The sequence below is a fragment of the Alteromonas sp. G4i13 genome (genome assembly GCF_054960505.1).
On the sequence record NZ_JBHNYX010000041.1, the window covers coordinates 1 to 42,157 of the forward strand.

General features: G+C 43.8%; 41 protein-coding genes, 1 pseudogene and 1 other annotated feature. Of the genes and pseudogenes, 19 read left to right on the plus strand and 23 right to left on the minus strand.

Annotation, left to right across the window (positions count from 1 at the left end; genetic code table 11):
- From ACFI6J_RS16995 to ACFI6J_RS17005, 3 genes are all read right to left on the minus strand, one after another.
- Positions 1-201, minus strand: a 201-nt coding sequence (locus ACFI6J_RS16995; RefSeq protein ID WP_462558022.1) for a hypothetical protein, incomplete at its 3' end; no start/stop codon positions are given.
- Between the two features lie 85 nt (positions 202-286).
- Positions 287-1,591, minus strand: a complete 1,305-nt coding sequence (locus ACFI6J_RS17000; protein ID WP_282765322.1) for an alpha-amylase family glycosyl hydrolase — start codon at positions 1,589-1,591, stop codon at positions 287-289.
- A gap of 113 nt (positions 1,592-1,704) precedes the next feature.
- A complete protein-coding gene (locus ACFI6J_RS17005; protein WP_014976941.1) occupies positions 1,705-2,613 on the minus strand; it encodes a sulfite exporter TauE/SafE family protein in 909 nt (302 codons plus the stop codon).
- Between the two features lie 153 nt (positions 2,614-2,766).
- On the opposite strand from ACFI6J_RS17005, the gene ACFI6J_RS17010 reads away from it, so the two are divergent.
- From ACFI6J_RS17010 to ACFI6J_RS17025, 4 genes are all read left to right on the plus strand, one after another.
- Positions 2,767-3,249 (plus strand): DUF2244 domain-containing protein, encoded by a 483-nt coding sequence (locus ACFI6J_RS17010; protein WP_039225212.1) that lies wholly within the window; start codon positions 2,767-2,769, stop codon positions 3,247-3,249.
- A gap of 62 nt (positions 3,250-3,311) precedes the next feature.
- Entirely contained in the window at positions 3,312-3,635 is a 324-nt protein-coding gene (locus tag ACFI6J_RS17015) for a DUF6482 family protein (protein WP_342351285.1), read from the plus strand.
- Positions 3,636-3,815: 180 nt separating this feature from the next.
- Entirely contained in the window at positions 3,816-4,388 is a 573-nt protein-coding gene (locus ACFI6J_RS17020; RefSeq protein ID WP_014950022.1) for a lipid-binding SYLF domain-containing protein, read from the plus strand.
- A 304-nt stretch (positions 4,389-4,692) separates the two neighbouring features.
- Positions 4,693-5,682, plus strand: a complete 990-nt coding sequence (locus tag ACFI6J_RS17025) for a hypothetical protein (protein WP_278347216.1) — start codon at positions 4,693-4,695, stop codon at positions 5,680-5,682.
- Positions 5,683-5,760: 78 nt separating this feature from the next.
- On the opposite strand, the gene ACFI6J_RS17030 is transcribed toward ACFI6J_RS17025, so the two are convergent.
- Positions 5,761-6,801 carry an MBL fold metallo-hydrolase gene (locus tag ACFI6J_RS17030; RefSeq protein ID WP_278347215.1) on the minus strand — a complete coding sequence of 347 codons (1,041 nt, stop codon included), beginning with the start codon at positions 6,799-6,801 and terminating at the stop codon, positions 5,761-5,763.
- 162 nt (positions 6,802-6,963) lie between these two features.
- On the opposite strand from ACFI6J_RS17030, the gene ACFI6J_RS17035 reads away from it, so the two are divergent.
- Positions 6,964-7,737 (plus strand): ParA family protein, encoded by a 774-nt coding sequence (locus tag ACFI6J_RS17035; RefSeq protein ID WP_278347214.1) that lies wholly within the window; start codon positions 6,964-6,966, stop codon positions 7,735-7,737.
- A gap of 15 nt (positions 7,738-7,752) precedes the next feature.
- On the opposite strand, the gene ACFI6J_RS17040 is transcribed toward ACFI6J_RS17035, so the two are convergent.
- Entirely contained in the window at positions 7,753-7,992 is a 240-nt protein-coding gene (locus tag ACFI6J_RS17040; protein ID WP_014950026.1) for a hypothetical protein, read from the minus strand.
- A gap of 229 nt (positions 7,993-8,221) precedes the next feature.
- Positions 8,222-8,340, plus strand: a sequence feature (His leader region).
- A gap of 50 nt (positions 8,341-8,390) precedes the next feature.
- On the opposite strand from ACFI6J_RS17040, the gene hisG reads away from it, so the two are divergent.
- From hisG to ACFI6J_RS17085, 9 genes are all read left to right on the plus strand, one after another.
- Positions 8,391-9,293, plus strand: coding sequence for an ATP phosphoribosyltransferase (gene hisG / locus ACFI6J_RS17045; RefSeq protein WP_014950027.1), 903 nt, complete (start codon positions 8,391-8,393; stop codon positions 9,291-9,293).
- A 13-nt stretch (positions 9,294-9,306) separates the two neighbouring features.
- The gene (gene hisD / locus ACFI6J_RS17050) at positions 9,307-10,611 is read left to right on the plus strand and encodes a histidinol dehydrogenase (RefSeq protein WP_014950028.1); all 1,305 of its coding nucleotides are present in this window, start codon (positions 9,307-9,309) and stop codon (positions 10,609-10,611) included.
- On the plus strand, positions 10,611-11,690 hold the full coding sequence (gene hisC, locus ACFI6J_RS17055) for a histidinol-phosphate transaminase (RefSeq protein WP_278347213.1): 1,080 nt from the start codon (positions 10,611-10,613) through the stop codon (positions 11,688-11,690). The genes hisD and hisC overlap by 1 nt, the downstream gene beginning before the upstream one ends.
- Positions 11,687-12,757 carry a bifunctional histidinol-phosphatase/imidazoleglycerol-phosphate dehydratase HisB gene (hisB, locus tag ACFI6J_RS17060; RefSeq protein WP_156086618.1) on the plus strand — a complete coding sequence of 357 codons (1,071 nt, stop codon included), beginning with the start codon at positions 11,687-11,689 and terminating at the stop codon, positions 12,755-12,757. Before hisC ends, hisB begins: the two co-directional genes overlap by 4 nt.
- Positions 12,757-13,398 (plus strand): imidazole glycerol phosphate synthase subunit HisH, encoded by a 642-nt coding sequence (gene hisH / locus ACFI6J_RS17065; RefSeq protein WP_156086619.1) that lies wholly within the window; start codon positions 12,757-12,759, stop codon positions 13,396-13,398. Before hisB ends, hisH begins: the two co-directional genes overlap by 1 nt.
- The gene (gene hisA / locus ACFI6J_RS17070) at positions 13,398-14,135 is read left to right on the plus strand and encodes a 1-(5-phosphoribosyl)-5-[(5-phosphoribosylamino)methylideneamino]imidazole-4-carboxamide isomerase (protein WP_039222817.1); all 738 of its coding nucleotides are present in this window, start codon (positions 13,398-13,400) and stop codon (positions 14,133-14,135) included. The genes hisH and hisA overlap by 1 nt, the downstream gene beginning before the upstream one ends.
- Positions 14,117-14,929, plus strand: a complete 813-nt coding sequence (gene hisF, locus ACFI6J_RS17075; RefSeq protein WP_014950033.1) for an imidazole glycerol phosphate synthase subunit HisF — start codon at positions 14,117-14,119, stop codon at positions 14,927-14,929. Before hisA ends, hisF begins: the two co-directional genes overlap by 19 nt.
- The gene (hisIE, locus tag ACFI6J_RS17080) at positions 14,926-15,543 is read left to right on the plus strand and encodes a bifunctional phosphoribosyl-AMP cyclohydrolase/phosphoribosyl-ATP diphosphatase HisIE (RefSeq protein ID WP_039225197.1); all 618 of its coding nucleotides are present in this window, start codon (positions 14,926-14,928) and stop codon (positions 15,541-15,543) included. Before hisF ends, hisIE begins: the two co-directional genes overlap by 4 nt.
- A 261-nt stretch (positions 15,544-15,804) precedes the next feature.
- On the plus strand, positions 15,805-16,632 hold the full coding sequence (locus ACFI6J_RS17085; protein WP_014950035.1) for a lectin-like domain-containing protein: 828 nt from the start codon (positions 15,805-15,807) through the stop codon (positions 16,630-16,632).
- A gap of 218 nt (positions 16,633-16,850) precedes the next feature.
- On the opposite strand, the gene ACFI6J_RS17090 is transcribed toward ACFI6J_RS17085, so the two are convergent.
- From ACFI6J_RS17090 to ACFI6J_RS17100, 3 genes are all read right to left on the minus strand, one after another.
- Positions 16,851-17,711, minus strand: a complete 861-nt coding sequence (locus tag ACFI6J_RS17090; RefSeq protein ID WP_156086620.1) for an alpha/beta hydrolase — start codon at positions 17,709-17,711, stop codon at positions 16,851-16,853.
- A 91-nt stretch (positions 17,712-17,802) separates the two neighbouring features.
- Positions 17,803-18,648: a formate/nitrite transporter family protein gene (locus ACFI6J_RS17095; protein ID WP_014950037.1), complete on the minus strand. Its 846-nt coding sequence runs from the start codon at positions 18,646-18,648 to the stop codon at positions 17,803-17,805.
- A gap of 258 nt (positions 18,649-18,906) precedes the next feature.
- Positions 18,907-21,822 carry a M16 family metallopeptidase gene (locus ACFI6J_RS17100; protein WP_342351284.1) on the minus strand — a complete coding sequence of 972 codons (2,916 nt, stop codon included), beginning with the start codon at positions 21,820-21,822 and terminating at the stop codon, positions 18,907-18,909.
- A gap of 330 nt (positions 21,823-22,152) precedes the next feature.
- Between ACFI6J_RS17100 and lepB the strand changes: the two genes are divergently transcribed.
- The 3 genes from lepB (at position 22,153) to ACFI6J_RS17115 (ending at position 26,110) form a co-directional block, all read left to right on the plus strand.
- A complete protein-coding gene (gene lepB, locus ACFI6J_RS17105) occupies positions 22,153-22,806 on the plus strand; it encodes a signal peptidase I (protein ID WP_278347211.1) in 654 nt (217 codons plus the stop codon).
- Between the two features lie 448 nt (positions 22,807-23,254).
- Positions 23,255-23,485, plus strand: a complete 231-nt coding sequence (locus tag ACFI6J_RS17110; RefSeq protein ID WP_156086623.1) for a hypothetical protein — start codon at positions 23,255-23,257, stop codon at positions 23,483-23,485.
- Positions 23,486-23,755: 270 nt separating this feature from the next.
- Positions 23,756-26,110, plus strand: a complete 2,355-nt coding sequence (locus ACFI6J_RS17115) for a TonB-dependent receptor (RefSeq protein WP_348671066.1) — start codon at positions 23,756-23,758, stop codon at positions 26,108-26,110.
- Positions 26,111-26,626: 516 nt separating this feature from the next.
- On the opposite strand, the gene ACFI6J_RS17120 is transcribed toward ACFI6J_RS17115, so the two are convergent.
- The 6 genes from ACFI6J_RS17120 to ACFI6J_RS17145 form a co-directional block, all read right to left on the minus strand.
- Positions 26,627-27,022 carry an MAPEG family protein gene (locus ACFI6J_RS17120; RefSeq protein ID WP_014976958.1) on the minus strand — a complete coding sequence of 132 codons (396 nt, stop codon included), beginning with the start codon at positions 27,020-27,022 and terminating at the stop codon, positions 26,627-26,629.
- A 147-nt stretch (positions 27,023-27,169) separates the two neighbouring features.
- Positions 27,170-27,814, minus strand: a complete 645-nt coding sequence (gene adk, locus ACFI6J_RS17125) for an adenylate kinase (protein WP_014950043.1) — start codon at positions 27,812-27,814, stop codon at positions 27,170-27,172.
- A gap of 338 nt (positions 27,815-28,152) precedes the next feature.
- Positions 28,153-30,075, minus strand: a complete 1,923-nt coding sequence (gene htpG, locus ACFI6J_RS17130) for a molecular chaperone HtpG (RefSeq protein WP_462586284.1) — start codon at positions 30,073-30,075, stop codon at positions 28,153-28,155.
- 240 nt (positions 30,076-30,315) lie between these two features.
- The gene (recR, locus tag ACFI6J_RS17135; RefSeq protein ID WP_014950045.1) at positions 30,316-30,915 is read right to left on the minus strand and encodes a recombination mediator RecR; all 600 of its coding nucleotides are present in this window, start codon (positions 30,913-30,915) and stop codon (positions 30,316-30,318) included.
- Between the two features lie 5 nt (positions 30,916-30,920).
- Complete coding sequence (locus tag ACFI6J_RS17140) at positions 30,921-31,868, minus strand: hypothetical protein (protein ID WP_014950046.1); 948 nt, start codon at positions 31,866-31,868, stop codon at positions 30,921-30,923.
- A gap of 241 nt (positions 31,869-32,109) precedes the next feature.
- Positions 32,110-32,802 (minus strand): hypothetical protein, encoded by a 693-nt coding sequence (locus ACFI6J_RS17145; RefSeq protein ID WP_231514306.1) that lies wholly within the window; start codon positions 32,800-32,802, stop codon positions 32,110-32,112.
- A gap of 267 nt (positions 32,803-33,069) precedes the next feature.
- Between ACFI6J_RS17145 and ACFI6J_RS17150 the strand changes: the two genes are divergently transcribed.
- Entirely contained in the window at positions 33,070-33,858 is a 789-nt protein-coding gene (locus ACFI6J_RS17150; RefSeq protein ID WP_049588633.1) for a ferredoxin--NADP reductase, read from the plus strand.
- A gap of 136 nt (positions 33,859-33,994) precedes the next feature.
- Here ACFI6J_RS17150 and ACFI6J_RS17155 read toward each other — a convergent pair whose 3' ends face one another.
- From ACFI6J_RS17155 to ACFI6J_RS17185, 7 genes are all read right to left on the minus strand, one after another.
- On the minus strand, positions 33,995-34,321 hold the full coding sequence (locus ACFI6J_RS17155; RefSeq protein WP_014950049.1) for a YbaB/EbfC family nucleoid-associated protein: 327 nt from the start codon (positions 34,319-34,321) through the stop codon (positions 33,995-33,997).
- A 38-nt stretch (positions 34,322-34,359) separates the two neighbouring features.
- Positions 34,360-37,452, minus strand: coding sequence for a DNA polymerase III subunit gamma/tau (gene dnaX / locus ACFI6J_RS17160; protein ID WP_462586285.1), 3,093 nt, complete (start codon positions 37,450-37,452; stop codon positions 34,360-34,362).
- Positions 37,453-37,493: 41 nt separating this feature from the next.
- Positions 37,494-38,030 carry an adenine phosphoribosyltransferase gene (gene apt, locus ACFI6J_RS17165; protein WP_278346214.1) on the minus strand — a complete coding sequence of 179 codons (537 nt, stop codon included), beginning with the start codon at positions 38,028-38,030 and terminating at the stop codon, positions 37,494-37,496.
- A gap of 22 nt (positions 38,031-38,052) precedes the next feature.
- Positions 38,053-38,175 carry a hypothetical protein gene (locus ACFI6J_RS17170; RefSeq protein ID WP_256253717.1) on the minus strand — a complete coding sequence of 41 codons (123 nt, stop codon included), beginning with the start codon at positions 38,173-38,175 and terminating at the stop codon, positions 38,053-38,055.
- A 153-nt stretch (positions 38,176-38,328) separates the two neighbouring features.
- Entirely contained in the window at positions 38,329-39,093 is a 765-nt protein-coding gene (locus ACFI6J_RS17175; RefSeq protein ID WP_278346213.1) for an HvfC family RiPP maturation protein, read from the minus strand.
- The gene (locus tag ACFI6J_RS17180) at positions 39,090-39,941 is read right to left on the minus strand and encodes an HvfB family MNIO-type RiPP peptide maturase (protein ID WP_039225174.1); all 852 of its coding nucleotides are present in this window, start codon (positions 39,939-39,941) and stop codon (positions 39,090-39,092) included. The genes ACFI6J_RS17175 and ACFI6J_RS17180 overlap by 4 nt, the downstream gene beginning before the upstream one ends.
- A gap of 150 nt (positions 39,942-40,091) precedes the next feature.
- Positions 40,092-40,523: an HvfA family oxazolone/thioamide-modified RiPP metallophore gene (locus ACFI6J_RS17185; RefSeq protein ID WP_014976963.1), complete on the minus strand. Its 432-nt coding sequence runs from the start codon at positions 40,521-40,523 to the stop codon at positions 40,092-40,094.
- A 47-nt stretch (positions 40,524-40,570) separates the two neighbouring features.
- Between ACFI6J_RS17185 and ACFI6J_RS17190 the strand changes: the two are divergent.
- Positions 40,571-40,927 (plus strand): annotated as a pseudogene (locus ACFI6J_RS17190) (winged helix-turn-helix domain-containing protein); the annotation flags it as partial.
- On the opposite strand, the gene ACFI6J_RS17195 reads toward ACFI6J_RS17190, so the two are convergent.
- Together ACFI6J_RS17195 and ACFI6J_RS17200 are read right to left on the minus strand one after the other, a co-directional pair.
- A complete protein-coding gene (locus tag ACFI6J_RS17195; protein ID WP_232375942.1) occupies positions 40,915-41,124 on the minus strand; it encodes a diguanylate cyclase domain-containing protein in 210 nt (69 codons plus the stop codon). The pseudogene ACFI6J_RS17190 and the gene ACFI6J_RS17195 overlap by 13 nt on opposite strands.
- Positions 41,125-41,150: 26 nt before the next feature.
- Positions 41,151-41,888: a substrate-binding periplasmic protein gene (locus ACFI6J_RS17200; protein ID WP_156086633.1), complete on the minus strand. Its 738-nt coding sequence runs from the start codon at positions 41,886-41,888 to the stop codon at positions 41,151-41,153.
- Between the last annotated feature and the right edge of the window lie 269 nt (positions 41,889-42,157).

A 42,157-nucleotide genomic window follows, 5' to 3' on the forward strand; every position in this document is an offset into this window, starting at 1 on the left:
CTTAATCACTTCCTCGATTTCACTGTTACCACTCAAGCGTGCGAGATCGATAAGATAACCTTTTTCTAGCTTATCCAAAGTGTGTCCTTCAAGTCGCGCTTTTACCTCTTCAACATCACCATTGGCAATAGAAGTTTTAAGCGCTGCATGATTATTTAACGATCGGTCTTCTGTTTTTTCAGCTGATTCATTCGCAGTCATCGTTCATCCTTAATTTTCACTTAGTAAAAAAACATTAGTGCTTTTTACCTTTTGTAGTTAAAGATGACACTAAACGATCACACCGTTATGCCACCCATATCTCGAACTGCCAAGGCGTGAGTTTATACACTGAATCAGCTCCGAAGATTTTCTTTTCGTCGCGCTCCCAGTGCGCATACTCACCTTCAAACAATGGTTCTTCAAACGTTACATCAAGCTGCTCATTTGAAAAATTAATCACAACGAACACTTTTTCATTTTCATTACAACGTACAAAACTAAAAACCTTATCCATCTTAGAGTTTGGCACCTGTATCATTCTTGCCCCGTACTCTCCGTTCCCTAGCACGGCTTTGGACTTTTTAAGAGCAATTAGCTTGCGGTACAAGTTGCCTATCTCATGTTCTTGCCAGTGTATAGGGTCGTGCTCAAAGAACGCTAAACGCTTGGTTTCCCCAGCTTCTTGTCCGTTGTGAATGAGCGGCATACCTTCACCTACCACAGACAACGCAATGCAGGCTTCAAGCGCATCACCAAATTGTTCGCGCTGAGTGCCATCCCAGGCATTTTTGTCATGATTACTAACGAAGGTCATTCTGTAAGCGGAGTGAGGCCAGCTGCGTTCGTTCCACGAATAATACTTGCGCAACCTATCCAGCGAACATTGTCCGTGTGCGAGTTCGTGTAGCGTCTCGTTCCAACTCCATGCGTATGTCATATTGAACGCATTTTCGTGAAGATCTCGATTCTCCCATTCAGCCAACATGAAGACTGGTCTGATTGCGCTTAGCGTTTGCACTGCTTGCTGCCAAAAATCGTTGGGGACATACCCCGCTACATCACAGCGAAACCCATCAATGTCGAACTTTTCAACCCAATAACACAACGCGTTAATCATGTATTTGCGAAGGCCAACGTGTTCATAATCAAACTCTATGATATCGCTCCAATCCCACCACGGAGATGGACGAAAATCTCCTTTGTAGTCTTTGGCGTACCACTCGGGGTGCTGTTCAACCAAAGGATTATCCCACGCACTGTGATTTGGCACCCAGTCTATGATGACTTTTAACGAAAGCTTGTGCGCTTCATCCACCAGCGCTTTGAAATCCTCTTCGCTACCAAATTCAGGGTTAATGGCCAGATAGTCTTTTACTGCATAGGGACTTCCAAGCTCCCCTTTCCTGTTTTTTTTACCAATAGGGTGTACAGGCATAAGCCAAACAATATCAGCGCCAAGTGATTTAATGTGGGATAACCCCTTTCTCACTCCTTCAAAATTACCTTGCTCTGAAAACTGTCGTGTGTTGACCTGATAAATAACAGAGTGAGATGACCATTCTGGCTGAAGCACGTTATATCGTTTCTTAGGAACAGGATTGATATCCATATTATCTTTCCTTATCGAGATTAGCGTTTAGAAGAAGAATCTGGTTCTGCGTCGCGTTACTTTAGGCTTCAAATTGCAGCGAGCTGGGCTTTTAACTGCCGCAAGCTCGTGGCTTAAAGAATAGGTAAACTTGTAACACCTAAAATTAGTACCCAAATACCGAAAAAAAGTTTTAGACGCTGAACCGAAAATGCTAAAACAACAAACTTTGCAATCGTTCCACCGACTATTGCACCTGCCCCAGCAAACAAAACAACCTGCCATACCACAGACTCGCTTATAAAAGCGTGATACGGCAATGCAGACCACACAGTAAAAGCCGACAAGATAACCGCGCTGGCAATAGACAAAGTTACATTAAACCCTCGAATTATGAGGTAAACAGCGACTAACTCTCCTACTCCTACCGAAAGCCACGCGGTGATAATGCCGCCTAAAAAACCAATGAAAGGTAAAAGCAAAAGATCTTTCGTATGTAAGTCTTTTTTGAAATGGGTACGCTTCATTAGCGGAATAGAAGCAAATATTGCGATTGCTAATAGAATAGAAAAACTACCAAAAGCGATGTGAAGGTTATTGGCCCCACCCCACAAATGCTCTAGAAGCCTTGTACTTTGAGATGAATACTGAGCGAATCCTATGCCGCATATTGACGAGGGAACCGTTAACATCAGTACACTGGGTAATGCTTTCCAATACTGATCATACTTGTGTTGGTGTTTATAATACGCGGCCCAAGTTAGTGCCCCCGCGGTCATACCACAGCATTGGATGGCGAAACTCGTTGCCACAACGCTTTGCGCAGAAAATGACAGGTAGTTAAAAAACGGAACGAAAACCACGCCACCGCCAGCTCCAGTGGCATTCGCAAATATAGCACCAATAACGCCAAGAACGCTGAAAAGCCCGAACTCTTTAACAAGCTCAATAGGGGCTGGTTGCGCTAGCAAACTGCCGATCCATAAAAATAAAAGTACTATCAACGCTGTTTTACCAGCGTTTTGCTTGATGAGAGAAATCACATACGTCCTTAAGGCAGAAAATACGGCAAGTTACACGGCATGACTTTTCTAAGTACGCAGCCAACTAGCACCTGTACAATTTTCAAACTATTGTTATCCCACTACGTATAAGGTTTTACTTACACAGATATCATATACAGCATTTTAAAAAACATGGTTGAAGTATCTACATTTGAGCACCAGGTGCAACTGCATCTTTCGCCAAACCGCTCAGCAACATGGCAACAGACAAAGCACCTTATTGCAGCTTTTGCCCTTTTTATCAGCTCGATAGCTATTGCTTGGTCACTGGCCGGTGCGTGGGTCATATTACCTTTTGCAGGATTGGAGGTCGGGTTACTAACGCTGATTATGTATTTAGTTTCTAAAGCAACATACCGCTGGGAGACGCTCTTAATTTCATCAAACAGCATTCAAGTCACTAGCTCAAACGGTATCAGCATAGAATTCTTCCGCCCTGATACGTCCTTGTACTATAAAAAAGACTTGAGCTTAAAATGTGCGCCACAGCTTGTGCTACAAGCCCCTCTGCAGCAATTTGAAGTGGGATCATTTTTAAATTTAGAAGACAAAGAGCGTGTTCATGAATGTATGCAAAAGGCGGGGATCGCAGTATGTTCGAATAAGTGGTGGTAATTCGTGTTGCTTTGAAATGCAACCAATGCGTAAGGCTCTTTATCGTGCATGACACAAAATTAATGATCATTGTGGCTATTTTCGACTATTTAGATATAAGACGCAGCGATAACGAGTTGCGACCTAATGAGGGTTACACTATGAACTTATACATCGAGTCACTAGAAGGCGGCAATTACCTCGCATCAACCGGTATGGGCGCCTCACGCACCTTGGTTCGCGACAACAAGTCACAACCTAAAACGTTTCACTGTTTGAACGAGATTAGGGAGCATTTTGACTCTCAAGCCTTTGAGAAAGTTTGGCTCCGTCAAAGCACACCGTATGAAGAAATGGTTGGTCAAACCGATCATCCCGGTGCGTTAGAGCTTGAAATTGAGTGGTAGCGACTTGCAGGTGTACTAGCAAGTAAGACCAATAGTTTTCAATGTTCCATGCACCACTTAGCACGTTTTTTGCGTACAACTAATGTGACGTAAATTAAAACGGTATTTTATTGAATTAGAAACAGTAAGAATGGTCTTCTTCTGTAGTTAATAAAATACCTACATGCTAAGGAGAATTGCATGAAAATAAGTAAGTTAGCTATTAAATCTGTGTTTGTGGCTGCCGTGTTAGCCTTGACGGCGTGCGCTTCGATGGGCGACGGAACTGTTGCTGAAAAGCGACAAGCTATTTTAGATATGCAAGATAACGCGCTTGCCCGCCTTTATTCTGAAAAGCCCGATACGCGCTCTCAGGTAAAAGACGCTGCCGGCTACGCCGTATTTACCAATGCTAACATTAACGTATTCTTTGTGGCGGCGGGCACAGGCTACGGTGTAGTAAACAATAATGTAACCGGCGCAAAAACATATATGAATATGGCCGAAGGTGGCGTAGGCCTTGGCTTAGGCGCAAAAGATTACCGAATTGTTATGGTTTTCCACACACAAAAAGCGATGAATCACTTTATTGAAAATGGATGGACCGTAGGTGGTAACGCGGATGTAGCAGCGAAAGCCGGTAACAAAGGTGCATCTGCAGAAGGCGAAGGCTACTTGGGTAACGTCACAGTGTATACTATGACTGAAAGTGGCCTTACATTACAGGCTACTGTTAAAGGCACGAAATTTTGGGTAGATAAAGAACTAAACTAATTCTGCCCTAACTATTCCTAACCATATTAGCGATTAGCGCTCCAACACACCGAAGGCCTCTTGAATGCAAGAGGCCTTTTTATTTTTTCTGCACAACTGCCAGCTACCGCTCTAAATCTTTAGGCTGTCTGAATCACAGTAATAGGCAGTGTCGTGTTCCCCATAGCTTCTCTTACCACCGCCGTGTATACGAAAGTCTAAATTTAGGGGGAAACCCTCATAACTGAATTGAACACTCGTGACTACGCTTTACTTGTAAAAGGCTCGCTTAGCAGCACGCTAAGCCATAAACGAGGGTTTCATCATGCAACCACAAAACAACAAAGTGATAAGAGCAGTAGTAAGAACGATATTAACGAGCGCATTGTTCGCTTCGGCGACGGTAGGCTTTTCAACTAACGCGGCAATAATAGGCAGCAGTTATGGGAATGCAGTCCATGTCGATCTTTCCATTACAAGTAATGTAGGAGGTATGGTCTCTGTAATCGCTAACTCAACTATCAACTTAGCTCATACCAGCGGTAGTGCTCCTGAAAATTATTCTCAGATTGACACTATCATTGGCGCAAGCGCAGATGCTTCGGGTACGTTGGGCAGCCCCATCGACGTTACAGAGTTTGATGGCGCGCTATCCACCGCCATTATTGAAGGCGAATCTCAATCGTCTTTAGCGAGTTTTGTTCCGGCAAGCTTTTTTACGTCAGGCCGCGGAACCATAAACGACCTTAATCTTGACTTATTTTCAGACTTACTTGGAATAAGTGGCTTTTTAACGCTAAGTGCTGATGTACTTTCCACAGTCTCGCAAATTGACGGAAACGCCACGACCGGCTCAAACGTGAATCTATCTACAGCAGGTTCATCAGACATCGTGGATGTGGAAGTGAATCTTTGGGGAAATACCGTAACGGCTACTGCACTTGAAAATCAGTCTCTCTTTGCGGGTTTGAATATCGCTGACTTTGGCTTGGGAATATTTGTTAATGAAGTCGAAAAGTCGTGTTCCAACACCTCTTGCACAGAATCACGCAACGCGGTTAGAGTATCTTTCGATGATTTCTCACTAAATGCATTTTACGATGCGCTATTCCCTGCTGGCGGGCCGTTAACCGGGCCTGTGTTTAACTTGACCAACAACCCTATTGTCAACGGCGAGATCATTTTAGCTAGCTCGTTTGCTACAACCTCTTCTTCAACTGAGGTAAGTGCACCCTCTACGTTTGCAATTTTTATTTTCGCAGTAGGCTTATTGAGTGCAAGAAGATTTAATAAACACAAAATGCTACAGAAATAACGTTTGAAAATCTCAAGGCAGAAGGAGCAAGTCTACGGTTTCTCTCTTTCTTGCCTTGAGAATCATATCGCTCACATTTTACTGAGCACGGTTTTCCTCAATCTGCATCCACTGTGCTCTTGTACAATTCTCGAGAAGCTCAAATGCTTCAACAACCACATCTTCTCCTTGTATAAATGGATGTGCCTGATTATCTTTCCTATCCGTTAACGCCTTAAGCTTATCTCTTGTTCCGTCTCTTCCAGGGTGATTTGACAAAAATACATCAATATTTTGTTCTTTCACCAACGCTTTCATTGCATTGGCCGAGTTTGTATAAGACTTTATTCTTGCGACATCCGGACCATAATTGAGCCCTGTGCCGCCCCATAATACAGCGCGATGCCGTTCATCTCCATCGATCACAGGGAGAACGATAGTAAGCGTACCCGGTGTATGTCCAGGCGTTACATAAAACGCTAACTCAGTGCCATTCACGTTGAGTACATCCCCATCTTCAATCAGTAAATCTTTTTCAGGTTTTGCTCCCCAGCGATAGCTTGCAAACGCGTCGTTTTCTAACACGTGCCACTCAAGTTCACTCATCACAATACGTGGACTATAAACTGATTTAATCAGCCCAAAACCACCGTAATGATCGCCGTGTCCATGAGATATGATTAGATGGGAAATCGGCTTATCTCCCAACCCGAGTGCCGAAAGTCCGTTAAGGATATAATGTTGAGCTTGTTGGTTATTATTTAGCGCGTCTACTAAAACTATACTTTCGCCCGTATCAATTGCCCAACTTGCTACGTTGCCAGCGCCGACATAATAAAGGTTATCGAAGACCTGTTGAGGTGGAATGTGACGACGGACTTTAGCATTTCCTTTTACTTCGCTAACACCATTACTGCGCTTGGATCTCTCGCGCCGATTTTCGCTAATAACGAACATATTCCGCGGCTCTTGACTAATATCGCAAAGACTCGCCAATCCAGGAAAATGCTTAGCACTTTTCAATCCTTTATCCGCGTAATATTGCGCAGTGTATACATCGGCTGAGTAAGTATTATTGGACATCCAAACCGCCAGAAGCATTATTGCAAGCTGCCATACAGACTTTTTTATATTAACCATAACGCTTTCCATTCTAGGTATATAAAACCACGTTGTTTTACGATGTTGATTTTTTCACTGTTTGGGACAACTGTATTCAGTTTGCATTAAACCATAAACAATATTTTGCATAAGCACTTTTAATTGGGCATATTTTAAACACAACTGACGAAGGGATTTCTTATGATAATCGTGGTGTTTAATCAAAAAGGCGGCGTAGGCAAATCGACCATTAGCACCAATTTAGCTGCGCAAAGCGCTAAGCTGGGTCATAAGACCTTATTGGTAGACTTAGACGCTCAGGGAAATAGTACTCACTACGTGGGATTTAACGCCAGAGAACAAAGCCTTACCGTGGCCGATATGTTCAAACAAGTAGTTGGCATTTTCAGAACAGCCAAGAAGCCTAACGCGTTCGTGCATGCAACGCCTTATGAAAACCTCTTCGTTATGCCTTCTTCTTCTGCGTTGGCGGAAGTCGAGCGAGAGCTCGAGTCACGATACAAAATTTTTAAACTTAAAGACGCGTTAAAGGAGTTAAAAGACGAATTCGACAACATTTTTATCGACACGCCTCCTAATTTTAATTTTTATTCTAAAGCGGCACTTATTGCTGCTGATGGCTTTTGCGTCCCCTTTGATTGCGACGACTTCTCGGCACAGGCGATTGAGCGTTTACTTGAAAATGCAATGGAACTAAAAGAAGACCACAACCCTGAACTGCGTTTGTTGGGTATTGTTGTTAATCAATTCAATAGCCAAGCAAAGCTTCCAAGAGAGTTAATTGAGACACTTAAGCAGCAAGATTTGCCAGTGTTAGAAAGTTATATAAGTGCCACGGTAAAAGTGAAAGAGTCTCACTCTAAGCGAATGCCGCTGCCTTTCTACTTACCTAAGCACAAAGTGACGAATCAAGTTGCGGCTTTATTTGAAGAACTCAATGCGAGCAAAACCTAACGCTAACAAGTTTCGCTAAACATCAATATCAATATGCTTAAGCCCACCCTCGCTGTTACCTCGCTCTTTATCTTTCGAGTTTTCAGCTGATTTTTCGATAATCTCAGTTCGCTTCACGTCTTGAAACTGATCGCGCTCTTCTTCACTAAAGTGCTCGGACTTTTTGGTTTTTTGCACTTTCTTCACGCGGTCGTCCGTCTCAATCGGCACTTTTGTGTTGCGAGGCAAAATGGGAAACAGTAGATCGTTGCTCATACGCCCTCCAGAAGTTTGCATTTGTCTCTATAACTTATCGGCAACGAGTTGCCTAAAATTACGGTTCAAAACTAATTCATAACGAATTGTTTTATTATATACACATTAAATTAGAGTTAATGTGCCAAAAGAGTTCACTTTAACCTTGCAAATCCTAATTCAAAACGCTAATGTTTCAGCCGTTCGAAATTAGGAATTAAAATTTTCAAATGATTAACTGCGCGACGAAACATCACCATCACCACAAAGCATAACCTTTCAGGTTCGTGCTGGAAGGTCTATGTATCCTTCCAGTGGCGCAGATAAAACAAATTCTCGACCCTCGGAAGGAAACTTCCGGGGGTTTTTCGTTTTAGGCGCAATCAAAAGTTAAAACACAACGTGTAAGGAACGTTTCAATGAGTAACAGCAAAAGACTTCGAATTGCCGTACAGAAATCAGGTCGATTGAGCGATGACAGCATTGCCCTACTGAAAGCTATAGGCATTAAACTCAATATTCGTGATCGCCTGCTGATTGCGCATTCTACGAACCAGCCTATTGATTTGCTTCGCGTGCGTGACGACGATATTCCAGGTCTTGTTATGGATGGTGTAGTAGACCTAGGCTTTATTGGCGAAAACGAGCTAGAAGAGAAAATGCTAGAGCGTAAAGCTGCGGGCAAGCCATTCGAATATGAAGTACTGCGTCGTCTAGACTACGGCGGCTGCCGCCTGTCTATTGCGGTACCTAATGAGATGGATTATCAAGGAATCCAGTCGCTAGAAGGCAAAAAAGTAGCAACAACTTACCCCTACCTACTTGAGCGCTACTTCAAAGAACAGGGCATAAATGCAAAGGCTGTAATGCTACAAGGTTCTGTGGAAGTAGCCCCACGAGCAGGTGTAGCTGACGCTATCTGTGACCTTGTATCTACCGGTGCAACCCTTGAAGCTAACGGTCTTGTTGAAAAAGACGTTATTTTCCGCAGTAAAGCGGTACTTATTAAGCGCGCTGATGGCGAGCTTAGCGACGAGAAAGAAACACTGGTTAACCGACTAATGCCACGTGTTGATGGCGTATTACTAGCAAAAGAAAGCAAGTACATCATGCTACACGCACCAAAAGCGTATTTAGAGCAGGTGAAAAGCCTACTTCCAGGTGCTGAAAATCCTACGGTTCTACCACTTGCTGGAAATGAAGAACAAGTTGCTATCCACGTTGTTTCTACAGAGACCTTGTTCTGGGAAACCATGGAGAAACTTAAAGCCCTTGGTTGTAGCTCTATTCTTGTAATGCCAATCGAAAAAATGATGGGCTAAAAGGCAGGCAATTATGATTACTTGGTCATCTCTTTCGGTAAATGAGAAAAAACAGGCGCTAGCCCGCCCGGCTATGGCCAATAGCCAACAGTTAAAGCAGACCGTGGGCGACATTATCGCCCGCGTTGAAAAAGAAGGCGATGAGGCAGTACTTGATTACACACGTAAATTTGACTGCCCAGACTTAACTAGCCTTGTACTTTCACAAGAAAACATTGATGCTCTTGCTGCGAAGGTAACGCCAGAGGTAGCAAGTGCTATCGATACTGCGTTCAACAACATAAAAATGTTTCACGAAGCGCAAATGCCTAGTGATATCGCGCTAACCACAACGCCTGGTGTTAAATGCGAGCTGCGCTTCACCGCCCTTGATGCAGTGGGTCTTTATATTCCAGGCGGCAGCGCTCCACTTCCATCAACCGTATTGATGCTAGGCGTACCTGCATTGGTGGCGGGCTGCGAAAATAAGCTACTTTGTACTCCACCAAACAAAGAACAGCTTATCGCGCCTGAAATTGCGTATGCGGCCAGAAAATGCGGCATCGACAAGATCTTCTTGTGTGGTGGTGCCCAAGCAATCGCCGCTATGGCCTTGGGAACAGACAGCGTTCCTCAAGTAGATAAGATTTTTGGCCCGGGTAACAGCTTTGTGACTGAAGCTAAACAGCAAGTAAGCCAACGTGCTGATGGTGCAGCTATTGATATGCCGGCCGGCCCATCAGAAGTGTTGGTACTTGCTGATGAGTTCGCAAACCCTGAGTTTGTAGCGGCCGACCTGCTTTCCCAAGCCGAGCACGGTCCAGACTCGCAGGCTATTTTGGTGTCTAACAGCGCTACACTTATTGAAGAAGCAAAAGCCGCGGTTGAACGTCAATTAGCAACCCTATCTCGCGCTGAGATTGCCCGCCCTGCTATGGAAAATGCGCGTTATATTTTGGCTGATTCCATTGAGCAAGCCATTGAAGCAAGTAACGCCTACGCTGCTGAGCACTTAATTGTACAAATAGAGAATGCCCGTGATTATTTGCCAAAAATTAAATACGCAGGCTCTATATTCCTAGGCCCGTGGTCACCAGAATCTGCAGGTGATTACGCGTCGGGCACTAACCACGTACTGCCAACCTATGGCTATGCTAAGAATTACTCTAGCCTTGGATTATTAGACTTTATGCGTCGCTACACTATTCAAGAACTAAGCGCAGACGGCATGCGTAATTTAGGCCCTGCGATTATGGCACTTGCAGCTGCCGAGGGCTTGGATGCACACGAACAGGCCGTTGCACTTCGCATGCAGGCACTTAAGCAAGGAGACGCCTAATGTCGGCACTTATCGATAACCTAATTAACGAAAATTTAGTGCCGCTAAAGCCGTATGAATCGGCTCGTCGCTTGTTTTCAGGTGGTCAAGACTGGCTTAATGCCAACGAGTCACCTTATGCCAACGAATACAGCGTAGATAGCAGCAACTTTAACCGCTATCCGTCATGTCAGCCCGAAGCGGTAGTCGGTGGTTACGCAAACTACGCCGGGCTAGACAAATCGCAGCTTATTGTTACCCGCGGCGCAGATGAAGGCATTGAACTGCTTATTCGCACCTTCTGCACGCCGGGTAAAGACAGCATTCTGATATGCCCGCCTACCTACGGTATGTATGCAATCAGTGCTGAAACCTGTGATGTGGGCATTAAGAAAGTGCCGCTTAACGACGACTTTAGCCTTAACGTGAATGCTGTATGCGCTGAAGATGACGTTAACGTGATTTTCATCTGTGCGCCCAACAATCCAACCGGTACGCCAGTTGCTCGTGAAGACATTAAAACCGTGCTCAATCACTTTGCCGATAAAGCACTGGTTGTTGTAGATGAAGCGTATATTGAGTTCGATGCCGACAATACGTGGGCAAATGAAATAAACAACTATCCAAACTTGGTGGTACTTCGTACGCTGTCTAAAGCGTTTGCTCTTGCCGGTCTTCGCTGTGGTTTTACACTTGCTCAGGCACCCGTCATCCAAGCACTACTTAAAGTGATAGCGCCCTATCCCATTCCAGAGCCAGTAGCGCAGATTGCTGCACAAGCATTGTCGGCTGAATCGCTAACGTTACTTGAGCTTCAGGTGGCTACTATTAACCGGGAAAAAGAGGCCCTAGCCGAAGCGCTGGAATCTATCGAAGGCTTTGAATTAGTGGGTGATAGACGAGCAAACTTTATCTTATTCCGCTACGCAAAAGCGCAAGCCCTAATGCAGTACTTGGTAAGCCAAGGCATGCTTATTCGCGATCAATCAAAACAGCTTAACTTACAAAACTGTTTACGCGTAAGCATAGGCACTGAAGAGCAAAACCAGCGTTTGATGCAGCTAATTAACGAATTTAAAAATAATGAGGACGCGGCATGAGTCAGCAAGCCATTTTATTTATTGACCGCGACGGTACACTCGTAGAAGAGCCGCCAGTAGATAAGCAATTAGATAGTTTAGAGAAGCTTGTTTTCGAGCCAAACGTTATTCCTGTGCTACTTAAACTAAAGGCAGCTGGGTTTAAACTCGTGATGGTAAGTAACCAAGACGGCTTGGGTACAGACAGTTTCCCGCAAGAAGACTTCGACAAGCCACACAATGCCATGATGGCCATTTTCGAAAGCCAGGGTGTAGTGTTTGACGACGTTCTTATTTGCCCGCACTTCGATGCTGATAACTGCACATGCCGAAAACCAAAGCTTGGCTTAGTAAAAGAATACCTACAGAAAGGCAAAGTGGACTTCACTCGTTCGTTTGTTATTGGTGACAGAATTACCGATGTACAGCTTGCTGAAAACATGGGTATTCGCAGCTTTCAGTACAACCGTGAAAGCTTAAACTGGAACGATATTCAGAAAAGCTTGTTAGCGTCTTCACGTATTGCAGAGGTGGTACGTACCACCTCTGAAACCGACATTCGCGTGCGTGTAGATCTTGATTCGCAGGCTAAGTCGACAATTCAAACCGGCATGGGCTTTTTTGACCACATGCTTGACCAAATTGCGACCCACGGTGGCTTCGAGCTAAACCTGACTACCGATGGCGACTTGCATATTGACGATCACCACAGTGTAGAAGACACCGCGCTTGCCCTTGGTGAAGCCCTTAAAAAGGCACTAGGCGACAAACGCGGTATTGGTCGCTTTGGTTTCGCGTTGCCAATGGATGAATGTCGTGCGGAATGTATTATGGACATATCAAACCGTCCACACCTTAAGTTTGACGCTGAATTTAGCCGCGACCAGGTAGGTGAAATGGCCACCGAAATGGTACCGCACTTCTTCTATTCGCTTGCACAAAGCATGGGGCTATCGTTACACCTTTCCACCAGCGAAGGTAATGCTCACCACCAAGTAGAAAGCCTGTTTAAAGTATTTGGCCGTGCGCTACGTCAAGCCATTACGCGCCAAGGTGATGCACTACCAAGTAGTAAAGGAGCCCTGTAATGTCAGTGGTAAACCCCAGCCAGCGACAAAAAATAGTCATAGTAAATACCGGCTGCGCGAACATTTCATCGGTACGCTTTGCCCTTGAGCGCTTAGGCGTTGAAGTGGACGTATCTGACGATGTAAACGTGATAAAAAACGCTGATAAAGTGTTTTTACCCGGCGTAGGAACAGCGGCAGCAGCGATGGCAAGCATTAAGCAAAAAGCGCTAGTGGAAACCCTGCAGTCGCTTACCCAACCTGTGCTAGGCGTATGTTTAGGCATGCAACTTATGGTTGAAACCAGCGCTGAAGGTGGTTTTCAAGGTACAGGCAACATCGACTGTTTGAACCTAATGCCAGGTCATGTGGCTCGCATGGAATCAAAAGGCGTGCGCTTACCTCATATGGGTTGGAACACCGTTTCTCACAACAGCGGTCATAAAGAAGAAAGTTTGTTCAAGGGCATTCCACAAGATACCTACTTTTACTTTGTGCACAGTTTTGCCGTTCCTGAATACGAGCACACGCTTGCAAGCTGCACTTATGGTAATAAGTTTTCAGCAGCGATAAATAAAGACAACTTTTACGGGGTGCAATTTCACCCAGAACGTTCTGGCGAGGCCGGAGCACAATTACTGACTAACTTTGTGAACCTATAATGATTATTCCAGCGATTGATCTTATTGACGGACGCGTAGTACGCCTTTATCAAGGCGACTACGAGCAGAAAACCCAATACGAACTGGACCCAGTAGACGTGGTTCACGACTATGCCGACCAAGGTGCAACCTGGCTGCACATTGTTGACCTAACAGGCGCTAAAGACACCAGTAAACGTCAGCTTTCACTAATTAAGTCTATGGTCGATACCAAGCGCATGCAGTTTCAAGCAGGCGGCGGTATCCGTAGTGAAGAAGAAGTGGCGCAATTACTAGAAACGGGCGTAAGCCGCGTAGTGATTGGTTCTTTGGCGGTAAAACAACCCGAGCTTGTGAAGTCTTGGGTAGAAAAATACGGCCCAGAGCACATTGTATTGGCCCTTGATATCAATATTAGCGACAGCGGTGAAAAGCTTATTGCTACCCACGGCTGGCAAGAGAACTCTGGCGTAGCCCTTGAAGGCTTGCTTGAAGACTTCGCTACAGTAGGCGCAAAGCATGTGCTGTGTACCGACATTAGCCGCGACGGCACGCTACAAGGTGCGAACACTGAGCTGTATCAAGAAATGGCAGCCCGTTTCCCACACGTTAGCTGGCAAGCGTCTGGCGGTATTGGCAGCATCGCTGATATCGAAGCGCTAAAACCCACAAACGTTGGTGGCGTAATTTTAGGCCGCGCACTACTTGAAGGTAAATTCACGGTGAAGGAGGCTATTGCATGCTGGCAAAGCGCATAATTCCCTGTTTGGATGTACGCGACGGCAAAGTCGTTAAAGGCGTTCAGTTTAGAAATCATGAAATTATTGGTGATATTGTGCCTCTTGCCGAGCAATACGCAAAAGCGGGGGCCGACGAATTAGTATTTTACGATATCACCGCAAGTTCTGATGCCCGCGTGGTAGACAAAAGCTGGGTAAGCCGTATAGCACAGGTTATTGATATCCCGTTTTGCGTAGCGGGCGGCATTAAGAGCATTGAAGACGCCGGGCGCATTTTGGAAATGGGTGCAGATAAGATTTCGATTAACTCCCCTGCCCTTAATAACCCAGATCTAATTAACCAGCTACACGACGTATACGGTCAACAGTGCGTCGTGATTGGTATCGACAGCTTTTATAACGAAGCAACCGACCAATACGAAGTGTACAAATTCACTGGTGATGAAGCGCGTACTCAAAAAAGCCAATGGCAGACCATCGATTGGATTAAAGAAGTTCAGTCGCGCGGTGCGGGTGAAATTGTTCTGAACTGCATGAACCAAGACGGCGTGCGCAAAGGCTACGATGTGAAGCAGCTGAAAGCCGTGCGCGATGTCTGTGAAGTGCCGCTAATTGCGTCGGGTGGTGCAGGTGAAATTGCCCACTTTACGGATGTGTTTCAACAGGCTGACGTAGATGGCGCGCTTGCAGCATCAGTATTTCACAAGGGCATCATCAATATTGATGAGTTGAAAGCAGAGTTGACCAGCAATGGCGTTGCCATGCGTAAGCGTCACGGATTAACGGCGCAAGCAGAAGGAGTAAACCCGTGATCATTACTAACGAAAACAGCAATAAACTGTCTTGGGACAAAATGGACAACCTACTACCCGCCATTGTGCAAGACGCACTGTCTGGCAAGGTATTAATGCAGGGCTACATGGACCAAGACGCATTGGCGAAAACCCTTGAAACGGGCAAAGTGACATTCTTCAGCCGTTCAAAACAGCGTCTTTGGACCAAGGGTGAAACATCTGGTAACACGCTAGATTTAGTGAGCGTTGCTTGTGACTGCGATCAAGACTCACTGTTGGTACTTGCCAACCCCAACGGCCCGACATGCCACACTGGTGTTGAAAGCTGTTGGTTCGACGGCAACACACCAGCCTTTACGTTTCTTGCAGATTTAGAGCGAGTATTGGCTGCCCGCAAAGATGCCGACCCAAAAAGCAGCTATACCGCTAGCCTTTACAACAAAGGCATTAAGCGCATAGCGCAGAAGGTGGGCGAAGAAGGTGTAGAAACCGCATTGGCGGCTACTGTGCACGACAAAGAAGAGCTTAAAAACGAAGCCGCTGACTTGTTGTACCACTTAACGGTATTGCTTCAGGCGAGCGATATGTCGCTAAACGATGCACTTGATGTGTTGCGTGAGCGTCATAAATAGTAATAGCAACAGCGATCTACGCAAAAGTTAACATCAAGGCCTCTAAACGTTCACGTATTAGAGGCCTTTTAACTCCTAAATACATCTCCCAACGCTCCTTGAAAAGCTAAGCATCGCTCTAAAATTGTCCACTTTTTTTACAATGAGTTCGTATTCGCAGAAAAAATCTCATATTTTCAATGTGATTACCTGAAGGCATGGATAATGCTTACACTGCGATTGTTTAAATAACAATGTTCACTAACCACATAAGGATATGTAATGAAAAAAGTACTTTCATGCTTTTTGCTTTTAGGAAGCTTCTCGTCTTTTGCAACAGTCATTCAGTACAATGATTTCTCCGACACTACGGGGCTTACGCTAAACGGCAACACGCAGGTAGTAAATAACAACCTGCAGCTAACGAATAATATTGCGTGGCAAGGCGGTTCAGTTTTTACCACAAATGCAATCTCTCTCATCAACGACTCTTCATTTGCGACAAGCTTTTCTTTCAAAATAGACAATAACAGTTTAGGCGGGGATACTGACGGCTTAGGAGCAGACGGTCTTGCTTTTGTAATACAGACACAAAATGCAAACGTGGGCGGTGCTGGTGGTGGTTTAGGATATCAAGGTATAAATAATTCAGTTGCGGTTGAGTTTGATACCTTTAATAACACCAGTTGGGATAATAATAACGGCAACCACGTTGGCATAGGTATTAACGGCAACGTTAATACCTCTAATAACGTCAATGAACCATTCCGATTCAATGAAGGCGATGTTTGGAATGTTCTGATAACTTTCGACGGAATTAGCAAGCTTTTCGATGTTTCTTGGTCCATGGAAACCGATTCAACGAAAGGAGGTAGCATTTCACGAATTTTAGATGTGGCCTCTATTTTAGGTTCAACCGATGCATTCTTGGGATTCACATCCGGAACAGGCTCCTATGCAAGTACTCATGAAATACTTTCGGCCACGTTCACAAATACATCCTCAATACCAACAAACACTCCTGTAAACGCTCCAGCAACCTTTAGCTTAATGATGAGTGCTTTAGCTTTTTTAGTTTTTCGAAGAAAAAAGCAAATTTTGAGGTCTTAACTCTCAAAGTGCAGTAATGTTTCTACTTTCAACAACTCGGTAACTAGCGTACTGATTAAGGCGTTGATTTAAATTACATTCTTATATAAAAATGCCCTTCTCGTTTTCTACACGAAGGGCATTTTTGTATCGCAGAGCTTTGCACTTTATTGAAATTAACACTGCTTAGCCTGTCTAACAATCGAACAAAAAGTGAGCCCTCGGTTAAAGAAACGCGACTAGCGCGGCGTTCCCAATATCCAATCTATTCCATGGATAGCAACGGTGGGAAATACGGTCGCATGCGACGCGCCGCCGATAACATGCAATTGTAGTGTTATGTTTTGATCTGCCTTAGCGTTGATTTTACTTGCCAATGCTTTGCTCCCCGCAACCATATCTTGACCCTCGCCAAACTCAGGCGTTTCAAAGCTTCCCACACCAATGTAAACACGCTTGGGCGATTGAGTTTCAGCCATTTCTAAGGTTAGTAAGTAATCGTCATTAAACCACACTGAAGGGCTAACAAGCACATAGTTAGAAAAGGTTTCAGGGGATTGCATGAGCACGTAGCCGCCAAATAGCCCGCCTAATGAATGCCCAATAAAAGTCCGTCGATTGGCGTCTACTCGATATGTAGACTCAATAAATGTTAATACATCTCGTCTAATAAATGACAGATACTCAGCAGCAAGACCGGTTTCCAGTTTCCAACTATCGGCTATGGCAGGAGTGTAGTCCCTTACTCTACTCTCTACGCCTTTTGATTCTAGGGAATAAGACAACCCCACTATGACCGCTTCTTCCATTTGGCCTACGTTTACTGGCATTCGCATAGAGCCTACAATAATAGGAAAACTGTAAGGCGCATCTGTTGTGTATATTACGGGGTAATCCTTGGAAGGAGATGCGTTATAGCTTTTTGGCAACTGTACAAATAACGTATATTTACGTGCAGTTTCCGTATCTTCTATTGTCACCATTTTGCTTCTAGGTAACGAAACAGACGCTTCAGAAATGATAGGTTTAATGATTGATTCAGCAAAAGCACATGAAAATGCACTTCCGACAAGAATTATTGCTGTTAGAAAGCGAAGCACCGTAACCCCTTAGTGGCTTAAACGGCATGTTATAACGCAGCTAATTTCAATTAACCACTGTTTGCACACCAAGGGTCACTTTTTGACTTCTCTATTTCTCGATTTCCCTTACCACTTGGCCATAAGCCAGCAGCGCGAACAGTCCCGTTCCGCCCACAATATTTCCTAGTAATGTTGCACCAATGAGTGAGAGTGTTTCAAGAACGCTTATTTTATTTTGCAGTGCTAACAAGAAAAGTTCTGTTGAACCGGCTATCACGTGCGTAAAATTTCCTATAGCAATTAAATAAGTAAAAATAACTATCATCAATATTTGAGAATGCTTAACCGATGGCTTCATCCATACAATAGCGGCAATGATAAACCCTGACGTAATGCCGTATGAGAAAGCGTCTGATGGTGATAGCTTGGCATAATGTTCAGAAATAGCGGTCATCCCTTCAACCAGCTCTGGTGGAACAGATTGCAGCGAAAAGCTGAAAAACGCAGCCAAAAAGGTGCCGAACATATTGGCGGTGAAAACGATGAACCACAGGCGCGCAATGCAAAAGCCCATATTGAACGAAGGTTTACTCAACAAAGGAAGAATGACCGAAAGCGTATTTTCGGTAAACAATTGAAGTCGACCAACAATCACCAGCACGAAACCAACCGTATAGCCCAAGTTTTCGATAACAAACTGATTGGGAGAGTTTGCAAAGAGGTGATGCAGAATTCCTTCAGCAAGAATTGAAATCGAGATGCCAATGCCTGCCGCCACACCAGACCACCACAATGACATCATAGGACGCTGAAGTTCTTCTAACCCTTCCCTGTGGACAATGGCATACAAAGAAACAGAATTTAAGCTCTGATTATCTCGTACATCTTTTTCTTCAGTATGACTAAGGGCAACGTCTTGCTCTTGGCGCCCAGACTCCTTTATTTTTTCCGTCACTCATGTCTCCTGCAACTCTTTGCTTAACTAGGACGTTTGCCTCAATTACATAGTATTTGGTCTACGACACAGTTATTTAACAGGCACTAACAGACCACCCTATTCGGTTACGTTGATTAAGCACGTTTTTGGTCACAATAATTTTGCCTATTTCAGATATAGCACTCATTTTAATAAAAAAGCCCGCGTGAACGCTGTTCACACGGGCTTTGATCTTATTAACGGCCGTTATAATGCTCGCAAAACGTAAAACATGAACTAAGGGTTCAACAAGGTTGGTTGCCCTAACCCAAGCGCTTTTAAACGTTCAAACTGGGTATCTTTGTCCCCAACTATCAAATAAATCATTCTATCAGGATGTACATATTTACCGTAAAGGCGCTTTATCTCACCCACGGTTAACGCTTTTACCTCAGCTTCTTGCTGTAAAACGTAATCATTGGGCAAGCCAAAGTCGCTAATTTCGCTAACCATATTCAATTTAGCGCCTAACGTTTCAAACGCCCTAGCGCCAGATTTAAGAGTAAACCCTTTCGTAACGTCTAAATCTTCATCTGAATAGTTTGTGCCAAACGCTGCTAATATATCCATGATAGCTTGCGTTGCTTCTAAGGTAACATTCGACCTTACAGCGCTTCGTATGGTGAATTCACCCGTGTATTGATCGCTAGAAAACGACGAACGAATGCCATAGGTGTAGCCTTTGTTTTCACGTAGTTCCTGCATAAGCTGTGAGGCGAAACCGCCCCCGCCTAAACGATAATTCATCACACTGACTTTATAAGCATCATCATGAGTAACATTCGGGGCGGAATGGCCGAAATAAAGCACTGACTGTTTAGCCCCAGGCACGTCATAGAAAAAGAGTTGGGCGCTTTCTGGCAGCTTGGGCTCTGGTACCTTCGCAAAAGTAACATCTTTTGGTAACCATCGCGCATTAAGTGGCGCTAGGCTTTTTACAGCGTCCTGTTGTTTGATGTCTCCCACAACATGGAACTTTGCCAATGACGGTGTGAAGTATTTCTCGTAATACTTTTTAACATCTTCGAGCGTTGTGTCATCTACAGTTTGCTTATCACCAAGAACCGTTTGAGCAAACGGATGCGCCTTTCCGTAAAGCAGTGTTTTAAACTCAACCGATGCAATGGCATTAGGGTTCGCTTTTATTTGTTCAATCTGGTTGATTGTATCGTCTTTAGCTAATTCAAACTCTTGTTCATCAAAGCGAGGAGAAAGTATCACTTCAGTGACAAGCTGCATTAAGTCACTGTAGTGCTTAGACAATACCGTTCCGCTAATAGTAATGTCAGTTTCAGAAGCACTGGCCTCCAGAGAAGCGCCTAAAAGCTCAATTTCCTGTTCCAGCTGCTCGGGTGTTTTTTCCGCCGTACCTTTAAGCAAGGTTGCGGCAAGTAAATTGGCGGTTCCTGTTTTACCTTCTGAGTCTAGAAGCATGCCACCATCCAGCTTTAACTCAAACGCGACCAATGGCACTTCGTCATTAGCAATACCCGTTATTTTGATGCCAGACGACAGTGTATTTTGCCAAACCTTAGGTGGTGTAATTTCTATTGATTCACCATAAGCAGGCTCTTTCGTGCGATCAAACGATGACGGAGTACGTTCGTATTCAGCCGCAACTGACGCATCAAAGCTCTCTTCCGCACCCGCGACAATTTGCTCCTCCACTACATTAGCTTCAGTAGAGCCGCTTAACACCAACTCTTGCTGTCCCTTAGGTACAAAGCTAGTGGCGACAAACGGTTTATCCTTGATATAGGTGCTATAAACACGCATTACATCTTGTTGTGAAACGCCCAAAATTTTCTGAACATCTTGGCTGATAAATTCAGCCCCGCCCGCAAAGATTTCGTATTGCGCCAATTGAAAACCTTTACCTAAGACGCTTGAAAGTCCTTGATAAAATTCTGTTTCTTGACCTGCTTTTATGCGCGCCAAATCCTTGGAAGAAATCCCGTCTTTCTCAAAGCGGGCGAACGCTTCATTAACTCCATCTGCAACAGTGTTTAAGTTCACGCCATTAAATGCCATTACCTGCAGCTGTAGCTGTCCAGCGATCTCAGCATCATAGCCATAAAGATAAACATCACTGGTGAGCTTCTTCTCGTCAACAAGCACCTTGTTCAGCGGAGCATTTTTGCCTTGGCTTAAGTACTGAGAAAGTACTTGAAGTGGATAATAGTCATCGTGATATTCAGGTACGGTTGGCCACACCATAGTTAAAAGTGGCGCTTGTGCAAAATTATCTATATGGAATCGTTTTTTAGTCTCATTGAGCTTCGCAGGTTGAGGCGGTAATTTATTGATTTGCTCTCCCGCAGGAATTTCATCGAAATACTTTTTAACCCACGCTTTAGTTTGATTTACGTCAATATCACCCGCGATGGTAAGCACCACATTATTAGGTACATACCATTTTTTGAAAAACTCTTTCACGTCAGCAAGCGTTGCGTTTTGCAGATCATCTAACGACCCAATCACTTGCCAACTATAAGGATGCCCTTCAGGGTAAAGGTTTTTATCAATCACATATTGATTGTGACCATAAGGACGATTATCCACACTCTGGCGCTTTTCGTTTTTCACCACCTGCTTTTCTTTGGCGAGCACAGGGTCTGTTACGGTATTAATGAAAAATCCCAACTTATCGGCTTCAGCCCAGATCATTTTTTCTAAAGCATCAATGGGTACAGTTTGGAAGTAATTGGTACTATCACGACTCGTCGAGCCATTTGCACCTGAGCCGCCAATTTTCGCACTGAGTTTATCAAGACCGCCTTTTCCCAAGTTCTCTGATTCGAGAAAAAGTAAGTGTTCAAACAAGTGCGCAAAGCCTGTTCGCCCTTCTTTTTCTCTGGCTGAACCCACATGCGCAGTGAGGGCGACTGCAGCAACGGGATCAGACCTGTCAACGTGCAGTACAACGGTAAGCCCGTTATCCAGAGTAAAACGCTCGTAGTCCACGTTGAACAGTGACGTATTTAGGGAAGCAGTACTATTATCTGCATTAGTGGTTGTTTCGCTGGTTATATCGGAAGCAGTTCGTACATTTTGTGGATCATTGGTGATATGCGTACACCCTGTCGAAACTGCACTTAATGTTATTACAGCAATTGCAGTGTACATTCTTGTTCGTTTGAATGTTTCAAGCATTATGTATGTTCTTTGCCAGTCAAAAATGTAACAAGTACCACAAGTGCACCACCAGTGCCATGACATTCCTTTTTCAGACATTTTAAGCATGCCTAAACGGGCAGCGTTCATCTTTTACAGAGTGAAATATAAACATATGATTTACATGAGTTTTATTGCTTTTTTTCAACGCTCAATACCCTGTAGCTAGAGCAACCTTAATTAGCTACCGACATAGTTCGTTACATTTTCCACACCTCAATTTTGAACAAATTAGGTAATTTACAATCTACATCTATTACACAAGCCATGTCGTGATAAAACTTTGATCTAACGAGCAATCTACGAAAAGTGAGAACCGAAGCCGTGTTAAATCTAAAACAGAGCGTTAAGAACAACCTGCCTTTCATTTTATTTATGGTTTTGCTTTTCTCGTTTCGAAGCAGTGTTGCTGATTGGTATTATGTCCCTACAGGCTCTATGGAGCCCACCATTCAAGTAGGCGACCGCGTAGTGGTTGATAAATCAGCCTACTCGCTAGAACTGCCGTTCACAGACGTTGTTGTCGCGAAAACTGGTAACATCAATCGCGGTGACATTGTAATCATTGACAGTAATGCAGCTGATACCAGACTCATTAAACGTGTGGTTGCCATTGAAGGTGATAAGGTCAAATTAGAAAACAACGTTCTTTTTATCAATGGTGAAAAAGCAACGTTAAGCGTCAAAGGTCACAATCTTTATTCCGAGCAGATTTTAGGTCAAACACGAACCATAGCGCTTAACCCATTACCTAGCCCTGCGAAAAACTTTAATTTGATCACTGTGCCCAGAGATCACGTGCTAGCAATGGGGGATAATAGGAACAATAGCGTTGATTCTCGTTATTATGGCTTCATTCCAATTGAAGAAATTCAGGGCAAAGCCAACTCAGTTGCATTTTCACTAGATCCGGACGATATGTATTTACCGCGAAAAGACAGGCTTTTCACATCACTTCAGTAGGGCTGAACAATACCCTTACTTGCAAAAAGGCCAAGCTAGACCTTTACTTGCGTTCAATTTTTCGGCAAAAAAAATCTGGTCAGATCTGATAAAGCGGTGATATTTACGTATATAAAGAAAAATGTAGGGGCAATTGCATATACGTAAATTCTTACTAATGAATTACAAATAGCGGTCTTGTTCCTTATCAAATTCCCATTTCCTCAACACCAATTAACTAAGCCGCAACCCTTTATTTTTACGCTGTTTTTAGTTTAACTTCACGGCCGCTTCATCCCGCTTCACATTTAAAAAAGTAATACATGGTTTACACACTTTGTAACCAAGTGTCACATCTTTCGTGTTTTCCCCTATTGCAACTTAAGTATTAGGAGTGCTATTCATAATTTTGCAACATCATCGTGTTGCAAAAACACACAACAAGTAAAATGGAAATAAGGAAATAACAATGAAACAAGGTCGTAAAGTAAGTGCAATTGCAGTGGGATTAGCACTTTCAGGATTAACCTCTCTATCTCCTGCGTATGCACAGCAAGCTGACGAAGAAGCAGCCAACCTTGAACGAATTGCAGTCACCGGTTCTCGTATCAAACGTACAGATATGGAAGGCCCTTCACCTATTCAATCAATAGATGCAACAATGATTGAAGGCATGGGCTATGAAAACCTTCAACAGTGAGGGCCTATTGACCATTGATATACAATTTTGCAGCGCCTGTGTGTTATCTAGACAAGGCGAATGTTTGTAGGTCTAGTGGCTCTAAATCGAGAACATTCAACGCAGTATAGGTAACACACAGGCACTGCCCGAAGGGGGCGTCATGGAAGCATTTTACTTTTTGTCGCAGCTCTTAAACTTAGTCCACTAGGTCTGCAGAGCTGCTCCGCAATTAAACTGCTTCCATCTAGCCCAAAATTGTATATCAATGGTTAATAGGCCCTTAAGCGTATGCCGGCCACAGGTGCGGGTACCTTCTCGACACGTAATAACAGCCAAGATTCAACAGCCAATGGCGCGGCAGCGGTATCCCTCAGAGGTATGGGACCAGATGCAACGCTTGTTCTAATAAACGGACGTCGCGTGGCAATAAGTGCCTTTGCTGAAAGTATCACTAACTCATTTGTTGATATTAACTCTATTCCTGTATCTGCCATCGAACGAATCGATATATTAAAAGATGGCGCTTCTGCGATTTACGGCTCAGACGCTGTTGCTGGTGTAGTAAACGTAGTACTGAAGAAAGACTACGAAGGTCTAGAGATTAATGCAGGTTATGGTGGTACAACAGGCCCAAGCTATGATGAGACCACCGCCAGTATTCTATGGGGCTCTCAAAGCGATAAAAGCAGTGCTACAGTTATCATCGACTATTTCAACAACAGCACGCTTGGCGCTGACGAAATGGGTCGATTCGGAACAGCTAACCAATCACCTTATGGTGGTATGGACTTCCGTTCTTCACGAGGTTACCCAGGTTACTTCTATGTGGATGGTGTTAAAACTATCGACCCTGATTGTCCAGAAGATAGCGCAACGGCGTCTGGCAGCTGTCTGTTCGATTATGGCCCATTTGGTTTAACCATCCCGGCTTCTGAGCGCGTAGGCTTTATTGGTCAGTTCGACTATAAAATTGGCGACGAAACCACAGCATTTATGGAAGTTGCAATGCAGCACAATACGTCTGAAGCAGGCGGTGCAGCAACACCTCTTGATGAAGATGCTGGTTTAACCGTTCCGGGTACTCATCCTGATAACCCGTTCGGACAAGACATTGAAATTGGTCGCTACCGCCCTGTTGACGCAGGTGCCCGTCGCTGGGATATCGAATCTGACACCCTTCGTTTAGTCGCTGGCCTTCGTGGCACGTTCAATGATTACGATTGGGAAGCATCTGTACAAAAAGGCCGTAGCCGTTCAGAACAAAGTGGTGATCAGTCACAAGGCTGGGTTCGCGTTGACTGGCTTCAGGAACAAATTAACCTTGGTAACTACAACCCGTTTGGTGGCGTTACTAACCCGCAAAGTGTAATTGATGATATTACTACTAGCCTTGTGCGCCGTGGTGAATCTCGAATGACCAGCGTTGACGCTCACATTACCGGTGAAGCATTCAGCTTCGGCGACGATGTTGTCATGATGGCAGCAGGTGTTGAATATCGCGAAGAGCAAGTATCTGACGTTCCTGATGTTCAGTTCCAGCGCGGATTAATCTTCGGTACAGAATCGGTTTCTGCCTCTGCTGAACGCGACCAGTATGCTGCATACTTAGAGCTATCTATACCTTTAGCTGAACAGCTTGAGCTTCAACTAGCTGGCCGCTACGACCATTACAGTGACTTTGGTAGTACAACTAACCCTAAAATAGCATTACGTTGGGCGCCAAGTGATGAAGTAACCGTGCGCGGTTCATGGGCTCAGGGCTTTAGAGCACCGTCTCTTGCACAAGTTGGCCTTGGGCCATCACAGAAAAGTGTTTTCTTCGTAGACAAATATCGCTGTGATGCAACAGGTCAAGATTGTGAATCGTTGGATTACAATATCGAGTTTGCGGGTAACCCTAACTTGGATGCAGAAGAGTCAGAATCTTGGAACGTAGGAGTTATCTACGCACCTATTCAAGAATTAGGTCTGAGCATTGATGTATGGAGTATTACGCAGGATAACAAAATTGATGAGCAGCAATTCGGTTTAGTTTACGACGCGGAATGTAATAACCAAGACAGCACAATCTGTGTTCGCTTAGATCCGCAGCCAGGCGAGTCATTAGGTGTAATTCAAAAGATTTTCAACACCTACCAAAACGTATCATCTCAAGAAGCGTCTGGTGTTGATTTCAGCGCTAACTACCGCATGGAGTTGCAAGAGTTCGGTAACGTACGCTTTAACCTTGATTGGTCTTACATGAACGAGTTCGAAAAAGACGGTCTTGAGTACACTGGCGAATATGGCTATCCAGAACACCGTTGGTTATTCGGCACAACCTGGTCTAAAGGTGCGTTCGATGCCAACTTGAACATTAGCTTTGTTGGTGAGTTTGAAGACACGCCTGACATTGATTTCGACGGTGTGTTGGACTTTGAAGAAAATACCTCGAGAACAGTTGATTCTCAAATGTTGGTGGACTTGCAGTTTGGTTACAACTACAGCGATAACCTTCGCCTTGTAATTGGTTCAAACAACTTGCTTGACGAAGAGCCTCCGTTTGCTATTGGTGATGGTGATGGCGACTTATACGGCTATGTAGGCGGCGTGCACAACCCGCGTGGCCGCTTCGTATACTCTAAACTAACTTACCGCTTCTAAAAGCCTATAAGACGAAAAGCGCTCAACGGCATTGCTTAACAATGGCATGCCTTGAGCGCTTTTTTTCATTCATGTATTAACGTGTGTTTAGGAAAAAAGATATTCAAAGAGCACCGTAGTGAGCCATGCGAGAATCACAGGCAATACAATCATCACATAAACCATAACCTCAGCCCCCACCTTTTCGGCGCGCCATGCCTCCATCATCTTCACTTTAAACCTACGCTTCAGCAAGTAGGTGTAAAAAACTAGAAATACCAAAATTATAAGAATCTTTAGCATTTAGACTCCAACCGAATCGGTTAAACGGCCAAACAGGACGAAACTCTTAGGTGGCGAAAGTTCCGTCAAGTCGCTTCGTTGCGTTTTTTCTCTGTTGCAGGGACTATACCTTCGCAATACACACAGCGAACCTGTCCTCAATATCTGAATTAGCTCAACCTGATTGGAAATGAGGTAAAAAAAATGCCAGCTAAGCTGGCATTTTTTTATATGTATTTGCTTCTTTTGCAACGCTTACAATCCGAAATGAATAAGCACCAAATTACCTATTGCTGCACACAGCATAGCAAGGAAAGTCAGGATCATACCCGCGAAGCGCTGCCAGCTAACGCCTGAGTGACGACCTAAGCCATAGGCATGTAATACACGGCCAAATAACAGTGCGCTCCCCAATGCGTGAACAGCCCACACTTGGCCAGTATTGGCTTCAAAACACGCTATCATAATAAGGGTGATGGGTACGTACTCGCTAAAGTTGCCGTGCGCTCTAGTCAAACGACTTAGATCTTCATGACCACCATCGCCAATTCCCACTTGGTGGCGACGTCTGGCGCCAATGACTAAAAACGACAAATACAGGTAGCAAATACCCAGTAAGCTGGCGTAAAACGCCGTGATTGGCAAAACCATGGTCTACTCCACATGTTCTAGTTATATCGCGTTGTATTAATCAGCGCTTAATTCAACATTCATGGTTGTCATTAAACGTTATCCGCTAATAAGTTACAAGCAACAAAAAAGGCCGCCTAAGCGACCTTTTGTTGACGTTGTTGGCAATTAACCTAAACGTTCAGCAAGTTCAGCACTCACTTCTTCAACTGGGCGCGTACCGTCAAGCTTGTGGTACTCACAGTTTCCAGCTTCCGCTTCAGCGCTGTAGTAGTTCACAAGCGGCTTTGTTTGCTCATGGTAAATCGCAAGACGCTTGCGCACTGTTTCTTCTTTATCGTCATCACGAACGATTAGGTCATCGCCTGTTTCGTTGTCTTTACCTTCCACCTTTGGTGGGTTGTAAACAACGTGGTAAACGCGACCTGATGCAGGGTGTACACGACGGCCACCCATACGTTCTACGATTACATCATCAGGAACGTCAAACTCGATGCAATGATCAACAGTGACACCTGCTTCTTTCATTGCATCAGCCTGAGGAATAGTGCGAGGGAAACCGTCTAATAAGAAACCGTCTTTACAGTCATCTTGTGCAATACGCTCTTTTACTAGGCCAATGATAATCTCATCAGATACTAGTTTGCCTTCATCCATTACACGCTTTGCTTCAAGGCCTAGCTCTGTACCTGCTTTAATTGCAGCACGAAGCATGTCGCCCGTTGAAATTTGTGGAATGCCATATTTGCCCATTAAAAACTGAGCTTGTGTGCCCTTACCCGCGCCAGGAGCGCCGAGAAGAATGATTCGCATGAGTGCGTTCTCCGCTTATGATTTTTAAACTTTTTACTTCGGGCACTTTACACATTCAACACTGGGGTGACAAGTGTAAGCAGTACCGTAAAGTTAATCTTAAGACTAATGGCGAATATATGTTCAGCTTATAGGCACTTTTGTAAATTTGCGCCTACACCCATTCAGTAACTCATCCTATTTAAGATGAATAAGCTAACTCTTAATATGATTAACTTGAAATTTTAGACCGCCAAAATATAGCACAATAAAATGGCTAAACTTACTTTTGTTAGTCGTAGAAATAAAAAAACGGGCATTACGCCCGTTTTTAAATGTAAACCTAATGGTTTATTGCTTTATTTAGCTAACTTCATTAGAAGCGTGTTCAAGTTCTGTACAAAACTAGATGGGTCTTTCAAGCTACCCTGTTCTGACAATGCAGCTTGATCAAACAATACGCCTACCCACTGATTAAACAGCTCTTCATCTTGGGTATCTGCCAGCAGCTTCACCAAGCTATGCTCAGGGTTAAGTTCAAAGTGATACTTCACGTCTGGCACGGTCTGCCCTGCTGCCTGCATAAGCTTCATCATTTGCGTAGTCATGCCATTGTCATCTGCTACGATGACCGCAGGTGAATCTGTTAAGCGATGGGTAAATTTAACGTCTACAACCTTATCGCCAAGTGCAGTTTTAGCTCGCTCAAGAACACCTTCAACTTGCTTTTCTGCTTCTTCTTGCGCCTTCTTAGACTCTTCGTCTTCTAAGTCGCCTAAATCTAAGTTTCCTTTCGCAATTGAGACAAACTGCTTCTCGTTAAACTCAGTAAGGTGAGACATTAACCATTCGTCAATGCGCTCGCCCATCAATAGCACTTCAATTCCTTTCTTGCGGAAAATCTCAAGGTGAGGACTAGACTTGGCAGCTTGCAAGCTATCTGCTGTCACATAGTAAATCTTATCCTGGCCTTCTTTCATTCGCTCAATATAGTCAGCTAATGATACGGTTTGTGCATCAGACTCACCGTGTGTAGAAGAGAAGCGTAGCAAGCCAGCAATTTTCTCGCGGTTACTGAAATCTTCAGCCGGCCCTTCTTTTAACACGTTGCCGAATTCATTCCAGAACGACTGATATTTTTCATTGTCGTTCTTCGCCATTTTTTCAAGCATCTGTAATACGCGCTTAGTACAACCTTGGCGTAGCGCTTGCGTTATCTCATTGTCCTGTAGAATTTCACGAGACACGTTAAGCGGAAGATCATTGCTGTCTAGCAAACCTTTAACAAAACGTAGATAAGTAGGCATGAACTGTTCGGCGTCGTCCATAATGAAAACGCGTTGAACGTAAAGCTTAAGACCATGACTTTGGTCGCGATTCCACATATCAAACGGCGCTTTAGAAGGGATATACAATAAACTTGTATATTCTGTTTTACCCTCTACTTTGTTATGCGCCCATGCAAGCGGATCAGCAAAGTCATGAGAGATATGCTTGTAGAATTCGTTATACTCGTCATCAGTAATCTCAGACTTTTCACGAGTCCAAAGCGCGGTGGCTTTGTTTACAACTTCCCATTCACCAGGCTGGCCTTCAATTTTTTCGCCATCAGGGCCTTCACTTTCAGGCACTTCATCTTTCCACATCTGCACAGGAATACTGATGTGATCAGAATACTTACTTACGATAGAGCGTAAACGCCATGCATCAGCAAATTCTTTTTCGTCTTCGCGTAGGTGAAGCGTAATCTCGGTGCCGCGTGTAGGCTTGTTGATTTCGGCAATAGTGAATTCACCTTCACCGTCTGAAATCCACTCAACACCTTGCGATGCATCTGCACCAGCAGCACGAGTTCGCACCGTTACTTTGTCAGCTACGATGAACGCAGAGTAAAAGCCAACACCGAACTGGCCAATGAGTTGTGAGTCTTTAGCGCTATCGCCAGAAAGTTTGCTAAAGAAGTCTTTAGTGCCTGACTTAGCAATTGTACCCAAGTTCGCAATGACTTCATCGCGAGTCATACCAATACCGTTATCGGTAATGGTGACGGTATTTGCTTCTTTATCGACGCTAAGCTTTACGTTTAACTCGCCATCGTTTTCGTAAAGACTGTCATTTTCTAGCGCACGAAAGCGTAACTTATCCGCAGCATCTGCCGCGTTTGACACTAACTCACGTAGAAAAATTTCTTTGTTTGAATACAAAGAGTGAATCATCAGATGAAGAAGCTGTTTTACTTCTGTTTGAAAACCGTGGGTTTCTTTTTGGGCTGCTTCAGCCATAATCCAATATCTCCTCGTTGAATGGATCACGTTTGATGTTAAACAGGTAAGGTCGCTCAACGCACTTTTCAACGTTTAGAACGAAAATTTATTTTTTATAAGGAGATTTATCTTCAATAAAGTTTGATGTTGAGTATTTTGTGGGCGAGCGATAAGAGAGAACGTGACGTAGGCCCGCCAGATGCGGACCCACGTTGAGTGTTTTAATTACTAAGAATGGGTATACCCCAATTTACAGTACTATAGTTTGCGGCGACCCGAAAATGCGTGGGTGAGAGTATTACCATCAATATACTCGAGCTCTCCCCCAACCGGCACGCCGTGGGCAATTCGAGACGCATCAACGTTATGGCTTGCACAAAGTTGAGCGATATAATGTGCCGTGGCCTCCCCCTCTACAGTCGGGTTTGTGGCGAGGATAACTTCATTTATCCCACCTGCGGCAAGACGAGCCTCAAGCTCAGTAAGACCAATTTCTTCTGGCCCAACGCCGTCAATAGGAGACAAATGACCCATAAGCACAAAATACTGCCCCTTGTAACTTAAGGTTTGTTCGATTGCTAGTACGTCTTGTGGGCTTTCAACAATGCATAACAAGCCACTTGCTTCTCTTTCAGGGTGACGACAAATGTCACATAGCTCGTCTTCAGTAAATGTTCTGCAGCGCTTACAATGATGAATATGCTCCATGGCATTGTGTAATACGTTGCTTAAATCAATTGCCCCAGTGCGATTACGCTCTAATAGGTGGAATGCCATACGCTGAGCGCTCTTGTTGCCAACGCCGGGAAGACACGTTAGTGCCTGAATTAATTCTGAGAGTAGCGGACTGAACTTCATAGTATTTACTGCTTTGGTGCTTTTTCTTTTTGATTCGAGCTTTCGCGGTATTTAATCACGTTCCGCTTTGCTTGGTCGAGCTTAACTTCATAAATGTTGCCCCCAAATAACCCCTTGTACTCTTCATCGGTGAAAACCAGCGTGTTGTCGTCATAAAACGTCACTGCCTCTTTTTGTGTGACTACGCCTAAATCAATACGCGACACATCGCCACTGAAGAAGTTATCGCCTTCAAAATTTTCAAATAACCACAGGCTTGTTGAATCTAACAGCACCAGTTTAGTCCTATCAGGGCTTATTGCAGCCGATGTGATCCAGCATAACTTTTCAAGGGTGGTACAGGTTTTAAATTCGCCGATGAGCTGTGCGTCAAAGTTAGCGGCATGATCCCCCACCTTATACAACTTGGTGATGCCATCGAAGGGTTTTGTTCTATTTTTTGTAAACAGGTAGAGGTTACGCTTGTACTCTACAAACGCTTCCAAATCGTAGTTCTTGTCTTTCGGTTTTACTTTTCCTTTTCCCATTTCCGGGTAAGTAAACTTAATGATTTCTGCTTCTGTGGTATCGGTTTTTATGTCAATGGGGTTTTCAATTTTATAAATCGTTAACCAGCGTCGCTTGTTGTCATTGTTGCCGAAGTCTCCCAAAAAGAAATGACCGAAACTGTTTTGTGTCATGTCTTCCCAGTCGACGTTTTTGGCATTTGTAACTGTAACTTCCCTCTCAATAGTTCCATCTTTATTGAGCATATAAAGGATGGGTCCATCGCCACTGTCGTTAATGGCCCAAAGCCTTTTGTATTTATCGTATTCTATACCTGAAATTTCCTTAAGCTTCGGGTCGACCGTTACTGTTTTCATTTTAAACAGGTCGTGAATACTCATAAAAAACAACACAGTTGCGATGGGTAGTAAAATAACCGTGGTGATAACTAAGCCTTTCCTTAGCACTACTAAAACCTCTATTTTAACGAGTTAACTTTCGCGATTAGCGGTTAACTGAACACGTTGAGTTTTCTGAAAGATAAAAAACGCAATGATACAACGATCATTCAACTATTTGGGACACTTTTTCTACGGAACAACGGTTAAATGAGATTTTACAGTTAATGTCGATGAGTTGGGCATGCGCTCAATATTTGTAAGCTGTGTATCAGCCCATAATTATCAACGTATCATGCTGAAAACAAGCCTAACCTTTATCAGTAAGTAGACGTTGACGTCCATCTTTATTGAATACGGTTTCATCGTGCTTTATGAATTTTTCAATGATTGACTGCTCATGGTCAGTAAATGCAGTTTCAAAATTTTGGTGACCAACGCTCACTGTAGCTTTTTGCCCATTTGCTAACTTTTCGTTAGCCAGCGCTAACTGACTAATGAAATCATTTAACGATATCCGATTGTATGTAAAGATCCCGGGCTTACTCAATGATGCAGGTGTGAGTAAGTCATCATGTTCAAGCATAAAGGCGTGTTTGAAAATTGCTTGAGACTTTGTGAAGCAGGCAGTAGGGCTGCGCAGAGTAGCAGCTTCTGGAAGCGCTTTAATACGGACGCTCTGACCATTGTCTGCGGTTTGCCAAGTTACACCACACACACTAACACTAAATGCATCCACCTGATTAGCAGTTTCCTTTCGCGCTAGCGTTGAGACGGTATCCAATGCTTGAAGCTCAGCAAGAACTTGAGGTAAAGACGTCATTGAGAGCTTTTCAATTGTTATCTTTCCCGTGTTGGACTGATAAGTAACCTTCAGCGTGTTCTCTAGATAGTAGACTTGGCCTGTGTCCTTCCAAAGGGATACAGCGGTATTATTGATAGACGGGTTTTCGACGGCACAATCGCGTTGGGCCTGAAAGCGTTTTAACATTTTTGCTAACACAGCGTCCTCCCTCATTTCGAACTGCCACATTCTATTATTTGTGTTCCTTTGCTATGCGCAAGCTAAATGACTGAATGTGACAGTGTTTTAATGTTACGGAAGAAAGGCCTGGTTGAACTATTGCTAAAAATACTTATTTAAAACTGATAGCACGTTAGATTTTACGTGCGTATACCGACACCACAAACGTTAATGATAACTATTATCATATTGTAAAGTGTGCGAGAATGGCAGCATGGCTTGATGACTAAGTAAGTAGGAAAACGAATGCGAAATCTTATAAACGCAACCGTAACCCAAGTTCACCATTGGAATGACACTCTGTTTAGTTTCAAAACAACGAGAGAATCATCTTTTCGTTTTGAAAGTGGTCAATTCGTTATGATTGGTCTTGAAGTAGATGGTAGGCCACTGATGAGGGCCTACAGCATCGCAAGCCCAAATTATGATGAGGAATTGGAATTTTTTAGTATTAAGGTGCCAGATGGTGCGCTTACTTCTCGCCTTCAAAATATAGAACCTGGTGACCAGGTAATGATTAATGTTAGGCCTACAGGTACGCTCGTGCCTGGTTTCTTGTTACCCGGAAAACATCTTTATTTGCTCAGCACTGGTACAGGTCTAGCACCATTTATGAGTATTATCAGAGATCCTTTCATTTATGAAAGCTTTGAAAAAATTATATTAGTTCACGGAACGCGGTGGCGCTCTGAACTTGCCTATCAAGACGAAATTGAGCACCAACTTCCTAACAACCCTTATTTCGGTGACGAAGTGCGTGAGAAACTCATTTACTATCCTACTGTCACGAGAGAAAGTTATGAGAAAAACGGTATCGCTCACGAAGGACGGATAACGAAGCTAATTGAAAGCGGAAAGTTGATGGATGATATAGGTATGCCTGAATTAGACACTGAAAATGACAGATTCATGCTATGTGGCAACGACAACATGCTACAAGACCTTATGTCTATGCTAGACGACAAGGGCTTCTCGAAAGCTAACTCGCGTCGTCAGGGGCATTATGTAATTGAACAAGCATTTATAGAAAAGTAATGCGCAACGCATTTGCCTGACCATCGGCAACATTTTAAGTTTTCAATAAAAATCGCCGGCGTGTTGCCGGCGACTTTCTATGATTTCACTCGCAAAATACTTGCAAGCTGTATCGCTTCTAGCTTTACATAATTATTTAAAACGGCATTTTGAAGCCAGGAGGTAATGGCATTCCGCCAGTTACATCACCCATCTTCTCTTTGCTAGTTTCTTGAACTCGACGTACCGCGTCGTTAAATGCTGCAGCAACCAAATCTTCAACCATATCTTTGTCGTCGTCCATCAATGACTCATCAATGTCTACACGACGCACGTTGTGGTTGCACGTCATGGTTACTTTAACCATGCCTGCACCCGCTTCACCTGTTACTTCAATTTTGGCTAGGTCGTCTTGTGCTTTTTGCATGCGCTCTTGCATTTGCTGCGCCTGCTTCATGATATTGCCCATTCCACCTTTAAACATAATTTTTGTCTCGCTTCGTTTTGGTGTTAATAATTCTGCTATCGCGCTTTAACCGAATCGGTTAGCACTGACGCATCGAAAGTCGATAGCAATGCTTGAATTGTATCATCGGTTTTAATCACCGAGTGTGCATGCGCATGGCGCATGACATGAATCTCTTGTTGTAACGCAAAAGGTGTAGATGCTGGTTCACCTAACGTGATATTTACTTCAACGTTTTCACCCAACCCATGATGGATTGCATCAACCAATTGCTTTTTCGCACTATCATTTAATAAATGCGTCTGACTATGGTCAATTTCAAGGGACACTTGATTGCCCGCTCGAGAAAATGATGCGTGCAGCACCAATTGTTTGAGTAGACCAGCAACCGGCATTTGCTCAACTAGATTGCTCCATTCGTCAATTTGGCTAGCGTGAGTTAATTTGCTTCCGTCATTTAAGTACGCTTTTAACTGCCCGTTATAGGTACTGCTCAGCGGCGTATCAAAATTTAGAGCATCCCGCGCGAAAGACCGATCTCCCGCACTTTCCATCTGCTCAGGGGCACTGTCGTAATTCGAACTGCTATCAGAGGGCGCTTCAACATAATCAGCACCTTCAACGTGTTGAGGTGGTTGATTATCGTAATCAGTAGCCCAAGGCGGCATATCTTCAACCGGTGTTTCCGAGTTTGATTGCGCCTCAGATTCGTCATTTGAAAAAGGCATATCATCTTCAAATTCATCAAGCGAGAAATCGCTCGTGTGGTTTGAGCTAGAATGATTCTTTTCTGACTCGCTAGTATGCATAGCGTCAGAAGAATGCGCATGAGTATTACCTAAAGACGAGCCTGAATTAGTACTTTCTTGTTGAGGAGTGTCATCGCGCGCAACACTATTATCTTTATGTTCTGAACCGCTATCTATACGCTCCGGGCTGTTCTCTCTAAGCTCTGGGCTATTATTTAGAGGCTTAGGGCTATGATCTTGCAGCTCACGGCTGTCTTCATGCCCAACGGGGTTTAAATCCCCCCTCTTGATTTCGTTATCAGCGCTAGGCTGCCCTGAATTGTTATCGTTACCCTTGTTAACTCCATGTGCAGTTTGTGCAGTACTCAAAGCCTCGGCTTTGCTTCTGGTAAAGCGCGCTTGAATATCACTTGCACTTTCGGTCTTAGCATTTGCTGCGCTGGTACTTTTTGCTTCTGCGTCTTGTGCTTTTCTTTGCTTTAACTTTTGACGAAGTGCCAACATATCAGCCGTAGATGTCAGCTGCTCTTCGGCGGTTAATGAGGACACTTCATTTTCGTGCGCCAACGACTCGCTGTTTTTGTCAGAGCCTTTAGCGTTATCAGAGCCTTCAGCGTTCTGAGAGCCCTCAGCGTTATGAAAACCTTCAGCGGTTTGAAAACCGTCAAAACCTAAGGAACCATCATCTTCTGACGGAGGTGGCATATTGTCCATGTACGCATCTAACGGAGGACCATCGAAATGCTGCGCGGCTTCGTTATGGGGCGCACTGACTTCACTTGGCGTTGGTTCAAGCTCTGCAGCAACGCTTTCTGTTTGTACCGCTTGTAACGCGGTGTTTTCTACGGGTAGTTCTTCAATAGACGAAGTTGGAGCTGGCTTTATGGATTCATGATCATGTGAAGCATCACGCTCAAGTGCTGTTGTTTGAGTTGTCGTTGCACCTGACTCTGCATGAGGTAGCGCCGACAGAGTATCACTTCCTCTCAACTCGCTTTCATCAGCGGCTGCGTGTTTCTGCTCTTGCTGTGATTCAAATGGAGACGTCGATTGTTCTTGCTGCTCTTTTTCGATTATTGATGTAGCAAGTGAGTCTGGGGTAGATGGCGCACTTTCTAACGACTGTTCAGAGGTAGATTCAACCGATAGATGTGAAGGCGTCTCCTCCTGCACATTGGTTGCAGAAGTTTCGCTTAACGGCGCTTCCTCCTGCTTACCGACGTTTCCCGGGCCACCACTGGAAGAAGCATGATCTACAGGTAAACTATGCTCACTCCTCCCGTTTTCAATCTCACTTGAAGTGTCGTCGATGGGGGTGTTTGGTGCAAACGACATCATTCGCATCAATGTCATTTCAAACGCACTTTTTCCATCAGCAGCAAACGGTAAGTCTTTTCTTCCTTGCAGTGCAATCTGATAAAGCAGCTGTACTTGCTCAGCAGGGATAGTTTTCGCTAATTGAAATATCGCTTTAGCCGATGTGGTTTCTAGCTTACATGCTTCAGGCACCCATTGCGTTAACGCTATTTGGTGCAGCAGGCTAGCCAATTCGCTGTGTACGTTGTCATAATCGGGGGCTTGCTCTGCGATGTCATTAACTAACTGTAATACATCAGCAGGACTTTTACTTACTACCGCATGAATCACTTTAAGTAACTGGTTCTTGTCCATCAGCCCCAGCATATCGGTTACCACCGATGCCAGCACTTGATTTCCACCCTGTGCAATCGCTTGGTCAGTTAAACTTAGCGCATCTCGCATACTGCCTTGGGCGGCTCTTGCCACAAGCGCTAGCGCTTGTGGCTCGAAAGGCAGCTGTTCATGCTCTAAAATATGCTGCAGCTGTCCAACAATCTGCTCCCGAGACATGGCTTTCAAGTTAAACTGCAAGCAACGGGATAAGATGGTTATCGGAAGCTTTTGAGGATCGGTGGTCGCCAGTAAGAACTTAACGTGTGGAGGTGGCTCTTCCAGCGTTTTTAACAGCGCATTAAAGCTGTGTTTTGAAAGCATGTGTACCTCATCGATAAGGTACACTTTGTAACGCCCGCGAGTGGGTTTGTATTGCACGTTATCAAGAAGCTCGCGAGTATCCTCAACTTTGGTTCTTGATGCAGCGTCAATCTCTAACAAATCAACGTAGTTCCCCTGCTCTATCTCTTTACAGGTGTTACATTGACCGCAAGGGTTTGCCCCTTGTCCTTCTTCGCAGTTAAGGCTTTTCGAAAAAATACGTGCAATGGTAGTTTTACCTACGCCTCGCGTACCTGTAAACAGATAAGCGTGGTGTAGACGATCGTTATCCAAAGCATTTGAAATGGCAGAGACAACATGTTCCTGACCCACAAGTTCACTGAACTTGCCCGGTCGCCACTTCCTTGCTAGTACCTGATAACTCATTATTACGTATTTCGCCTTTTGCTAGTTATGCTTTATAGCGATTATTCGCCTTCAAACTCACAAATAGAGTAGCTTTCTATATCAAGCGTACTCAATTTCTTCTCGCCACCTAGGTCCGGTAAGTTAATAACAAAACCTGCATGGTTTACTTCACCGCCTAGTGAACGAATTAGTTTCGCAGAAGCGGCTATCGTTCCACCAGTTGCAAGTAAATCGTCAATAAGAAGGACTTTATCACCTGGCTCAATGGCATCTTTATGGATTTCCAATGTATCCATGCCATATTCAAGCTCGTAGCTCTCGCTAACTACTTCACGAGGAAGTTTGTTGGGTTTTCTCACTGGAACAAAACCAATGCCCATTTCGATGGCCAATGGCGCACCAAAAAGGAACCCGCGTGCTTCAGTACCTGCTATCTTGGTAAATCCCATACCTTGATACTTTTTTACAAGTAACGAGATACAGCTACTAAATGCTTTGTGATCTTCTAAAACGCTGGTCACATCTCTAAATAAAATACCTGGCTTTGGATAGTCAGGTACGGTTTTCACTACTGATTTAATATATTCTGCAGTCACAATTATGCCTTGAATGTCTGCGTTATAACCAGAAGGTGAACCAGCCGGCGATGATATGCATCAACGGGAACGCGATTAGAGTTACTAGCGATGCTAGAAAGTACCACTTGTTATAGACTTCTTTGAAATCTGAATTGTCAGCCATTTGCACTACCTAAACAATTTTGTGAACAAAAAAATGGTGCTAAATGTTAATCGAAAGCAAGCCCGATTGACAGCGCTAATATGATCGATCGCTCACTTTCAGACCAGATCCTGGCGAAAGTTTAATATAAAGCAGGTAAATAGTAATGGTTACTTAGGATACTGGAAGCAGTATTCCTTTTTGTAACATGTCAGTGAGGGTCTGGTTCATACCATTTATAAGCACGTTTGAAGGAATTTGGGGAAGTTGTTGGCACAACGACTCAGCTAATTGTTCTATTTCCATCCCCAGTTCATTTTGTTCCAGCGTGTTGACTAAAATAGCCGTCACCGGATTAACATGAGCAAATTGAACGTCAAACTCACGGTCTCTGTAAACAACGTAGAACTGCTGTTCTTCGGCAGGTTGCTCTGGGATATAATCCTCACCAATTAGATGGACTTCGAACTGATATGCCGCCAACGAGGCATACGGTGACACCCTAATTGCGGTAACATTGTTTCCTTGTTGATAAAATTCTATTTCGTCTTCGTTTTTTCTGATACTGACGTCAAGCTCAAGCCACTCATAGTGAGCAAGCTCCGCAGCAAAGTCGGGCAGAGTAATATCGAAGATTGGCTCTGTTGAAAGGTACTCAACGAACTCTTTACTTATTTCAGCAAAATAAGGAGAGCGGCATTCGTGCTCAATAAAAAATTGACGCACAATACTCTCCCAGCCTTTTTCACCATACTGTTTTACCACAATAGATTTTAAAACGGGAAAACCGGTACTGACGAAATTATCGATGTTGTTAAAAAACAGGGATTGATAGATTTTCATACGACGAATGTGATCAGCGTCGGTATCACAAAATGTCTGCGGGTCTTTGATCGCATCAACGAACGTTTTTTGAGTGGTTTGAAATGACTGAGTCACGCGACACTCCCTTTAACGTTTGATGCTTGAACAGCTTCGCATTTTGCTTGAATTTGCTTAATTTTCTTCACTTCCGCTAATAATTCGCTTAACGGGGGAATATTAAAATCACGCTCTAGCAAAGTCGGAAATACGCCGTGAGTAAGGTAAGCATGCTCCAACAGCGCCCAAACTGGCTCAATGACATCAGCCCCGTGAGTATCAACTTTCAAATCCTCTGCTTCATCATAATGACCAGCAATATGGCCATACACAATTTTGTCTGAGGGCAAGCCGTTAATGAACGCTTTCGCATCGTATTTATGGTTGATACTGTTCACGTAAACATTGTTTACGTCGAGAAGCATTTTGCAACCCGATTCATTTAGTATGCTCTTGGTAAATTCAAGTTCATCCATCTCTTGGCCTGGCGCAATGTAATAAGAGACATTTTCTAAGACCAGCGGTCGTTCGATGATATCTTGAACTTGAACAATTCGAGATACTACGTGCTTAATCGCGTCTTCAGTAAAAGGAATTGGCATCAGATCGTACATATGCCCATTGCCAGAACAAAAGCTTAAGTGCTCGCTATACAATGCAATATTGTTTGCATCTAAAAATCGCTTAACGGTTTTTACAAACTCGACATCTAGTTTGTCGCTACTTCCGATAGACAAAGATAAACCATGAGTTGTAAAGGGAGCTTGCGAAGACGCTTGCTGAAATTGTTCTTGGTACTTCCCACCAAGTGGGATCCAATTTTCAGGGGCTACTTCCCAAAAATCGACTTCAGATGGCAATGTAGGTAAAAGCGCTTTTAGCATTTCCCGACGAAACCCAAGACCTGCGCCACAGATGTTTTTCATATCTTCCCCTTTACCGCATGGGATTGCACAATTGTAACGTACGTTACTAGACAAAAAAGGCCATCATTCGACAGCCATTTTTTTGCTAAGCGTAACTCGTGTAGCCTTCATCATTCTTTTTCAAGCTACACGATGCTTTTCGAATGGCGGTTACATGCTACCGCATTTGCCTTCGCCGCACTTGCCTTCTTTACCAGCTTTCTTGTCGCCGCCACATTTACCTTCGCCGCACTTGCCTTCTTTGTCTGCTTTCTTGTCGCCGCCACATTTGCCTTCGCCGCACTTGCCTTCTTTGTCAGCTTTCTTGTCTCCGCCGCACTTACCTTCGCCACACTTGCCTTCTTTTTCAGCTTTCTTGTCGCCGCCACACTTACCTTCGCCGCACTTGCCTTCTTTCTCTGCTTTGTCGCCGCCACATTTACCTTCGCCACACTTGCCTTCCGCAGCGAATTGGCTGTAACCAGATTCTAATGCTTGCATACCAAATGGATTTACATCTGCTACTGCAACCGTTGACGCCAAAGAGCCAATTACAACTGCACCCAACGCTGTCGCTACTGATGATTTTTTGATTTGTTTCATTGATGTACCCTCAATAATATTAGTCATGTTTGACGTACAGTAAGCACGTGTACTTTAAAAGACCCTGTGGGCTTAAAGGATATTTCACAAAAATTAATTTTTTTACAATTAATTTTTATGACATTGATATTAAAAGGTTTTATATTAACAAAAGTGTATCTGCATACTTTTACAATAAGTTAACAGGAAAAGTTAAGTACAGTACCTACAAAAAGTACAGGGTAAACGCGGTGAAGCAACAATTTTATCTAGGTCAATGGCAAGTCGATGTAACCAGCAATACGCTATCTCTCGGCAAGCTTAAGAGGACTATAGAGCCGAAAACCATGGATGTTCTGCTGCTGTTGTGTCAGCAAAAAGGAGAAGTAGTATCCTCTGACGAGATCGTTGCTCAGTGCTGGCCTAAACATATTTGTTCACTACCTCGAAATTTAGCTTTATATAAAAGCGTATCAGCCGCTTGCAACAGAGAAGTTATGTTCTCATAACAAAGATTTTCATTCGCTGCCACTCCCATATTAACTGTGAGCTTTTTATTTGACACGAGTATGAAGTGCCTGACACTGAGTGGGGCACGGAGCCGCCCGATTCGTATAGGCAACAGTTGTACAGTTGGTAAGGAAAGAGTTATTTATTCGCACTTTGATAGGATTCTAATATTGTAGAGTCACTTATATATGTAGTAACCAGATTCAAACTATCAACAAGTTCATCTTTGTACCTACTGTGATTTGAAACTGCCAAATAGGAAGGTACGGTCAATTTGTCTGAAATACTTACCTCAACTAATCGACTACCTAATGCCTCTGTATAAAATTGATAGGGTTGTTTGTAGCTAATTAGATAAGACGTTCTTCCAACATCAAAAAGGTGAATCGCGTCGCTACTTGTCGGCATATCAAAAAATTCAAAACCTTCTTGCTTAAGTGCCTGTCGAATCCCTAAATAGTCATAGCCGCGAATTGCCGAAATTGACTTACCATCCGCAAGTTGTCCGTTATGTAGAAGTACAATAGTTAAGTAAACAAATGGAGCGTTTATAAATGTAGCGTTCTGATCTAACGCTGAAGTACCTCTGACATTAATTGTGAGATCGACCTTCCCGGTCTTCACACGTTCAAACAAACGAGCCGGAGGCATGCATTCAACTAACACGTTATAATTCATTTTAGTCAATATGGCTACAGTTGCATCTATCGCTACACCATGACAACGCGAAGAGTCGGGTTCTTTAATTACTAATGGCGGAAACTCAACGACACCAAGCGTAATAGACTTTTTTGTTTTTAAATTTTCTTCAGAGCTTGCGCAATACGCCCAAGAAATAAGAATTAAGCAATAACCTAAAAGAACCTTACGTTTCACATTTTTACCGATTTATTCATTGATAAATTACTTATATAGAATTTTGCGAATAAATAATAGGAAGGAGATGTTATTACTAGATCTCTCCCAGTCAAAATATGCTTACAGCACAAGCACACAAGAAATGGGGTCAGAGTACATTTCTCTGACTTAACGGCATTGGGGGGTAAGGGAATGACTATGTTCTGATGTTTAAAGTAATAAAGTACTCTGACCCCAATTTGAGGTTTTGCTGGGGGGAATGGGGATTAATGTACTCTGACCCCATT

Bases quoted from the DNA above. Each gene is read 5' to 3' on its own strand.
- ACFI6J_RS17000 (WP_282765322.1), bottom strand. From the start codon at position 1,591: ATGGATATCAATCCTGTTCCTAAGAAACGATATAACGTGCTTCAGCCA.
- ACFI6J_RS17010 (WP_039225212.1), top strand. From the start codon at position 2,767: ATGGTTGAAGTATCTACATTTGAGCACCAGGTGCAACTGCATCTTTCG.
- ACFI6J_RS17015 (WP_342351285.1), top strand. From the start codon at position 3,312: ATGATCATTGTGGCTATTTTCGACTATTTAGATATAAGACGCAGCGAT.
- ACFI6J_RS17020 (WP_014950022.1), top strand. From the start codon at position 3,816: ATGAAAATAAGTAAGTTAGCTATTAAATCTGTGTTTGTGGCTGCCGTG.
- ACFI6J_RS17025 (WP_278347216.1), top strand. From the start codon at position 4,693: ATGCAACCACAAAACAACAAAGTGATAAGAGCAGTAGTAAGAACGATA.
- ACFI6J_RS17030 (WP_278347215.1), bottom strand. From the start codon at position 6,801: ATGGTTAATATAAAAAAGTCTGTATGGCAGCTTGCAATAATGCTTCTG.
- ACFI6J_RS17035 (WP_278347214.1), top strand. From the start codon at position 6,964: ATGATAATCGTGGTGTTTAATCAAAAAGGCGGCGTAGGCAAATCGACC.
- ACFI6J_RS17040 (WP_014950026.1), bottom strand. From the start codon at position 7,992: ATGAGCAACGATCTACTGTTTCCCATTTTGCCTCGCAACACAAAAGTG.
- hisG (WP_014950027.1), top strand. From the start codon at position 8,391: ATGAGTAACAGCAAAAGACTTCGAATTGCCGTACAGAAATCAGGTCGA.
- hisD (WP_014950028.1), top strand. From the start codon at position 9,307: ATGATTACTTGGTCATCTCTTTCGGTAAATGAGAAAAAACAGGCGCTA.
- hisC (WP_278347213.1), top strand. From the start codon at position 10,611: ATGTCGGCACTTATCGATAACCTAATTAACGAAAATTTAGTGCCGCTA.
- hisB (WP_156086618.1), top strand. From the start codon at position 11,687: ATGAGTCAGCAAGCCATTTTATTTATTGACCGCGACGGTACACTCGTA.
- hisH (WP_156086619.1), top strand. From the start codon at position 12,757: ATGTCAGTGGTAAACCCCAGCCAGCGACAAAAAATAGTCATAGTAAAT.
- hisA (WP_039222817.1), top strand. From the start codon at position 13,398: ATGATTATTCCAGCGATTGATCTTATTGACGGACGCGTAGTACGCCTT.
- hisF (WP_014950033.1), top strand. From the start codon at position 14,117: ATGCTGGCAAAGCGCATAATTCCCTGTTTGGATGTACGCGACGGCAAA.
- ACFI6J_RS17085 (WP_014950035.1), top strand. From the start codon at position 15,805: ATGAAAAAAGTACTTTCATGCTTTTTGCTTTTAGGAAGCTTCTCGTCT.
- ACFI6J_RS17100 (WP_342351284.1), bottom strand. From the start codon at position 21,822: ATGCTTGAAACATTCAAACGAACAAGAATGTACACTGCAATTGCTGTA.
- ACFI6J_RS17110 (WP_156086623.1), top strand. From the start codon at position 23,255: ATGAAACAAGGTCGTAAAGTAAGTGCAATTGCAGTGGGATTAGCACTT.
- ACFI6J_RS17115 (WP_348671066.1), top strand. From the start codon at position 23,756: ATGCCGGCCACAGGTGCGGGTACCTTCTCGACACGTAATAACAGCCAA.
- ACFI6J_RS17120 (WP_014976958.1), bottom strand. From the start codon at position 27,022: ATGGTTTTGCCAATCACGGCGTTTTACGCCAGCTTACTGGGTATTTGC.
- adk (WP_014950043.1), bottom strand. From the start codon at position 27,814: ATGCGAATCATTCTTCTCGGCGCTCCTGGCGCGGGTAAGGGCACACAA.
- htpG (WP_462586284.1), bottom strand. From the start codon at position 30,075: ATGGCTGAAGCAGCCCAAAAAGAAACCCACGGTTTTCAAACAGAAGTA.
- recR (WP_014950045.1), bottom strand. From the start codon at position 30,915: ATGAAGTTCAGTCCGCTACTCTCAGAATTAATTCAGGCACTAACGTGT.
- ACFI6J_RS17150 (WP_049588633.1), top strand. From the start codon at position 33,070: ATGCGAAATCTTATAAACGCAACCGTAACCCAAGTTCACCATTGGAAT.
- ACFI6J_RS17155 (WP_014950049.1), bottom strand. From the start codon at position 34,321: ATGTTTAAAGGTGGAATGGGCAATATCATGAAGCAGGCGCAGCAAATG.
- dnaX (WP_462586285.1), bottom strand. From the start codon at position 37,452: ATGAGTTATCAGGTACTAGCAAGGAAGTGGCGACCGGGCAAGTTCAGT.
- ACFI6J_RS17170 (WP_256253717.1), bottom strand. From the start codon at position 38,175: ATGGCTGACAATTCAGATTTCAAAGAAGTCTATAACAAGTGGTACTTT.
- ACFI6J_RS17180 (WP_039225174.1), bottom strand. From the start codon at position 39,941: ATGAAAAACATCTGTGGCGCAGGTCTTGGGTTTCGTCGGGAAATGCTA.
- ACFI6J_RS17185 (WP_014976963.1), bottom strand. From the start codon at position 40,523: ATGAAACAAATCAAAAAATCATCAGTAGCGACAGCGTTGGGTGCAGTT.